This is a genomic window from Bradyrhizobium sp. 33ap4 (assembly GCF_032654765.1).
Taxonomy (GTDB): domain Bacteria; phylum Pseudomonadota; class Alphaproteobacteria; order Rhizobiales; family Xanthobacteraceae; genus Bradyrhizobium; species Bradyrhizobium australafricanum.
Genome location: NZ_JAUMTJ010000042.1, coordinates 1 through 57,671 on the forward strand (window position 1 = coordinate 1; position 57,671 = coordinate 57,671).

The 57,671-nt window shown below is 57.1% G+C and carries 35 protein-coding genes and 2 pseudogenes (1 of these 37 running past the window's edge); 21 read left to right on the forward strand and 16 right to left on the reverse strand.

Annotation, left to right across the window (positions count from 1 at the left end):
• Positions 1–87: 87 nt before the first annotated feature.
• Positions 88–374, forward strand: a pseudogene (locus Q2M23_RS28560) (ATP-binding protein); the annotation flags it as partial.
• Positions 375–1,085: 711 nt separating this feature from the next.
• On the opposite strand, the gene Q2M23_RS28565 reads toward Q2M23_RS28560, so the two are convergent.
• From Q2M23_RS28565 to Q2M23_RS28575, 3 genes are all read right to left on the reverse strand, one after another.
• On the reverse strand, positions 1,086–1,700 hold the full coding sequence (locus Q2M23_RS28565; RefSeq protein WP_316397778.1) for an aminodeoxychorismate/anthranilate synthase component II: 615 nt from the start codon (positions 1,698–1,700) through the stop codon (positions 1,086–1,088).
• Positions 1,697–3,091, reverse strand: coding sequence for an aminodeoxychorismate synthase component I (gene pabB, locus Q2M23_RS28570; protein ID WP_316397779.1), 1,395 nt, complete (start codon positions 3,089–3,091; stop codon positions 1,697–1,699). Before pabB ends, Q2M23_RS28565 begins: the two co-directional genes overlap by 4 nt.
• A gap of 109 nt (positions 3,092–3,200) precedes the next feature.
• Positions 3,201–3,560: a Dabb family protein gene (locus Q2M23_RS28575; protein WP_225648092.1), complete on the reverse strand. Its 360-nt coding sequence runs from the start codon at positions 3,558–3,560 to the stop codon at positions 3,201–3,203.
• A 923-nt stretch (positions 3,561–4,483) separates the two neighbouring features.
• Here Q2M23_RS28575 and Q2M23_RS28580 point away from each other — a divergent pair.
• Positions 4,484–5,164, forward strand: a complete 681-nt coding sequence (locus Q2M23_RS28580; protein ID WP_410469776.1) for a dethiobiotin synthase — start codon at positions 4,484–4,486, stop codon at positions 5,162–5,164.
• A gap of 1,685 nt (positions 5,165–6,849) precedes the next feature.
• On the opposite strand, the gene Q2M23_RS44095 is transcribed toward Q2M23_RS28580, so the two are convergent.
• The gene (locus tag Q2M23_RS44095; protein WP_410469777.1) at positions 6,850–7,149 is read right to left on the reverse strand and encodes an ATP-binding protein; all 300 of its coding nucleotides are present in this window, start codon (positions 7,147–7,149) and stop codon (positions 6,850–6,852) included.
• A 337-nt stretch (positions 7,150–7,486) separates the two neighbouring features.
• Between Q2M23_RS44095 and Q2M23_RS28585 the strand changes: the two genes are divergently transcribed.
• The 6 genes from Q2M23_RS28585 (at position 7,487) to Q2M23_RS28610 (ending at position 18,828) form a co-directional block, all read left to right on the forward strand.
• The gene (locus tag Q2M23_RS28585; protein ID WP_316397781.1) at positions 7,487–10,741 is read left to right on the forward strand and encodes an AMP-binding protein; all 3,255 of its coding nucleotides are present in this window, start codon (positions 7,487–7,489) and stop codon (positions 10,739–10,741) included.
• A 1,165-nt stretch (positions 10,742–11,906) separates the two neighbouring features.
• Positions 11,907–13,667: an adenylate/guanylate cyclase domain-containing protein gene (locus Q2M23_RS28590; protein WP_316397782.1), complete on the forward strand. Its 1,761-nt coding sequence runs from the start codon at positions 11,907–11,909 to the stop codon at positions 13,665–13,667.
• A gap of 1,096 nt (positions 13,668–14,763) precedes the next feature.
• Positions 14,764–15,012: a hypothetical protein gene (locus Q2M23_RS28595; protein ID WP_316397783.1), complete on the forward strand. Its 249-nt coding sequence runs from the start codon at positions 14,764–14,766 to the stop codon at positions 15,010–15,012.
• A 721-nt stretch (positions 15,013–15,733) separates the two neighbouring features.
• Complete coding sequence (locus Q2M23_RS28600) at positions 15,734–16,603, forward strand: sensor histidine kinase (RefSeq protein ID WP_316397784.1); 870 nt, start codon at positions 15,734–15,736, stop codon at positions 16,601–16,603.
• A 1,103-nt stretch (positions 16,604–17,706) separates the two neighbouring features.
• Positions 17,707–18,528 (forward strand): hypothetical protein, encoded by an 822-nt coding sequence (locus Q2M23_RS28605; protein WP_316397785.1) that lies wholly within the window; start codon positions 17,707–17,709, stop codon positions 18,526–18,528.
• Between the two features lie 36 nt (positions 18,529–18,564).
• The gene (locus Q2M23_RS28610; protein WP_316397786.1) at positions 18,565–18,828 is read left to right on the forward strand and encodes a hypothetical protein; all 264 of its coding nucleotides are present in this window, start codon (positions 18,565–18,567) and stop codon (positions 18,826–18,828) included.
• Positions 18,829–19,296: 468 nt separating this feature from the next.
• On the opposite strand, the gene Q2M23_RS28615 is transcribed toward Q2M23_RS28610, so the two are convergent.
• From Q2M23_RS28615 to Q2M23_RS28635, 5 genes are all read right to left on the reverse strand, one after another.
• The gene (locus Q2M23_RS28615; protein ID WP_316397787.1) at positions 19,297–21,894 is read right to left on the reverse strand and encodes a DEAD/DEAH box helicase; all 2,598 of its coding nucleotides are present in this window, start codon (positions 21,892–21,894) and stop codon (positions 19,297–19,299) included.
• Positions 21,891–22,850: a DUF1837 domain-containing protein gene (locus tag Q2M23_RS28620; protein WP_316397788.1), complete on the reverse strand. Its 960-nt coding sequence runs from the start codon at positions 22,848–22,850 to the stop codon at positions 21,891–21,893. Before Q2M23_RS28620 ends, Q2M23_RS28615 begins: the two co-directional genes overlap by 4 nt.
• Positions 22,851–23,651: 801 nt before the next feature.
• Entirely contained in the window at positions 23,652–25,079 is a 1,428-nt protein-coding gene (locus Q2M23_RS28625; RefSeq protein WP_316397789.1) for an MBL fold metallo-hydrolase, read from the reverse strand.
• Positions 25,080–25,081: 2 nt separating this feature from the next.
• Complete coding sequence (locus Q2M23_RS28630; protein WP_253603747.1) at positions 25,082–26,833, reverse strand: peptidase M4; 1,752 nt, start codon at positions 26,831–26,833, stop codon at positions 25,082–25,084.
• Between the two features lie 248 nt (positions 26,834–27,081).
• The gene (locus tag Q2M23_RS28635) at positions 27,082–28,236 is read right to left on the reverse strand and encodes a patatin-like phospholipase family protein (protein WP_316397790.1); all 1,155 of its coding nucleotides are present in this window, start codon (positions 28,234–28,236) and stop codon (positions 27,082–27,084) included.
• A gap of 935 nt (positions 28,237–29,171) precedes the next feature.
• Between Q2M23_RS28635 and Q2M23_RS28640 the strand changes: the two genes are divergently transcribed.
• Together Q2M23_RS28640 and Q2M23_RS28645 are read left to right on the forward strand one after the other, a co-directional pair.
• Entirely contained in the window at positions 29,172–30,986 is a 1,815-nt protein-coding gene (locus tag Q2M23_RS28640) for a hypothetical protein (RefSeq protein ID WP_316397791.1), read from the forward strand.
• Between the two features lie 308 nt (positions 30,987–31,294).
• Positions 31,295–33,805 carry an MBL fold metallo-hydrolase gene (locus Q2M23_RS28645; protein ID WP_316397792.1) on the forward strand — a complete coding sequence of 837 codons (2,511 nt, stop codon included), beginning with the start codon at positions 31,295–31,297 and terminating at the stop codon, positions 33,803–33,805.
• Positions 33,806–34,252: 447 nt separating this feature from the next.
• Here Q2M23_RS28645 and Q2M23_RS28650 read toward each other — a convergent pair whose 3' ends face one another.
• On the reverse strand, positions 34,253–34,654 hold the full coding sequence (locus Q2M23_RS28650; RefSeq protein WP_316397824.1) for a hypothetical protein: 402 nt from the start codon (positions 34,652–34,654) through the stop codon (positions 34,253–34,255).
• 18 nt (positions 34,655–34,672) lie between these two features.
• Between Q2M23_RS28650 and Q2M23_RS28655 the strand changes: the two are divergent.
• The 4 genes and pseudogenes from Q2M23_RS28655 to Q2M23_RS28670 all read left to right on the forward strand — a co-directional run.
• A pseudogene (locus Q2M23_RS28655) lies at positions 34,673–34,843 on the forward strand (IS3 family transposase); the annotation flags it as partial.
• Positions 34,844–36,135: 1,292 nt separating this feature from the next.
• Positions 36,136–39,333, forward strand: coding sequence for a hypothetical protein (locus tag Q2M23_RS28660; protein ID WP_316397793.1), 3,198 nt, complete (start codon positions 36,136–36,138; stop codon positions 39,331–39,333).
• A gap of 107 nt (positions 39,334–39,440) precedes the next feature.
• The gene (locus Q2M23_RS28665; protein ID WP_316397794.1) at positions 39,441–40,811 is read left to right on the forward strand and encodes a hypothetical protein; all 1,371 of its coding nucleotides are present in this window, start codon (positions 39,441–39,443) and stop codon (positions 40,809–40,811) included.
• 124 nt (positions 40,812–40,935) lie between these two features.
• Positions 40,936–43,140, forward strand: a complete 2,205-nt coding sequence (locus Q2M23_RS28670) for a di-heme-cytochrome C peroxidase (RefSeq protein ID WP_316397820.1) — start codon at positions 40,936–40,938, stop codon at positions 43,138–43,140.
• Between the two features lie 1,788 nt (positions 43,141–44,928).
• Here Q2M23_RS28670 and Q2M23_RS28675 read toward each other — a convergent pair.
• Entirely contained in the window at positions 44,929–45,102 is a 174-nt protein-coding gene (locus Q2M23_RS28675; protein ID WP_316397795.1) for a hypothetical protein, read from the reverse strand.
• Here Q2M23_RS28675 and Q2M23_RS44100 point away from each other — a divergent pair.
• Positions 45,022–45,225, forward strand: coding sequence for a winged helix-turn-helix domain-containing protein (locus tag Q2M23_RS44100; RefSeq protein ID WP_410469785.1), 204 nt, complete (start codon positions 45,022–45,024; stop codon positions 45,223–45,225). The genes Q2M23_RS28675 and Q2M23_RS44100 overlap by 81 nt on opposite strands.
• A gap of 261 nt (positions 45,226–45,486) precedes the next feature.
• On the opposite strand, the gene Q2M23_RS28680 is transcribed toward Q2M23_RS44100, so the two are convergent.
• The 4 genes from Q2M23_RS28680 to Q2M23_RS28695 are packed head-to-tail and all read right to left on the reverse strand — an operon-like array spanning position 45,487 to position 49,557.
• Complete coding sequence (locus tag Q2M23_RS28680; RefSeq protein ID WP_316397796.1) at positions 45,487–46,128, reverse strand: CDP-alcohol phosphatidyltransferase family protein; 642 nt, start codon at positions 46,126–46,128, stop codon at positions 45,487–45,489.
• Positions 46,129–46,165: 37 nt separating this feature from the next.
• Positions 46,166–47,146, reverse strand: a complete 981-nt coding sequence (locus Q2M23_RS28685; RefSeq protein WP_316397797.1) for a GHMP kinase — start codon at positions 47,144–47,146, stop codon at positions 46,166–46,168.
• A 55-nt stretch (positions 47,147–47,201) separates the two neighbouring features.
• Positions 47,202–48,761, reverse strand: a complete 1,560-nt coding sequence (locus tag Q2M23_RS28690) for an aminotransferase class V-fold PLP-dependent enzyme (RefSeq protein WP_316397798.1) — start codon at positions 48,759–48,761, stop codon at positions 47,202–47,204.
• Positions 48,751–49,557 (reverse strand): phosphocholine cytidylyltransferase family protein, encoded by an 807-nt coding sequence (locus tag Q2M23_RS28695; protein WP_316397821.1) that lies wholly within the window; start codon positions 49,555–49,557, stop codon positions 48,751–48,753. The genes Q2M23_RS28690 and Q2M23_RS28695 overlap by 11 nt, the downstream gene beginning before the upstream one ends.
• Before the next feature lie 626 nt (positions 49,558–50,183).
• On the opposite strand from Q2M23_RS28695, the gene Q2M23_RS28700 reads away from it, so the two are divergent.
• Positions 50,184–51,401: an MFS transporter gene (locus Q2M23_RS28700; RefSeq protein WP_316397799.1), complete on the forward strand. Its 1,218-nt coding sequence runs from the start codon at positions 50,184–50,186 to the stop codon at positions 51,399–51,401.
• 43 nt (positions 51,402–51,444) lie between these two features.
• The gene (locus Q2M23_RS28705; RefSeq protein ID WP_316397800.1) at positions 51,445–52,239 is read left to right on the forward strand and encodes a class I SAM-dependent methyltransferase; all 795 of its coding nucleotides are present in this window, start codon (positions 51,445–51,447) and stop codon (positions 52,237–52,239) included.
• Between the two features lie 15 nt (positions 52,240–52,254).
• On the opposite strand, the gene Q2M23_RS28710 is transcribed toward Q2M23_RS28705, so the two are convergent.
• Positions 52,255–53,010, reverse strand: coding sequence for a GntR family transcriptional regulator (locus Q2M23_RS28710; RefSeq protein ID WP_316397801.1), 756 nt, complete (start codon positions 53,008–53,010; stop codon positions 52,255–52,257).
• 150 nt (positions 53,011–53,160) lie between these two features.
• Between Q2M23_RS28710 and Q2M23_RS28715 the strand changes: the two genes are divergently transcribed.
• The 4 genes in view from Q2M23_RS28715 to Q2M23_RS28730 are tightly spaced (at most 12 nt apart) and all read left to right on the forward strand, a layout consistent with a single transcriptional unit that may run on beyond the window.
• Positions 53,161–54,696: an ABC transporter substrate-binding protein gene (locus Q2M23_RS28715; RefSeq protein WP_316397802.1), complete on the forward strand. Its 1,536-nt coding sequence runs from the start codon at positions 53,161–53,163 to the stop codon at positions 54,694–54,696.
• A gap of 12 nt (positions 54,697–54,708) precedes the next feature.
• Entirely contained in the window at positions 54,709–55,701 is a 993-nt protein-coding gene (locus Q2M23_RS28720) for an ABC transporter permease (RefSeq protein WP_316397803.1), read from the forward strand.
• Positions 55,698–57,254, forward strand: coding sequence for an ABC transporter ATP-binding protein (locus Q2M23_RS28725; protein WP_316397804.1), 1,557 nt, complete (start codon positions 55,698–55,700; stop codon positions 57,252–57,254). The genes Q2M23_RS28720 and Q2M23_RS28725 overlap by 4 nt, the downstream gene beginning before the upstream one ends.
• Positions 57,251–57,671, forward strand: the 5' portion of a protein-coding gene (locus Q2M23_RS28730) for an ABC transporter permease (RefSeq protein ID WP_316397805.1). It continues 362 nt past the right edge of the window; the window shows 421 of its 783 coding nt (coding positions 1–421); it begins with the start codon at positions 57,251–57,253; its stop codon lies off the right edge, out of view. The genes Q2M23_RS28725 and Q2M23_RS28730 overlap by 4 nt, the downstream gene beginning before the upstream one ends.

The following is a 57,671-nucleotide window of genomic DNA, read 5'->3' on the forward strand; positions in this document are numbered from 1 at the left end:
CTGATTGCACACATCAGGCTCCTGACCCGCAGACTCGCGGCTGCAGCTAAGGTTGGGTGATTTATGAGTCAGACTCTCAGGACCCTGGCGCGCGTCGAGCTTCTGGTTCTCGACACTGGGGACTTGCCCCGATGACTGCCAAGCAGCAATGCGACCTATTGGAGATGATGGAGGATCGCCATGGCCGCGGCTCGACCGTGGTGACAAGCCAGCTCCCGGTCGAGCATTGGCACGAGCTCATCGGCAACCCAACCATTGCCGACGCTATCCTCGATCGCCTCGTGCACAACGCCCACAGGTTCACCCTCAAGGGCGAGAGCCTACGCAAATCCGCCGCCAAGCGTCAGACGCTTGACGACGAGCCCGCCAACTGACCTGATGACGACGTCGTCGCGAGAGCCCGCCTCGGCAGGCGGCCGGGATCATCGGAATCCCTGGCCGCCTTCAATCGGTACAGGCGGCCGACTTCGGTCGGAATCCACGGCCGACTTCGTCGGAATGCGCAAGATAGGAGAGGAGACCACCCCTATCTCAACTCTCATGTTCCGTGCTGCGTTTCAGTTCACGATTAATGCGATCTTTGATCCGATAGACAGCAAGAAGTTGTAACGTCGTTCGGGTCTTGCACTGATCGCCTTGGCATTGACCTCAAAAGTGTAGCGCTGCTCGCCCGGTATGCGCGCTTCTATGTTGCGTGAATACTTTTCAACACCGATGACATTTGTCCCCATCGTGGAGCCGCAGATTGATCTATGATCTCAATCATGAGAGCGTTGATCGATAGCGAAGAAAACCGCCGATCCCACAGGACCGGCGGCCAAGTCAAGGGAGGAAACGCCCGTTAGGGCAGCAGTACCGAAAGTACCGCCTATGCACCGCCAATCTCTTGGCGGATCTCGAATAAACGTTTTCGCTAAGAAGCTAGAAGATGATCCTGACTTACCGAATGGAGGTGCTGCGACTAGGCCGACGCGGCTCCAAGTAATTCAATTGAGGCGGCACCAAAAGAGAAAGTTACGTACGTATCGTACCAACTGAGCTATTTCCGCTTTCACGTTGCATCTTGTGCGACTCTGCCAAGCGATTCACGAATGCCATCGACGAAGTCCCGGGTCCCACGGTCGGAAACTGGCCGCCAATCGCAAGAAATTCATAAGCAATACGTGCCCCTGTTGAGTAAGCACTGACTCGGGGTGGAATTGCACGCCACAGGTCGGGTGATGCCGATGTGCCAAAGCCATGATTTCACCTTCATCTGAGCGGGCTGTCACCATGAGGTCCGTCGCTTCTGATAGATCGAGTTCGACCGCTAGAGAATGGTACCGCCCAACACGAAGTGGAGACGGGAGTTCCTTGAACAACCCTCCGCCGCCGTGCGTTATGGGTGAGGCTTGGCCGTGCATGGGACGATGTGCACGCACGACACGTCCCCCGAAAACGCTCCCAATACACTGGTGGCCGAGACAGATGCCAAGGATTGGGACACGATTCGAAAGTTCGCGGACAACCGCGGTGGATATACCGGCCTCCATGGGGGTGCAGGGACCGGGAGATATGACGATTGCGCGCGGCTGGAGCGCAGCAAGTTCAGTGACGCTGATCGCATCACTTCGGACCACTTGCGTCTGTGCACCAAGCTTGCGGAAATAGCGCGCAATGTTGAATACGAAGGAATCGTAATTGTCGATTATGACAATCAAAATGCACCAGATGGTTCGGCCTCAAAGGCCTCGAACAATCGTTTTGCCTTGGCAAGTGTCTCCTCATATTCTGCTTCCGGATTCGACATCGCCGTTATTCCACCGCCTGCATGAAATATAGCCAGGCCGTCCTCGATCACGACGGTGCGGATCGCGATGTTCGTGTCCATGTGTCCATTGAATCCGATGAAGCCGATCGCCCCGCAATAGACCTCTCGGGCCACTTTCTCGATGTCCGCAATGATCTCCATTGCTCGCACCTTTGGAGCGCCAGTGACGGAGCCGCCGGGAAAGCAGGCGCGAAGTAGACTGACAGCGTCTTGCTCTGCAGCAAGCGCGCCTCTCACCACCGAGACAAGATGGTGCACTGAGGCATAGGTTTCGAGGTTACACAGTGCTGAAACTTCGACCGAATCGTCTGTGCAAACGCGTGACAGATCGTTGCGCAGCAGGTCGACGATCATAATGTTCTCGGCTCGATCCTTCTCGGATGCGAAAAGGATTTCGGCACGGTGCAGATCTTCCTTGGAATCAGCGGAGCGCGCGATTGTGCCTTTGATCGGTCGTGTTTCGACCTGCCGTCCATCAAGTCTCAGAAATCGCTCAGGAGAGCTCGACGCAATCGTCAGCGTGTCATAGTGCAGGAGAGCTGCAAACGGGGCTGGGTTCAAAGACCGAAGCTGGCAGTAAAAGGTGAGCGGATCGAACAAGGGCGACACTTCGGCACTGAAGCGTTGGGCGATGTTCGCCTGGAATATATCTCCCGCCAGGATCAAATCGACGACGCGCTGAACGGCCGCTATGAAGTCGTCACGGCTAAAATTCGAATGCCATCGCCCTGCGGTGCTGGGTATTATGATCCGCGGCGGCTTTGGCCTGGCAAGCAGTGCTGCAAACTCGTCGGCGCGACGACGCGCGTGCTCGGCTCGTCGAGTGGGGTCCTGCTCCGGCCAGCCGGTCGAGACGATCCAGCACTTCTGGTCCCGGTGATCGAAGCTGACCACCACGTCGTAAAAGTGCAATATTGATTGCGGCAACCGTAGACCCGCAATTGACGGTGCCGGCAGCCGCTCCAATGTTCGGTTTAGATCATAGGCAAGGAAGCCGGCTGCGCCGCCTTGGAATGGGGGGAGATCGGGGCGATACGCTTCTTTGTATCTGGCAAGAAAATCGCGGAGAACTTCCCATGGATCCCCTAAAATTGCCTCGCCGTTCCAACTTGCCTGTCCATCAGCGACTAAATAGGTGCTGAACGGCTCGCAAGCCAGATATGAGTAACGGCCGAGCAGCTCATGCTTTGCGGCGCTGTCGAGAAAGGTAAGCTGCGGCCGCTGCGCAAGACATCGCAGCGCCTTGACGGGCTCAATCCACTGCAACTCGCGGACGTGCATGGCTCTCTGCTACGACAACCGGCAGGTTGTGAGCCCTGCGCCGCGTGATGCCCTCAGAAGGAGGGTTATTTCCGTGCCGCGCGTACAAGACTTGCGGCTGATCATCAAGCTACTCACGGCCGGCTGGTCCACTACGCCGAGCGACTTGCGTTAGCCCTGCCGTTCCAGCGAAATGCACGTCTTTCGACAGCTCATAGTCAGCGGCAAAGCGCAACTCCCGGAGCGGCCGTACGCATCGGATCGCTTCTCGATACAAATCGTGCGTCTTGTACGCAGCGAGATCCGTCTCGCTGTCGAATTCACCATACACAACGACATCAATATCATTGCCGAGCTGGTCGCTCTTGCGGTTGCGGGCAATCTCGAGCCGGCGTGCATATGGGATCGAGGTGAGAACCGATAGACCTTCGACGACTTGGTCGATATCGGCTTTTTCCTTGGCTGTGAAGAAGACGATGTGACGGATCATGATGGCCGTAAACGTGACGCCGCAACTTGACCACTTGTTATATGGGGATCTAGCTCAAGGCAATGCCGAACGCATCGACAGCCGGAGCAGTTTTTGACGCTGTACGATGCCGCGACTGTGCAGCAGACCTTCCTGATATATGTCAGCGGGATCTGACAATTGCCGTGCCAAATGCTCTGGATATGGCTTACGTAGGTGAGGCGTGATCGTCGGGCGCTCTAAGCCCTTGTGAAGGCGCTAACTGGCCCTCAAATATCGAACATTTCCGGGGACCGGTGCCGTTCAAAAAGAGGCCATCGGAGCATACGAAGCCGCCAGCGAGGCGTCGACGTCTTGTTTGGCGGGGATCATCCAGATCGCGTATACGACATCGGCCGAGCCTGCTCGCGCTTCGGCGGAAGCTCGCGCAACGTCGAAAACGCAAAAATCACCCTCGCGGCAGCTAATATGCCTCGATCGCTGTTTCCTGGCCGGGACGAATCCGCTCATTCGATCGACCACACCACGTGAAGTCCGTCATCAATCGTACAGCTTCGCTCGAAGCGTACCGTTCTGCGTCTATTGGGATACATTCTGCGGCACGTGAATGCCTCCGTCCGATCTGGACAGTATTTGCGCGCCGATAACAATCTTAACCTGCCACAAGGCATCAAACGCAACTCTGGGAGGACGCAATGGCGCGCGTCACAGCCGTCTATGGTTCAACGTAACAGTCGGTATCCAGAACTCATTCAGAGCGGGTGCAGCGGACGCCTATCGCGACGGGTATCTTACGTGCTGCCGTTAGCCTCGAGGGAGCGATGCACGCAGCAGGATCGCTGAGCACCCGTTTGCTCGAACCGGGAGGTGAGGGCACCATGCGTTCAACGTCTTAGAGTAAGCGGTCCTGTCGACCGGCATCCGCTTTGTGAGGTCGCCGTAAAATGGAGAATGAGGTGCGTACAACGCCGGACAAGAGGTCAAGCTCGACGAGCCGGCAGCGGATAGTGGTCGCGGGTACAGGCGTCGGCGTTGGAAAGACGGTGTTCTGCGCAGGGCTTGTCAATCTTCTGGGCGCGAAGTTTTGGAAGCCGATTCAAGCCGGCCTCGAAGGAGAAACGGACACACAGCGTGTCGCTCGGTTTGCAAGTCTTTCGCCAGATCGCATCGTGCCTGAGGCGTACCGACTGGAGACGGCCGCTTGGCCGCACTGTTCCTCGGAAGTTGACGAGGTCTACGTCAAAGCGGAATCGCTGGAGCTGCCGGACACTGAAGGACAGCCCCTTGTGATCGAGGGGACCGGAGGACTAATGGAGCCGCTCAATTGCGGTTTGCTTTACATTGATCTTTTGGAGAGATGGCGGCTTCCTGTGGTACTGTGCACTAGCACAACTTTGGGCACAATCAATTGTTCGCTGCTCTCTATAGAGGCGCTCCGCAGACGCCAGATCGACATTCTTGGAATCGCTTTCGTTGGCGAAAAGAATTCGGATGCGGTGAGAGCCATTTGCGAGATTGGACGGGTGCGGTGGTTAGGGCGGCTGCCCTGGATTACGCCTCTGGCGGCGGATACGCTGCAAGCTGCGTTCAAAGCATCCTTCTGGCGGGATGATTTCAAATCATGACACGCGGTGCGCATGGTAAGGCGCCTTCTCGCGTGCAGCGCCCAAACGAGCGGTTCGCCTGAACGCGAGGCTTGGCCCCCGGCAGGCAGGAAAGGTCCGGTTGCCTTCGCATAATCGTCGAGAGGAGCGGCAAGCCGAGATCGTGTCTTGCTGTATTCTTTGCAAACCCAGCAACTGAGTTTGTTGAAGTTGGTGGTCCTCGATAGTCACACCGGTTCGTGGTTGCTGCCCTGGTAACGGCATCGTTTCAGGTTGTACTCGGCGGCGTCACGGTGATTGTCGTTGTGCATTCTAGCGGGCATAGGACTGAAGCGCTGTATGTCGGCGGATCAAGGTTGCAACGGCAAATGTCCGCGGCCGCCTTTTGGGAACATGTAGCTCCGCAAATGTTCTGGGAAAGCTAGAGAGATCGTCAAGTCGCAGACTGCTGGGTTCAGCGTGGAGAAAGCAGGGCGCATCTGCTGTGATTTCCCGAAGACGGTCAGCTTCTCGAAAGCAAAGCTTGGGACCATGCGAACGTGATCTCTCGATCACAATGCTGCCAGTGACCGGACTGGTTATGAACCGAGCGAAGAAACTGGCGGATGCAGCCTATATTCTCATAGAGACCTCGAGGAATTGAATGAAGCGGATCAGGATATGCTCAGGCAATTCTTCAGTGAAGCCGGCTCATCGTCGTCTGCGGCCTCAGAGGAGACCGTCTATGATGTCTCGCACGCTGCTCCGCGGGAATTCCGGCACCGCACCGAAGCACGACCTATGCCAGAGCGAATGGCTGATACATTGAGCCATTTGGGTCTTGTTCCGGATGCAGACCAGCCGACCATGACCTACGATATTCGGGGACACCGGTACACAGCTGCCTTGGACCCGTCTGGCCATGTTCGCCTCATTCACAACCCGCCGGAGGCCCAAGTGCTTGGAGCCGGCCGAGCGGGAGCGCCAGATTTCGGAGCGTTCTTCATTGAGGCTCGGGACCATGGTGCTGTTGTCCCGGAGCAATGGGCCCCATTGGCCTTAATTGAAAAGCTGCGCGACGAAGGACTCATGCCTAGCCCAAACCACCCGACAACCATTTCTCTCAATGGCAAGCTCTACAATGCCGAGTTGGCGGAAGGAGGGTTCGTTAGGCTTACGCGGCGGCAAGTGTGAAACTGTTGGGACGATAGCTGAGCCAAAGTCGGTGAGCTAGGGCTCTTCTGCTTGAACTACGTGGACAGTTCACCGCTGGTCGGTGAATTGTCCGCGTTTCAGAGGGGCTCGCAATCTTCCGGCCGCTGGCACATTCGAAGCATCAAAACTGCCTGACTTGAGGACACTGCTGCAGAGCCTCCATGGCGGTCTGGCGGATGTCCTGGACCCAGCAGCGCCGCATAGCGATGCTGCTCTCGCGATCTGACATTCGCAACCGTGTTGAGCCGGCCCCGGGCCACGGCCACGGCACAGGCCCGCTATTCATTCTCAAAATTCATCTTTGAACGAGTTGATGTTTTCGAGCCTTCGTCCGGTCCGGCGCCGCAAGCGCACATCTAGCGGTCATTCGACTCATGGCGAACCGCCGCTCGACGGGTGGCCGCGGCAAGCGCGCCGTACGGAGCTTTAGCTTCGGGAACTTGACATCAAAGACATCAACGATACCGACGAGGCGCCGCTGCGAGTAGATCTGGCCTTCATCAAGGCCTCTGTCAAACGCGGTCCGGAACTGGCCCCTTTGCCTCACGAACTATCCCCACCCGCGGTTCATGATGTCGCTTGAAACTTCGTCGGCGGCCGACGGGAAGGTCGGAGGCGAGCCGCCGAAGGGTCGTCAGCGGTGGGCGGCTGATGAGACAGCTGTTTAGCTCGGCTCGGAGCCGGTAGCTGTCGCCGAGGATAGTCAGCACGTGACTTTGGTGCAAGAGCCGGTCGAAGATCGCAGGTGGCGGCCACTGGATCGGCGAACGCGGTGCCCCGTTTGGTAATGATCGGTTCGGCGTGATTAGCATAGCGGCGGTTGATCAGCTAAAGGTGTTGCGCTGCGACGGAGCTTCGTTCTGTCTATTTGATTCCAGCTTTCGCCTTGGCCTGGCTGGTGGCGAACGCCGGAACTGCCGTGGCCCAGCCGGACGGCGGCCACGCATACTGCTATAGTGGTTGTGCTTTGTAAGATGCTGCCTGTCGGGCAACTTGGCTCTAGCGCAGCCGAGCGGCTCCCCGTCGAGCGCCTCCCGCGGAGCGCCGACGACGCCACCACTTATTCCCGACTTTCGATGGGGCCGGCGCGCTGGAAAAGACTTCAATAGGGCGGGCACACGGAGCGACATTGACCAGGGGAGGCCGGCATTGTCGAACATCATCAAGGAATTGCGGAAGAGTACCGCACGCAAGAGCGCCGGCAGACGCGTCTTTCCCTGCATTCGAGATCTCTTGGCCGACCATGCGCAACATGCGCCGGAGCGCCACGCCATTCTGGCCCCGGAACGCCTCCCGATGACGTATGGCGCGCTGTGGACGCAGGCAAAGGCCGTGGTTTTCGGCTTGCGAAACATCGGCGTGCGCCGAACTGACAGGGTCGCGGTGGTTTTGCCCGACGGACCAGAGGCTGCAGTCGCGGCGATCACCGTTGCAGCCGGCGCAGTTTGCGTACCTCTCAATCCCGGCTTCACCTGTGATGAATACCAGCGTTATTTCGGCGAATTGCACCTGGCGGCGCTCATGACGCACGCTGACTTGAATTCGGCCTGCCGACGCGCCGCCCGCATCCGGGGCGTGCCCGTGATTGACGTGTCGATGCGGCCCAACGAGGCGGCCGGCGCGTTCAGTCTTGCCGATCGGGCGCCACAAGGGCTGCCTGACGATGAGTTTGCGTCCGGCGCTGATGATGCATTCATCCTGATGACTTCCGGCAGTACGTCGCGGCCCAAAACGGTTCCACTGACCCATGCGAGCGTCTGCCTGTCGGCCGGCAATGTGGGCGCCGCCTTGGAGCTTGAGGCTCGCGACCGCCTGCTGAGCGTGCTGCCCCTCTTCCACGGGCATGGCTTGATCTCGGGACTTCTGGCCGCGCTTGCGGCGGGCTCCAGCATAGTCTGTCCTGCCGGCTTCGATGCAAGAGCGTTCTTCGGCTGGCTGACGGAGTTTCAACCGACCTGGTACACGGCGGTACCGGCCATCCATCGCGCTATATTGGAGGCCGCGGATTGTCACAAGCAGCGTGCGCTGCGATCCTCCTTGCGGCTCGTTCGTTCGGCTTCGACCTCTTTGTCGTCGGAGGTGCTCGAGCGATTGGAAGCATTGTTTGGTGTTCCCGTTATCGACACCTATGGCATGACGGAAGCCGCCACCCAAATCGCCGCAAATCCCTTGCAGCGGCGCAAGCGCGGTTCAGTCGGCCGGCCAGCCGGTCCCGAGATAGCGATACTGGACAGTGCAGGTCGCCGCTTGCCGTTCGGCAAACGTGGCGAGATCGCGCTGCGAGGCCCCACCATAACGAGAGGATACGATAATGATGCCGCTGCTACCACGTCCGCCTTTCAGGACAGCTGGTTCCGGACCGGCGACCTCGGATACCTGGACGCCGATCGGTATCTGTTCATCGTCGGTCGCATCAAGGAGATCATCCACAAGGGCGGGCAGAAGGTTGCCCCCGCCGAGGTAGAGGGCGCCTTGCTGAGCCACCCGGATGTGATCGAAGTCGCCGTTTTCGCTGTTCCCCATGAGCGTCTAGGCGCGGACGTCGCCGCCGCTATCGTGCTGCGCCAGGACGCAAATGTGGGCGCGTACACTCTGCGGGACTTTGTCCGATCTCGCCTTGCCGCCTTCAAGGTCCCAGGCCTCATCCTGATTGTGCCGGAGATCCCGAAAGGTGCCGGCGGGAAGATCAAGCGCAATGAACTTGCGGGCCGCTTTTCAAAGACCTGTTTGTTGCAGGACGGCGGCGAGGCGGTTGCCCCCCGCTCGGAATTGAAGCGTCAACTGGCCGGCTTTTGGAAGGACATCCTGGGCATCGATCGGATCAGCGCTGACCAGGATGTCTTCGCGCTCGGGGTGGATTCACTTGCCATGACGCAGATGATTTTGCGTGTGGAAGAGCACTTCGGCACCGCGCTGTCCATCGAGGATATCTTCAGTTCGCCTACCGTTGCGGCTCTCGCGCTTCGTATTGCATCATCAAAAGATGGCGCCGGCCCGTTAGCGCGCAGGCAGGATCCGCTTACGGAAATCACACGCGCTGATGCAGATGGCCCGCAGCCGGTGTCCATCGTCCAGGAGCGTATGCTGCGCATCGAGCGAAAACTGCCCGGATTACCGCAGTTCAACCTGCCGTTCGCTTATCGATTGCAGGGCGAACTCAGCATTCCTGCTCTTGAGCGGAGCCTTGGTGAACTCGTGGACCGGCACGACATGCTGCGCACGGCGTTTATCTGGCAGGGTGAGGTTCCTCTCGCTCACGTCGCGCCAGAGGTCGATGTCGGATCGATCCTCGTCGTTATGGATTATGCAGCCTTGGCGCAGACCGCAGACGCCCAGGCCAAGGAACTTCTGCTGGCAAGGGTCAAGTTGGAAGCTGAGCAGCGCTCGTTGGAACCGATCGACCGGAACGATGCGCCACTATTCCGGGCTTATGTCTTTCGGCTCGACGCCTGCGACCACGTTTTACTTCTGGTCATGCACGACATCATCATTGATGGCTGGTCGATGGCAATCTTCATGGAAGAGCTTTTGAAGATCTATGCCAGCTCGATTGCCGGCGCAAAGGCGCAGCTGCCCGAGCCATCGTTTCAATTTTCAGACTTCGTTCGCTGGCAGCGGTTGTGGTCCAGCACCAAGGAAGCAAACAGGCAGCTGGCTTACTGGAAGCGGCACCTCGACAAAGCCTCACCTCCCTTTGTGATCCCGAAAGGCAGCGTAGCAGGAGAATTGAGCTCGCGCGTTCTCCAGGAACCCTTTCAAATTTCGAACAATCTGCTGACGCAGCTGAACGCCATGAGCCGTGATCGGGGCGTAACTCTGTTCATGAGTTTGCTTGCCGGCTTCAAGACTCTGCTGTTGCTCCGGAGCGAGCGGAACGACATTTGCGTCGCGACTTTGATGGCCAATCGGTCTCAACTCAGGACAGAACGCGTGATCGGTCCATTCGCGAACACAACGATCATCCGCACCCAACTTGATGCTGATCTAACCTTTATTGAAGCCCTTGATCGGGTGCGCAAGTCCGTCCTGGGCGCTCATGCCAGACAAGAGCTTCCCTTCGATATCATTGCCGGCCGATTAGCGGAAGAAACCGGCTTGTGCCCGGCATCACTCGTTCAGGTCTATTTCGTTCTCCAGGTCGCGTTCCGCCGAGCGCTCCAGGCACCTGATCTGACGGTTCTGCCATTCGGCTATCAGGAAGAACGCTCAGCCATGCCGATCGACCGCGCTTGGCTGTCGATGACCATCAAGGACACGCCGCTGGGAATGAGCGGCATATGCGGACGCAAAGAAGACTTGTTCGCGCCAAACACCATTCAGAACTGGATTGCCGATTACATCACAATTTTGGCCAATGCGGCCGCGCGCCCCAACGAGCAGCTTGGCCGATTGATTGATCCTTGAAACGATCAGGTCAGTCGCGCCGAGCCCGTGAAAGAAAAGTGCAACGCTTTGTGCCGATGCCCTACCACGCGCAAGGCCACCCAAAATTCATCTGATCCGAGTATCATCCAGCTTGATTATCCACTAGAAATTGTCGACAATTCAGCCGTGTATCGGACAAGGGATTGTCAAATCTAGTTTCTGCCACTTGGAGGCGGCGATGTGTAGATTTGCAGTGGATCTCATTGACTTCGAGAAATTGACCGCGGCGCAGAAGAAAGCACTCCTAAAGGACTTGCAGAAGCGCAGGGATGCCCTGCAAGCGCAGCTGGAGGGTGTCAATGAATCGCTAAAGGGTGTCAACCAAGCGCTCAAGACCGTCCAGAAAGGATCAAAGCGCCGTTAATGCCCGGGGCCATCAGCGCCCGACAAGACTGCAGTGGTCTGCTTGCTTCATTCATGCAGGGCTCCGTGGTCGGGGCGTCGGGCAGCGCTAAAACTTTGGCTTTCCGTACACGGAAAACGTGGTGGAGCGCTTGAGGAGTGAACGCGAAACGCAACTCATTTCGAGCCCAGTGTATTAAGCCCTAGTGACGTCATGCCGACCCCTTGGGGCGGCAGCGTCAAGATGAATTGGCAGCAGCTTTATGCATTGACGAGCGGCGATTATCTCTCATGGATCGTTCGTGCCTCGGCATCGACTGCATACAAAGTTCGGATCCGACATTTTGCGGTTTGAGCGGCTCTCGCCCGCTGGCAGAAAGTCTCGGAGCATCAGGCGATCTCGTCCGCTGATATTTGATGGCGGCGCAAAGATGCCGGTCCCACAGTCCTCAATCCCGCCGCCCGTGGGAAACCTATTGTGGAAACCCGAGAAGAGGGAAGCAATAATCGCAAGCTGAACCAGCCCTAAGGACGCCGGGGCCGCAACAGGAGGTCGAAGCCGCAAACCTGCAATCATGTAAATCTTGCGATTATTGGCCCGCATTTCGGACGTGCCCATCGCGCCTGCGAACCTCACAGGCGCCACATCAAAGCAGGCAAATCCATACCTGCGATATTGCAGATCTCGCGCGGTCTGGTAACGCCTGACGGACAGCAATGTTCGGAGCCCGATAGACACCTCCGGCCTCCGACAATAGACTCCAAATTAAAGACCGGTCAGATCCGATCAGGGCGAGCTTTTATGGCCGCAGACCGCGTGGAACGGCGACTGAGTGCTATTTTCGTGGCCGATGTGGCTGGCTACAGCCGCCTAATGGGTGCTGACGAGGAGGGCACACACGCCCGGCTGAACGAGCATCTGTCCGCACTCATCTATCCCGAGATTGAAAAGCATGCCGGGCGCCTCATCAGAAGCGCCGGCGATGGAATCTTGGTGGAGTTCGCGAGCGTGGTTAGCGCGATGCGATGCGCCATCGCGATACAGCGTGGCATGATCACCCGAAACAACGATGTGCGAATGGAGCAAAGGATCGAGTTCCGCATCGGCATCAATGCCGGCGACATCATGATAGATGAGGGCGACATCTTCGGGGATGGGGTAAATGTCGCGGCTCGGCTCGAGGCGCTCTGCGAGCCGGGCGGCATCTGCGTGTCGAAACGCGTACGAGAGGATACGCAAGATAAGCTTGACGTCGAATTCGAGGATCGTGGCGAGCATCAACTGAAGAACATTGTCCGGCCGGTGCGGGTCTATCGCGTGTCGTTCGGCAACGCACCACCGCGACCACCTCTTACACTTCCCGAGAAGCCCTCGGTCGCTGTCCTGGCTTTTGAGAACATGAGTCGCGACCCGGATCAGGAGTACTTCGCGGATGGAATCTCTGAAGATATTATTACCGAGTTGTCTCGCTTCTCCGACTTGTTCGTCATCGCCAGAAATTCGAGCTTTCGATACAAAGGCAAAGCGGTTGATTTACGTCAGGTGGGTCAAGAGCTCGGCGTGCGCTACGTTCTTGAGGGCAGCGTTCGTCGGGGCAATGACCGGGTTCGGATCACGGCGCAATTGATTGACGCTGCAAGTGGCGTCCATCGCTGGGCCGAGCGGTATGATCAAAAGTTACAGGATGTATTTACGATCCAGGACGACGTCGCGCGGACGATCGCCGCAATTCTGGTCGCCCATGTGAACATGGCGGAAGCCGAACGTACCTTGCTCAAGCCGCCCGCGACTTGGCAGGCCTACGATCACTACATGCGCGCGGCTGCGGCTTGGATATCCTTCCAGTCCTCCTGGCAAATGGCAGAACTGTTGCGCACGCGAGGGCATCTTGCCGATTCGCTGGCCCTCGATCCGAACTATGCACGTTGCTATGCAATGCTGGCCAGCACTCACAGGGTGGCTTGGCTCAATCCCTTGAACGATGAGTATTTGAGCCCCACTATCCTCGACCTGGCCATCAACTTGGCCCGCACGGCAATTGCGCACAATCCGGGTCTGCCCGAAGCCTACGCCGAGTTGGGCTATAACATCATCCGCAGGCGTGACTTTGATGCAGCAACCGCCGCCGCCGAAAGAGCGCTTGCGCTAAACCCTAACTTCGCGGACTACCGCCTTGCGCAAATATTCTACTCGGTAGGGGACCCGGCCAGAGCTATTGCCATCGCCAAATTGCAAATGCGCCTTGATCCATTCCATCCGCATTTTGCGCCGCTGATGGCTGGCGTAGCTCACTATCACCTCAAAGAGTATAACGATGCCCAACATTGGTTGGCTGAAGCGGTTGGACGGGCGCCCAATCACCAGTATGGCCACGCCTTCCTGGCCGCAACATACGCTCAGTTGGGACGAATGGAAGATGCTCGTGCAGAGGCAAGCGAGGTTTTGCGCCTGGATCCAAGATACAGTATTGGCGGCACCCAGAAGCAAGTGTCCATTCTCAAACGCGCCGAAGACTTGGAGCACCTGGTTGACGGGTTACGAAAGGCCGGCCTTCCACTATAATCGCTGGCGAAAGGGTTGCGGCAAGCAGCCGCCATCTAACGCGGTGGCCGCTCTGCCGCTCGCAGGCCTCCAGACGAATTCTTTTGAGCACCACCCGCGGCGATTGCCAATCCGCGGCAGAATTACCAAACCAATCAGGCGATCGAGCTTTTTCGTGCAGCACATGAGGGTGGTTGTCGCCCTGTCCAGACGAGAAGCAGGCCAACCGCCAGGATGTGTATTCGATCGGCCTGATGGCAAGCCGTCGCTTCCGACCAGTGTCGCGGCGGCCGTGGCGGTCAGGGATATTCTCCGAGCCGAAACTCCAGAGCGGAGCTGAACGCAGGGTAGACTTAGACTTTCATTTCGCTGGATCGAAGGCTTACCTCGAGGGATCATCGACACTTAATCGTACCATTCGCCAGCGCCCGCCTTATTTGTTCTGCCCGTTCCTTGGACAGCTTTTCGGCCAGGCTGTGGTCCCTCAAAAGCGCCGGCCCCTTGCGCTCTCGATCGTAAACCATCCAGCCGGAGGTCCCCATTCGAACGAGGAACCTGGACTGTTGCGGAGGTAATTCGTGGTTCAATAGTTCCTCCTTCATTGGCCTGCTACGTGCAATTCGCGCCGGTGTCCCAGGGAAAGACGATACTCGTGTCAGGAAAACACGCTCCGCGCTTTATTCCTGAACCGGGACACTGGAATTCCCAGCAACGAACGTACTGCACGGCCCGTGCCACTGGCCGAGTCATATTCGATAGCGCGTTCGTGCTATCCCTGCAGAGGGGCATGCAAACGCCTCGTGAGATTGATCAGCTCTCCCGAGTCTAGCCGGCTCATGCCTCCGGTGGGGGCGTCGCTATGTCCCGTAGGCCGACGGAAGTGATCCGGTGCTGACCGGATCGGCCCGGAAGAGTTGCCCGATCAGCTAGCCGAAGATTGTCGCTGCGATCCTCAATTCAAAGCGGCAGCAGGTCCGAAACGCCTCGCCCGTTGACGCCGGCGAGCCTTGGTATGACTTGTCTCGGCATCAAGTGCGCGTGAGATGTGAGGCCGTTCACACGTGATGATCTCGAGATGACCTAGACGGGCGTAGCAGCTTCGGTCTTGGAGACCATGATGTCATTAGTCAGCAACGGAAGCTGGTCGGGAACAGCTACAGCGTCGGTGCTCGGCATTCTCATTGTCGTCGCGCTTGTCTTTGCGCTCGTTGGTTATTTGGAGTGGTCCTCAAACGCCAATCTGAGCGAATTCATCAGCCGGACCGAGCTCGCGGTGGCTGCCTCAACTCCGACCCTACCGCTCAATGGACCAAGAGCTTGCGAGCTCGGCAGGAAGTTGCCGGCGCTTTCCGTGCCTCTCGAATGAAGCCGTCGAAGCGACTGCGCCAATCAACCGTCAAGAAAGCACGTCTTCGAGCTTGAATACAGCGTGCCAGCAGCACGATTGCCCATCCGCGAACGACTAAAGGCCGCAGCATATTATGGAAATATAAATTCCGATGGCCCATCAATTCTGATGACTTCTCGTTTCAGAGAGTCATCATTAATTTCGCCAGCCTTTACAAGAAGCCGCACTGGGCGTCGGGGCATCCAACCGGGTCAGCGCTGTCAAGATGGGCCGCGGAACAGGGGCTTGCCTCCTGCTGGGTGCGCGGTTCTGACGTTGACGGCGGCGAACTCGCTCGACCGCCCGACCTGACGATTTGCGGCGGTCAAAATGGGGCGGGAGTTGACGCCATCGAATCCAAGCGGGCTGCCTGGGGACTACGATTTGCGAACGGCGCCGCTCGTCCCGAACAGAGCCTCGCGCGATACGGAGGAGCTTACTAAGCCATACGGGACCAGGCTCCGGATCCGCAATCGAGCATGCTCCTGCGCGCTGTTGGGCTACAAAGTGGTAGGACGAAGCCCTAGCATGGGTGCGGCTGGGATCGCCCTTGCCATGTTACGAGACGGGTGGGCAAATTACATGATCAACTGAACTTCAATCGCGCGGCTTGGATCCCATGAATAGGCTCTACCCGCTAGTTCTGGAGCACCGGCTTCCGAGCCTGGTTCGGTACTGTATCTCAGCGTGCATCATGGTGATGTGCGCGGTACTGCAGATCGCGCTTCAGATGGAGACCGGGGCGCCAGGATACTTCTTGCTACTCCCCGGCGTGTTTCTGTCGGGCCTGATTTTCGATCGCGGGTCCGGAATATTCGCGGCGATCATCGCGATCGCGGTGGGCGCCTACGTCACCTACGCAGGCCACCTCGGCATTGATTTCCTTGCGCCGAATGCGCTCTTTGTTATCACGGCCGCCGGGACAGCCACCATTGCAGAATTCCAGCGAGCCGAACTCCGGCGGGTCATGCTGGCGGACAAGACGAAGACTGTGCTGCTGCAGGAGATGGCGCACCGGACGAAAAACAATCTTGCTATTCTCGGCGGCATGATCCGGCTTGAGGCAAGGCACGGCGGGCCGGAGGTCGCGGCTGCGCTAGAGGCAACAGCGCGCAGAGTGCAGGTGATGGCCGAGGTGTACGATCATCTCTTGCTAAAGGAGGACTCGCGCTCGGTGAATATGCGCTATTTCTTGAATGACGTTGTCGAAAAGGTCTTCCATTCCTTGGCTCCGTCCGGGCCGGTCGCCTTCCAGGTGGTCTGCGACGATATCGACCTGCCGAACAATCACGCGCTCGCGATAGGCATGATTACGAACGAGCTCGTCACGAACTCACTGAAGTACGCCTTTCCCGCCGACAGTCCGGGCCATATCGTGGTCTCGTTATCTAAAGGGGACGGCATCGAGTTGTCGACCTCCGATAATGGCGTCGGCCTCCGAGAGGGAGCGCACTCGGGCGGCCTGGGCTCCCGAATCGTGCTTCTGCTGACCGAGCAGCTCGAAGGCGAAATCACATACGAACAACTGGATCCAGGTCTGCTCGTTCGGGTGCGGGCCCATCCGCGGTAGCCTTTCTGGTTGGCAAATTGGTCTACCTGAAGCAAGCCACCATTGCTGCCAGGATCGTCGACGTACTCGGATCCATAGCGAACCTGCTTGCCGTGAACGGCAGAAACTTAGATGTAGACAGTTGCAAAGCTCCTTACGATGAAGCAGGCGCTCAGACAGCGCTGACGCTTCTCGATGGCGATGACTCCCGGAAGACGAGTAGTTCCAGTAGAGTCGTGGAGTCTTCAATCACCTCCCAGCGAAAAGCGCGCGACTGCGACGACATCGTTACGCGCATCAGCTTCTCCCTACGAAGCCGGACTCTGTGAGTTCCAGCGCCGCGAACGTCCGAGCGTGGGGAGGGCGATTGACCATCGGATGCGCTGAGGTCGCCCGGCAGCTCCGCGAGCTTCTGGATCAGCTTGGTGTGCACCGAATTCGCCTTTGGACGGAGTCTCCGGTCAGCGAAAGGCGACGGCGCATGAGCCAGAGCGGTTCCGCGCGCATGGGCAGCTCAGGAGCAGCTACCGCCTCGAACACGTCGAATCCTCATCGTAGTAGCGCTCGCCTTTGCGGTCCTCCGCTATTGGAGTGGTCCTCAGACGCGAATTTGGCCGAATTCACGAGCGGACCGATGTGGTCGCGGTTGGCTCGGCTCCGATGCTGCCGCTCAAGGGCCGAACAGTTTGCGAGCACGGTAGGAGGCCGTCTCCGGCGCCCGGTACCGCCCGAATGACACCGGTCGAAATGACCCCGACTGATTCATCGCCGGGAAAGTACGACAACAGGCTTGGTTACAATGCGCCGGCAGCGCCGCGAGAAAATGACTGCAGCAGCAATCCATGATGCGGTTTCTGGCGCCAGGGCGCGTGGCGCCCGTCACTGGATCGCGAGACCGATGCGAACCGCGCCGATTATTTCAACGGGCCGCTTTGTCCGAAACGTGCAATGCTGTGCTGGAAGTGCAGCAGTCGGTTCATAAAATCCCACGACGCAATTTTTGCTAGTTGCGCGCTTAGGTCGAAAGGCATTCGATAACAACCAATTTACGGTGAGGTTGATCGCAGTGGCCCTCGGCCCCTCAGAAGCCTGCACACTATAAATTTTAAGCCTGGGGATTTGGCATGTTGAGGCCGGCAGTCAATTTGATCGCACTGTTTTCTGGTTGTGTGCTTGCCGGATGCGGGTTGCACGTCCCAGAGATCCGCGATTTTCCCAACGGTGGGTCATACGCCTCCAATAATGCTTTGGTGCAGGCAATCGTTCGGAGCGTTCATTGCGAACTTGAGGATGCAGTCACCAGGGTTCTCAACGCAAGAGCCGGATCGCCTGATGCTCTTTTCTTGCGCAAGTGGGGCGCTCAGGTTGCACTCACTATTCAGCTTGAAGAGAAGTCGACGGCTAATCCGACGGCTATTTGGTTCCCTCCGTCGCCACCTTCGTCGATCTTCAGTTTGAGCGGCACATTCAATGGGTCAGCAGATGCCACTCGTGTGGATAAAGTGAACTTCTATTACAAGGTGAGCGAGCTCTATCTGGGGCCAAACGGAAGATGTGAGCGCGACACCACCGCGCCAACTGACTCATTACTAATTCAGAGCGACCTGAAATTGGCAGAATGGCTCGACGCGATGGTCAATGGGGTCGCCACAGGGCAAATCACGAGTGTCGCTAAGCAAAATGTGCTTTCCCATCAAGTAACGTTCGAAATCGATACTAGCGGAAGCATTACTCCTGCATGGAAGCTCGTGAGAGCGAGTTTCAATCAAAGCGGAAACCTATTATCGGTTTTGCGCAATCGCAAGCATGACCTCGTGGTGACCTTCGCGCCCCTGGATAAGACGCAGAACGGAAACTTCCTAATCCCAATCGGCGAAAGTACGCATATTGCGTCGCAGTTAACCAGCGGCATTACGACCGGCTTCAAAAGCGCCCTGGGGCAATAGAACCTCTACACGTAGATCTTTGATCGGAGGATTATAATGACCAAGAAAGCAAAAAAGCGCGCTGTCAAGAAAGCAAGAAAAATAAGCGCGGAAGTCACCTCCGAGACTCTGTCGGATTCGGATGATCCAGCAATGAATGCTCTGGCTGACCGAGTTGCGCGTTGTAATAAGCCGCCGCTCAAATGGCTCAAGCAAGCTGATGGGTCATGGCTGGAATGCTCCCTTCGATCAGACTGCACCTACGGCAACTGTCACGAGGTAAGTGTTAATGAGGTACCACCCGAAGTCCGCAACGCTTGAATGGCGCGCGTGACCGGACTGCGGGAGCCGCCTCAAGCTCTCAAACCGAGCGAACTCACGGCCCGGAAATATTCGCCGGCTAAAGGCCCAGCTTGGCAAGCCGTTGATCGGTGGCATTAGCGAAGCGATCCTGTCATTTTATTCCGGGCAGATGTTGGTCGTTCGGTCCTGCAATCAACTCTTCCTCGCAGCGTACTCGATGTCGCTGATGCTCCGATGCCGACCAAATATCGCAGCACAGTGAACGGATGCGATAGGCCAAACGCCGTTGCGGTTTGTCGGAGCCGCCAACGACAACGCCATGACATGTGATTTCAGACGCGCCGTTTTTGTTCCGCTGGCTTCTAGCTGACTTGATTCTCTGTTGGAGGAGCGCACCTATGGCAAAATTACACTAGCTGAAGAAAAAATCCGCGATCACTCATCCCGCCAGGTGGCTCAGATCACGATTCGCAACCAACACCTCGTCTATGAGGTCGACCCGACATTGTGTCGTTTAATGGCTGCTTCGATCTCCAGTTCGACCAGTCTGGCAAGACCAAACTCCCGCCAATCATTCGTCAATAACCAATTGAGGCACTGAGCCTCGGAGAAGTTATCCTCGACTATGAAATTCGAAAGAGACGTCACGCTCGATCTTGAAAGGCCGAGCGCCATCAGCGAAAGCTGAGTCCGCTTCGACACGCCAAACTCCAGATACAGCCAAAAGTCTTCCGTCGGAGGCAGAATTTCTTCCCTACCGCGGGCAATCAGCACCGTTCGCAAGATATCGAGATATGCATGAAGATATTTTGGCGTCTCGAAGCGGGCGATCCGTTCCACTCTCTCCATCGTTTCCCTAATGACGGAAGTTTCGGATTTGGAAGGCCGCTTCCTCGACCAATAGCGAATTTGATTGTCGATAATGCGGCTGAGAGGCAAGCCCCGCATCCACTCGATGACGAGACGAGCATTGCCATAAGCGGAACTCCCGCTTCCTAGGCCTGCTCCCAAATGATCCGTGAGGCGCGAAAAAATCTCAATGAAGTTGTTTATTGCATCTTCCCGGCTATCCCCTTTCTCATCTTGAATTGTGGCCTCGCTCAGGGGATCGATCGGGAGGAGGCCTTCCAATTCAATATCCGGCTTCGCCAGAAAATGTCTTTGCAAATCATTCATGCCCCACGGATTGATGCCTGGATTTCGCAGAACGATCTGTGCCGACACTTCGAGGTTCGCCAGAAGTTCGTCCACGGCCGTCGACAAGGTAGAGATCTCGTGTTCCGTCAAAGCGTCTATGCTTGGCGAGCCGATGATTGAACCATAAGCGATACGGCGGAAGATGAGATAGGACAGAAGGTATTCGTAGAAGCGGTTTTTTGTCGCTCCCGTACGGGATCGCGCATACTGTATGAACTCTGAAAATTCGGAAGCCAGACGCTGTGTAGCGATCCGTATCGTCTGCTTACGCTTGGATCGTGGCGCGCTTCCATCGAACCATTCCGCTTCATGCAAGGGATCGATACAGAAAATGTTCCCCTGAAACTCCTTACCCCAGCGGCCAGCGCGACCAGCCAGATTCCAGAAATCCTCTGGTTTCATGAGCTCCTTCTGGCCCCGCTTTGGATTTCTCATGAATACGCTGCGGCAGGACAGATTGACGCCCTCGATCAGTGTGGACGTGCAAACGAGGAAGTTGATTCTACCCGCTGAGAAGAGCCGCTCTACTTCAGTTCTGATCAGTTGAGGAATGTTGCCGTAGTGAAAAGCGACGCCCTTTCTGACAAACCGGCGAAGTTTGAATTTTGGATGCACCGCCTTTTCGCAGAGCTCGCTCAGCGCTGACAGCTCTGGATCCGGTATTTCATGCTTGATGAACTGGCAAAGGATCTCCGCAACGGTCTCGGCGTCGGCCGCCCGATTGACATAAATCACATTGCCGCCGGACCTCCCCAATTCATACGCAATGAAGGGCAGTTTCTGGGTCGCAGAAGGTCGGTCGGATAGCGTTAGCTGGCCTATCTTTGCCGGCTCTTGGTCAGCAAGCAGGCTTAAGTCCCAAACCTTAGGTGTTCCCCTTATCTGCTCCACCCAAATCAAATTCTGGTTCACCGTCGGTTTGGTGCCGGTGACCGCGGTTACGCGTTTGCCTTCAGGAGCAAATTGCAGCAAACTTTGCGGATTGTCCGTCGAAGGGCTTGCAAATAAGAATTTCGAGTCTGGAAATTCGCTTTGTGCGAGCTCAAGAACTTGCTGCAAGAGCACCCCGCGTTGATTTGCCCCGATCTGCTGCGCCTCATCGATCACGATTAAATCGGCCGGCTTGCGAGAAGCGCGACGCAGCATGTACAGATGGAAACGTTCCTGCGTGTAAATGTAGATGTTGTGCGGTTTTGCGTTGTTGAAGGAAAGCGGAAGCGACGTGATATTGATATCATGCTTTTGGCCCACAAGGTGCCGAAGGTCGCTTTCGACCTGCGATATCAAGGCACGCGTCGGAACCAGAAAGAATGTAGTTGATCCCGTTCTCGTCAGAACGACATTTTCGATCCACTTTTCCAGCACGTAGGACTTGCCGGCAGAAGTGGGAGCTGACGCACTTACCCAGTCGTGCGTCTGTAGTGCTCTCCACAGCGCCTGCTGAAAATCGTTGCCAATAAATTCCCTGGGCGAGCCTATATTGACGGTCGAGGCGATCTGGTGGGATGCGATATCGAGAGACAGGCTCGACGGGAGACGTTCCAGGACGTCGGCTGGCAACAAGTTGCGCTTGATGGCGACTTGAACGGTTGGATTGTTTGAAGCCTTCGCGAGAATTGCGGCCGCGAAAGCCCGCTCATTTTGTTCGTTCCCAGATGAAAGGCACGAGTGAAGGATGCGCAACCCAGCGTCGTGATACAGCTCTGAATCGCTGTTGAGAAAAATATTCGCGCATCGAACGAGATGAAACCAGTCGCGCTTGGCGGTGGAAGGCTGCTCCGCAAGAGCTGGAAAATCCCCAGCCACAGCGCTCAACGTTATCTCTCTGACGGCTGCCTGCAGACCACCGTCATTCCATATCAATTCGGCAAGCGCTTGTACCGTCACGGCGTCAACCCCAACGACGTTTTCATTGCGTTACGAAAGTCGTCACAAAATCCGAACGGCACATAGAAAATGTGGATCTCGAAACTTTCGATCCCGCGGTTTACCGCGCGCGATTTGGCCATTTTGCACCAATCGGGGAATGCCGCCTTCACTTTGGCCGTGAATTCGGCCTGTTTGATCTGATTAGGCTTTTGTGGGTAATCGTAATCGAATCCCACGAGACAGAGTCCCCGCCACGAAACCTTGTTAAAAGCGACCGAGTGTGGATTGATCGAGTCCAGAATTTGCTTCTGCAATTCGGCGTCGGCGAGATCCATGTAATGGTCGAGAAGTGCGAGTTCACGTCTTTTGTCCGACCCACCTGTTCCCGGCCCAAGGAGAAAAGGCTTTAGGCCGTCGAAGGCCTCCGATAACGCTCCATCGAGATCTTTATGGACCTTTGATTCGCACCAATAAATGGCGAGCTCCTCGGGTCCATCTCCTGGCCCGCAATGCACACCGTCCAACCCGTGGAAATGCATCTCGCCATCGGTCTTGAGGTCCATTTTGCAAAGCAACTGCGGCAATTTCAAAAAGCTCTCGGCGAGAACAAACAGCAGCATCTCTCCCTGCTCGCCGGACATCCCGTGCTTTTTGAAGGTGTCGATCGCACGGCGCCGCAGCCTTTCATTTTTCAAACGGGCTTCCAGATCTGTTGATGAGCTTGCAGCCATCAGCAACCGACGGGGCGTGACGTAATCGAGCAGCCAGTTCGCCACTTCATCCGTAAAGTCAGAGAGGCGAGGCAAGGAGCTGCCGTCGAGCGCGACATGATGGCAATGGGCAACGGCTTTTGTACCGTCTACCGCGGCGTGCGTTGTGACAGTTGTAAAAACCGCTGAAAGATCGAGACCCCGCCGGGTTAAGGCCGCCAAGCGCTCGGCAAGCGTCATCCCTGACGCGACAGAAGTATCCATAAAGCAGATCGCCAAACCGAAAAACTAATACTAAGAAGAACCCAACTATTTGGCAAACTTGGTCCGTCGAACCCCTGTGAGTTGAGTATCACTTGCAATGAACAGACGACGAACATTTCGCCACTATCCGGGACGATTGGGGTTGCCGTGTCATGATACCGGCACAGCAGTTGATGACCATCGTTCTGCGAACCGCTCTGTAGGACCGTATGTCCTTTCTGGATGTCGGCGGTGAGGTGGTTCGCTCTACACTGGGCGGTATTGAAACGAGGATTGCTTAAGGAGCCTATTCTCACGCCAGGAGAACGAACTGTGGAAGATTATAACGAGGTCTCCGTAGGTTTGGACGTTGCCAAAGATCGGCGTGCCGTTACGATTGCCGGGAGCGAGCGCGATGGTGTCGGTGTGGTACCGGCTTGAGAGAAGCGCACACGCGGGCTGGTTCGTTTATGTTTCCCTATAGATTAGCCGGGCCATGTTCGTCTTTCGAATATTTGAAGCGCTAACCATTTCGGAAGCCTGCCCAAAGTCGAGCCATTCCAGAGCCGCGAGATCTTCGCCGAGCCGTGAGTTGATCTCGATCGCGTAAACCGGGGCTCGCGTCGAGAGTGAAAGCCAACGGCGGTGGTCAGAGGTCCCTGAGATGAGGAGTTCTCACCGGCGAACCAGTCGGCGTCGACTGCATCAAACAGGGCGTTCGCTGACCGATCCCATTCGATCAGTCGCGCGTAGACCCTACCGGCAACCTTAAAAGCACATTCAGGCAGGAAGTGGCTCAGATTCATGTGAAATGCCGGCTCGCTAGTTAAATTCGTAATCAATATATAGTTTGCCCATGGCCGGGATCTTGAACTGATCCGGGAGTTCGCCAGCCGTCTTCTCAGCCTTGGTCTTTTGCGTCGCTACTTGATCGCTCCTTGCCAGTTGACCTTCCATTCGCCCGCGCAGAGCGTCCAGCAAGGGCTCTCGAGGAACCTGGTTATATGCGTGGATCTGCGTAGAGCACATCCCAACGCAGCCGAGCCTCATAGCTGCCACTGCATCCTTGGGCGTCGCATTTGCACTGCCATGGTGACCTACTTTGTAGAAGTCGATCTTCCCCAGGATCGACTTGGCGTTTTTGGTCAGCTCGGTATGGCCCGGGGTTCCATAAGCCCCGCCGTACAGAAAGTTTTCCCAGTTGCCCCATTGGGCGTCACCGGCAAACAGCAAATGCCTTCCTCGAAAGCTGAACAAGACAACGAGGCTTTGGTTATTCAAGGTATTATCCGCGGACTTGGCGCGAGCCGCTAAGACGTCGGGCTGCGCGGCATCGATCAAGCGGATTATCGTTTGATCGTCATAAATCCTGAAAGCGTCACTGGGATAGCCGTTCTTGTCGGTGCAAAATGCCTTGGGAAACGGTCGGACCACTTCGTCATCTGTCTCGATCTCGTCAGACAAGTACTGCTGGTTCACCTTGGTCATTTGCGAGATGAGCTTGGGATCAATCGGCGGACCGAGGATCTGGGCGGATAGACCGGCATCAGTGAGACTCTTGGGCAAGATAGGCTGGTCGCCAGCCTTGTAGTAATCATGGTACGCCTCGTTCTTGAAGCCGCTGTGAAGGACGTCCAATGCCTTTTGATTTTTTGACCCGCCGCCCGCGGCTGCCATCCCTCCGGTGATATTGTCGACCATATCCTTGAGCATCGGCGAATCACTGCCGCCTCGCGCGGCGAATCTTGTCGAAAGATTATCCGCGATCGCGGTGAGGCTCGCTTGAAAAGCCATCGCTTTGTCGTTCTTTGGATCCTCGAACCAAGGCATCCAAACACGCTCGACCGTGAAGCCGCTGAAAATGTCGCTACAACTCGCAAAACCCGATATGTGGTCGGCATGTCGATGCGTCATGATGACGAGCGCGAGCTTAGAGCCGCAATCGCTAGCCATCTGCTGCACGGCATCCCGGATGCTCCCGAGGTCCTGCGCGTGAACGCCGCAATCTATAAGAACATGCTCGCTTGCGCCGCTGGCCGTCGGCACAGTCAAGAGAAAGAAATCGCCAAAACCAACGCGAAACATTCGTATCCGTAAGCCTTGGGCGCTTTCGTTTGAAGAAGGATCGGTCGAAGGCGAGCTCGTGTCCTTCCCGCGCGGAGGCATCTTCGCGGCCTTGCCGCCCTTCCTGGCAGGTGCCTTTGCCGTCTTGTTCCGAACTTTGGGGGCGGATTTTTTCTTGGGTGCCATGATTAAGCTCCGGCGTGCAGTAAGCCGAAATCAAGCTGGAAGCGTGCGTCGTCTCCTGCTTCGCCGACCTCGCCACTTTCAATCTTGGGGCTGATCGCGCGGCCGCTCGAGGCATAGTATGTCCGCACGCGATCCTCGCGCTCAGCGCTGTGAAGCTTTGCAATCACAAACCGTATTCTCGGCGGCGGCCTCTTGTCCGCTTGCGGCGGGTCCTGAGAGATCAGCAGCGTCACGCCGTTCCGCATTGGAAAAGTACCTGAGCCAGCATCACCGAACGGCGTTCGCACGGTTTGGACCAATTCAGCCACCATATCCACGAACAGCCGACCGTCTTCGCCCATGTGAAACATGGGATGAAACGAAAGTGCCTGGATTTTGCCGAGATTCTTATCAAACCCGAGCAGGTCACCGTACTTCTGCGCATAGGCGCGCAGAACGTCCCCGTTATTGTCCTTCTCGGACTTGGTCAATCCGTTCGGATCGCCGAATTGAAGTCCGTCGACGGTCGGGAGCGCATCGCGCCGGACTTTCGGCCAGAACAGGGATTCTTCAGAGAATGAAGCCGCTCCGTCTGCAATGATTCCGCGCAGGCGGAATGCCTGCATCAGCGCGTCGCGAACACCGTCCGGATCGTTTGGATGCAGATCGAGGTCCGCAGTCAGGACGGCGCGCAAAAAATCTCCAAAGGTGATGTCGACCGGCGGGCAGTAGTCAAGCGCTCGTGCACAAATGACGAAAAACTGCTCTGCCGTATGACTTGCTTCCGCTGCCAGGCGTTCGGCGAGCGGCGCGGGCAGATCGTCATGGTCGAGATTGCCGCCACCAGCGCGATGAATCCGAAACAGATCCGCTGTTCTGCGGATATAGATGGTGAAGTACGCATCGAACACCGCAGCGACCAGGATCGACCCGCGATCGTGAGGTTCCGTCTTGACGTTAATGTCGTTTGAATTGGGCGGTGTGCCGAGCGCGCTGCGGAGCGCGCCGCGCAAACCGACTGCCTCTCCAAACTGGGTCGCGAGGGCGACGAGGGGATTGGCTTTTCCAATCTGCGCCTGAATGTCCGCTCCAGTCGATCCGGCCGAAATTGCCAGCTCTGGTTTGAGGTGCGAGTCGAACAATCGGCCGCCGGTTTTTTCCAAGGTGTCAAGCAGGAACTCCTTGTGTGAGAAGTGCGAGAACAACGCGGCAAGATCTGCGAATGCCTCGTGAAATGCCGGAACGTCGATATTGGTTGGTTCGGTAAAGAAGCTGCGTATGCCGTCCACGATCGCATGCGTCGTCTCGTGCGCGATAATGTCATGCGACAGGCACGTGAAGACGGTCTGCCCGGGAAGATTGCTTCCCGGATTGCTGCGGCTGGCTCTGAAATACCCGAAGAGGATTCCGTGTGCCTCGGGACTATAAAACGCATTCGCCTGGCACATGGCGTGAGGAAATAGATTGAGGCAGCGAGACGCGCCGCGCGGAACTGGATCGGCGCTCGCCGAGCGCTTTGTGCCCCGCCAATGAATCCGACGTCCCAGCGCGAACTCGAACCGCTGCAGCGTTTCGCTCGCCACCGCATAGACCATCTGCTGGTGAAAGCGAGGATCTGCCTCGCTTGGTGCGAGGCCCCCGCGGATCAGGAGCCTCGGATCGTTTAGATCGACCGGCTGGTAAAATGTCTTGTTTGCCCCGTCGTAGTCGATCACGGCAAATCGTTCGCCGATCGGACCTGGTTGAACCGCTTCATAGCGCACCGAGGCGGTCATGTAGTTTCCGACAAGCCGGCCTGCGCTGGGGTCAAATGCGTAGACGTTTAGCGGGCGTTCGCTCGGTGTCGGTATCTCCGATGACGTATAGATGTCGGGAGGCGACGAAGCTTGCGGTTGCTTCCCGCTATCGCCCTGATCGCGAACTTCCTCGCAAACAATAGTCGGACGTCTCATCATGTTGCCTCACAATGAGCGAGACTAAGCGGCATTGCGCTGGGTGCGCGCTGCCGCTATCTCGCTGATCCTCAGTATTCGTCGGGAAACGGAAAGCCCGTGGGATCAGTAATCTTTATGTCAAGCGTCGTCTGCAATCCGGGAGGGATATGCTTGCGCAGTGCGGCGTCGCAGATCGCGTAGCCCCAATTCATGAGCTGATTTTGAAGTTTGACCGGCATCCGTTCCAAACGGGTGGCGACTGCAGCCAAAGCAGCGGACTGTCTGGTCGCACATTTCAGTGGGTCGGTCGCGAGCTGGTAATCTGAAAATGAGGTGCGAATTCCCCAGAACGCGCCGGTGTGGTCACCGCGCTTGTAAGCGTCGATCAGGTGTCGCTTGCGAAGACTGCGGACCTGGTTATCGATCGTGTCGAGGATACGCATGGAGTGGCGGACCCAATCGTGATGCGGATCCTCTTCGGGCGCAATCTTTTGGCCGGCATCACTCACCAGCAGCGTCTTGAAGCGTTTGGTCGTTTCCAAGCCGAGATTGTCATAGACCCCGCCATCGCTGAGTACGGCCTGCGTCGTGAACGGAGGACGGTTGAGCTGACTACCGGGCGGCGCTTCTACCTTTTGGCCGATAGGCAGGACCATGGGGGAGAGGATGGGCGGAAAGGCGGATGATGCTGCAACCGCAGTGCAAAGCGATACGTCTGGATCCTTGACCAGGCCGACGAGATAATCGCCCATGTACGGCCTTGAAAAGCGCCAGAGTGCCGAGCTTTGGACGTTGGTCGCATTGATCACAAAGCGAGGAGCCTTGTTTTGCGAATCATCGGGAAGGTCCTTTAGCTTTGCACCCTTGAATAGTACGTCGTCATACGACTGGGCGACCTTTTCGCTGATCGAAAGTGAAGAGAAAATCCCACCGATGACAGCGCCGGCGTCGACTGTGGTGTCTGCCATTGCGCGAATTCGGTCAACGAGCAGACCGAACTTTGCTGTTTTTCCGTTGCTAAACTGAAGTTCCTCCCAGAGCAGGCCCAGCACACCTGCAGTGATGGACCCGCCCGAGACACTAGATATCCTCTTCAACTTTCCCAACAGGCCGATCTCGTTGAGCCGATAAAGGGCTCCAACATGGAAGACCATGGCACGATATCCGCCGCCTGAAAGCGACAGGGCGACCCCATCTTCGATGGCTATAGATTGCTTATGCGGATCAATAAGTTCTTCTTCCATTTGAGGTCCCAGCTGCTGGCGTTCTCACAAGGTCAAATCGCAAATCGAGCGGTCACGTCCAACCGCTGGTTTGATCTCGTTCAGCAGATCTAAGCCGTGGGGAGCCTTGCACGGGGAGTGATTGACTGAACAAGCCAGAAAGACTGAGGAATGGACGTGACATCTGAATGGTTCACTGAAAACGTGTGACGCAAAGGCTCAAGGGCGGCCAAAATATCCGTGGCCCCGGCGCTGTTGAAATATGACTCGATCAATTATGTCGGCGTATGAAACCGCTTATGCAGCGTCGCTGCGTAAGATTCAACCACAACGATAGTATTGCATGAGTTGCTCGAGGATTCCAATCAATACGTGTGAAAAAATGCAGATAAGCTGCGTCCGCCTTCGGCTACTTTCGGTAGGACCTGCAAAGCGTGGAGGGGGGGCCGGGTTTGTGGTAATCGACTGGACTGGCTGAACAGAGCGCATCGGCAGGCTCACGGGGGCGTCAGTGCCTTAGCAGCTCAGCGTGCCTTTGCGTTTCAAGGCATGTGCGTCAAATTGCGCAGAGGAAGACGATTGTCTTCGTGGATCGTAGAGCTTGGCGAATGCGAGGAAGTGAGCGGTTCGCGCTGAAGGCAATTCCGGGAAGAACGGTAGAGAGGGACCTTTTAGGACGTCGCTTGTTTGGCTCTTTCTTATTCGAGACGAAGCTCGCCTTTGGCCAGATTGGCCGGCCGCTTCTCGAGGTTCTCATCGCAGATACCGCCTTCCGCGCCTTGGGCTCCTTGCGTCGGCACGGCTGCGGTTTGAAGCGAGCGATATCAAGGCAAGCATTGCCATCAAGATCGAATGAAATGTTCGAGGCCCTTCGTGTTGCCCGCCGGGCTGGATATGAGTGTGATCTGCCGCGCTAAGTAGACTGAGAAAATTCATTTGGTAGTTCTGGGGATTAGATGATCAATGCACTTCGCGTGGCAAAGACAGCCAATTTTCACAGTCTGAAGCGAGCGCTGAGCAACGCCGCGGTTGATGATCTTTTCCGGCGGATTCGCGCGGGGCAGCCATCCGCCTCCCAGAATGTTTTCCACCATCGCCGCATTTTGGCGGGGGCGACCTATTGGTCAGCGATTTCCTTTTTTTACGAACGCCCATCGGCGTTCATGTCCGAGGAGGCCGGCATTCGGGAGCGGATTTGTGGGTTCCTCCTGCTGGTCGAGCACCGAGGCCACGTCGCCATATTCAAGTCAAAGCTTGATCTCCCAGCCGAATTCTCAACGCGATACTTCGCGCGGGTGCCGTCCGAGCGGGTCGACATCGCCGTCGCGCGTAATGACGCCGTGTTCGAAAAGATCCGGCTCCGCAACATGTCGATCTCAAAAGACGTGATGCGAACCAAGACATTTGAGGCTAGAGATCTAAGTAACGTCGTGGGACCGGCCGGGGCGAGCCGTTACGTGCCACAAGGTTACACGGTCCGATCGAACGCCGGCCACTATTCGACAACCCCTCGCACGGGCCGGATTGGTCAACGATCCGATCGTGTCGGCCACCAGGATTTGATCGATTATGCGACCTCCGTAATTGATCAGCTGGTCGACGCTCAGGGAGCCCCAGCCAGATTCATCGGTACATTCGCCCGTGCGATTGACTTGTCGAGCATCCAAGGAAGCGTCAGTCCGACTGCGTTTGCGGTTGACCTAGCTAGCCTGACAGACGCCGTCCACGAGCGACGTGATATTAGGTTGGTGCGTAAGAGCAACGAGAACTATGTCGTTCTCTCAAAGTCGGAAATCGACCAGGTGTTATCGGAGTTGGACTGCGTGCTAAAGGTCGACGGCCAAGGTAAGCTGCTGGATCTGGTCGATAGCGCTACCAGCAGCAAGGTCGGTGCCATAGCGATCAATCAGAGTCGGATTGCGCTGCGCGACCTACGCCTTCCTCTTGGCGCCGATGTTGAGATTGAAGATTCGGATCGTCCGCTGGGCGAAGATCCAGATCGAATCTCGCTTCGACGTTACATTGAACGGGAGGATTGTTTCATCGTATTATTCGACTCGCCCTCGCTGGCGTATATAGACGGCACTCTGTTCAGGGATGAGGGGTTCGCCGACGGTGGCGTGGCTTTGCTACGTTACTTGCGCGCGAACACCCTCCTCGGCGGCGTTGTCGACGAGAAGGGAAAGTTTACGGCTGCACATGCGACGTTTGATTCCGATTCAACGTTCGGAGTTATCGAAAAAAGTGTCGCTGATGGAGACGAAGTTCTTGTATGCGACGATTTGGGCGACGAATGGGCGGACTTTATCGGGCTGAATAATTCGAGCAGTCCACCTCGCATCACCTTTTATCATGCTAAACACGGGCCGCCTTCGCTGGGCGCCGGTCCGTTTCATATTTCGGTCAGCCAAGCTATCAAGAATTTGCAGCGCATGAGCCTGCCGGCAGATGCGATGGGAGCAAAAATCCGCCGGTGGGAAAAGAATTATAGCAACGGCGGGGCAACAACCAAGATCCCGCGGACCCTACGCGGAAGCGTAGGTCAGCTCGCCACGGAGTTTGCACGTGCGCGAACCGCTCCCGATGCAATCCGCCGGGTCTTTATCGTGACCTCATCGCTCAGCCGAGGCGCGGTCGAAGCCGCTCTTGCGCGCGTTAAGGCAGGTCACGCGGCGGACCCATATTTCGTTCAGCTCTACTGGCTTCTGATGTCGTTTTTCTCGGCTTGCACGGAAATGAATGCGCACGGCTATGTCGTTTGTCAGGATTAGAGAGCACGCATTCCCTCAGCGATATGATGAAATGGTCAAGCTGCACTTCGGCTTAACCCGGCCGGCTCGTTCTAAATTGGGGCGTTCAGAAGCCTTGGTCGGCTGTCGCATTGTAGAGAAGAACAGGGGAGAGTGCCGCTGCCACACTGACTGGTTAGACAACCGCGGGCCATGGCAATCCAGTATCGGATGAGGGCAACTGCGTACACCTCAATTGCATTCATTTCAAGGGTAGTTATTGCGTGCCTCACAACCTAGCATAAACTCTAAGCCATTTTGTCATTTTATCTCGATTTCAGGAAATCCATATGTTCGGTCGGATCACGGCCCGGTTCGGGTCACTTGCGGTATTTCTGTCTATCCTTGTAGCGTTGCCGATCTTAGCCACGTCAGCATCCGCCAACGACCTGCCGCAACGAATGAGGCTGCCGGTCGGCAGCTATTGGATTGGGGGTGGCGGAGGCGGGGACCTCCCGTCGGGGCACCTGGGGCTGAACCGCACGGCCAATACCGACGGACGTTCCACCTTCAGCATGCCCGCCTATTGCATCGACAAGGGGCGATCGGCACCAAACAGTGGTCACCCGATTACAGCGTTCAGTGGTGACGTCCGAATTCAGCGGTACGAAAAGGGCCGGCTTGTCGCAGAGAAGCCATTTGCCGACGCCATTTCAGGACCAACGCCCTGGGTCTCTGTCTCGGGGCAAGACGATGAGGGCAAAGAGGGATCTCCAATTAGAATTGCGATCACCCCGCTTGATGGTCGCTACGACTACGCGGTCCACGTCCAGGGCTTGGCGATTGCAGGGACCGACGCCAACGATGTTGCCAAGGCCTCCCAGGAGTGGAGGGGCAATGAGGGAGTTCTGAGGGTCTCCAGCGCCTTCGATGTAATGAGGGCGATCGTTGCATCGGCACCAGATCCATACGAGACTCTCGATAGAATTGAGAACGTGAGGCAGGGGCTGGAGTGGCGCTTCTTCGGAAGCCAATCGTCCGGTGCAGACGTGGCGGGCGCCAAAGTGAATTTGCCTGTAGTTCGGGCCGCAGTTGACCGCCTGATGGCAGCGGATTTTGCGCCCCGAAGCCGCGCGTTGAAGGCGCGCGATCGTGGCGACTGGATAACGTTTGCAAAGGGCGGCAATGTTCCAGCTTCCGAGGGAGAGCAGCTCTCGCGAGTGTTGTCTGATATCGGCACGGAAATCGCTTTGCCGGATGACATCGATCAGCCCGAAACTCTTTCGATGCTTGCAAACGTCAACAGACTGATGGCTCTGGATCGCGCTCGGGCGCTTCAACCTTCTCGAATAATTTCTGCTGAGAGCGAGGTCGGTCTCGCCTCGGGGCCGAGCATTTTGCGGTCGTTCTACGCCACCCGGACCCAGGGCGGTCAGTCTTTCGCAAAGGCGCTTCGGATCGCAGCTTACCAGCGATTTAATCCGCTTGATGTGGCAAGCGGCCAGGTTGAATACGATCTTCTGCAGGACTTGCAATGCGCGGCTGAATTGGATCGGGAGGATGTAGCCGCAGGCCTTTTAGGCGGCAGGCTATTCGTTCGTAACGAACAAGCTGCAGCCTTATCGATTGCTCCGCTGCAGGCTTTGGCTCGTCAATTGCATCTCTACGCTGACGAATTTGGTAAATCGCGCAAGGTGAAGGTGTTGAGCAACGATACGCATATTTGTTTCCAGTGGTTCGATGATCACGGAAAGCTAAATACAAAGAAGATACCGCGAGAGGAATTCGGAGGACGCTTCGTGTCAAGCTTCGGTCCGGCCGTATTCATCACAGACGGAAGTGATGGCGCTTTGGATGAGTTGCTCAGCGCGGCCGGCGCCGAGGCTCAAAATCTCGTTAACGCGAGATTGCGGCTCGCTGCAAGTTCTGTCCGAATGCCGACAGGGAAGCCTGGCAAAAAGCCCGATGTTGAGATCGTGCAGCGAGCGGGGGCAGGGGAGCGCTCCACGGACGTCTCCATACTCGAGCTGGACGGAAATGGTGATGCAGGCGTGATTAAGCTGGAGGATGGATCCATCGTCATAGTCGATACCGGACGAAGCCGCGACATCGTCCAGCAATTGAGGAAGTTTCTCGTTCGGAACTACAGGAATGAGAAGCCGCAGATCAAATTGATCATCACCCATTCGCATCAGGACCATATCGGCGGGCTTGACGCTCTCATTGATGCTGGGTTCCGCATTGATGAGATTATCGTCGGCAAATCCATGCAAGACTTGGCAGACGATGGGGTTATTGCCAATCTACAAAAACGCTTGAAGAGCGCGGGATACAACGACAAATCGACAGATTCAATCGGCCACTTCGTTCGCGACGGCGTAACGCCTTGGATCAATCTGGAGAATGTAGTCGAAAGAGATGGAGTTGAGACCTTCACGCTTTATCCCGGCAACGATACGACAATCACCCTGCATCATGTGTCGGACAGCAAGGAGCCGAACGATGCTGGGATCGTGGTCAAACTCGTCAATAGGGGGACCAGTTGGCTTTTGACCGACGACATAAGCGCAAGTACTATGAGGACAATGCTTCTCTCCCTGCCGCCGGGATCGCTGTCTGCAGGCTATCTGAAATGGCCACACCATCTGTGGTTTCCAAAAGAACACTCCACTCCGCGCGCCGACTTGAACCGCTTCCTCTCAGCGGTCGCGGCGCATACATATGTCTTTTCGAATAAGGGCCATGTCTCACATACTAGCCGACGCTATAAGGATATCGTCACGTTCATCCATTCAGCTTTCGACAAGGACGTGAATGCCTTGTGGACGGACGAGTGGAAATCGAACTTGGTATTTCGGTAGCGGCGCAGTGTGCTGACGGCGACTATTAACTGCGTGATTCATCGCCACGGCTGTTGCTATCCCGGGAGTTAGATAAAAGAACCCGCGGAGGAGCGAGCGCTCGTGGAAATTTGGAGCAGTGATCCGCAGCTGCGACGATCTCGCATCGTGCATGCATCTAATTGTGCCGAGCACAAGGAGGATTTCTTCAAGGCTTGATTAGCCCAAGAAAGACGAGTTCATTGAAGTATGGGTTCGATGGAGTAGCTGACGTGAGACTCTCCGCGCGACTGAGGCAGGGCTGTTCAAATGGATACCAATGAGGCTGCCCCAGTGCGCGCATGATACCTTTTCAGGTCGATCCGCCCACGGCGCCAAGGTAGCTGTTCAGCGCCCGCGGCGCGGAAGTAAGGGGCAGGTATGAGATGACTCAGTTCGCAAGCGAGTTGATGCGTCGCGCGCCAGAATTCAAGCGCAAGGGCGCCAGCGAGATGCGAGCTGATCGATGCAATACTTTTCGAACTCTTGGGTTGGACCAAAGAAGATGTAATGAAAATGTGGAATTGGATTTCCGCGATCGGTGTAACCATTGAATTCGTCGGGTTCGCGATCCTGGCGATTGAAGTCTATCGGACGCTCAATTCCGATATTCTCGATAACCTCCAAGTCGTCGCTGAGAAGAGCGCGGCCGATTCTATGGTCGTGGACGACGAGAGCGGTCTGCACTTTGACGGAGGGCAAATCGGTAAGTTGATCGAACAGATCAATGCTCGGCAGGTTTCGTTGCGGAGCCGCAAGAGCCTCATCAGAATCGGTGCGATAATTAGCGCCGTCGGCTGCATTGGCCAAATCGTCGGTAGCTTTGGCCAAGCCTGGACCGCAAATTGACGGTGCGTCTACCGTGAGTCGGGCCAGCGATTTCAGAACAAGACTCCGAAGCGTCGGTTCAGGGCCAAGCTGCGCGATGATCGAAGGCCGGCCATACGGTCGAACTGCGATCGACTTCGTCCATGAACAGTTGGCGACAGGTACAAGCTTCGCGAGCTCACGATCATCGACAGCACTTTCCTCGCTCGCGGCTCGCACCTTGTGTTGTGTACGTCGAGACTTGTGTTCTGTACGTCGAGAGGGGTGCCGGCGCAAATTGCGTCGCCGGAAATGCTGTCATTATAGCCAAATTAGAGGGACGGTGCCATCGGCGTGGCGATCGCGGATGCCGCTGCAAGCCATCGATTGGGCCGGCGAAAGTGCCAAGCCCGGTGCGCGGTCGTCATGTTTAAGTGCATGGGATCGTCAAGAGCCTGCGCATTGCGCTGCAAAGAGCCTCGCCGTTCATGTAGCTGAGGCTCCGGTCTTGCTTGCCGCCGATGAACCATTCGGTTTCAGCGCATAGCTGTTTCAGAGCTCCGGAATTGGGGAAAAAGAGGTCAGCATGACTGATTGCTCCGCAACGCTGGACGAGACAGCTAGCTAGCCTTGCTCTTTGAGCGAAGCAACACCCCACGCAGGTGGATGACAGGACTTCCGCGTCCGATATCTGGCTGCTTTTCTGACTTCGAATGATACTGCCGGTGAGCGCGTCGCATTGCGGCGTCTGCACCTTCTTCGGAGCAATGGTCAAGCGCGCGTGAGCGCAGAGGTCAGGTTACTTTTTTATCAAGAGCGAGGTGATCGCGACCAGCGCCAGGTCCTCACTCATATGCATTCATGCAACCGACACAAATCGCAAGTATCGGGAACTGATCGATCGAGACCAGTGCATGGTCCCGCCGCTACCCGTTCCCCGTCATTGACGCTCGGATCGCGATTGAGCACTTCCGGCCGGCGCGCCGCGCGACGGGTTTCACTTATCGCACCTCGAAGGACAGCTTCAAGAAGTTGCTGATGTCGAGCGAATCGTCAATCGCCATGAGCGTTCGAGGAAGACATCTTATGGCCAGATGCTGCGCGACGCACTCATATGCGTCTCGTCTGATCAATAACGCACCAATGTCGGTCGACAACAACTTGGAGGGGGAGTGGTCGACGGTGTGGATTTTTGCGTTCTGCGTGAACGAGCGAAGAAAAAATGCGCCAAGTCGACAGATTGAAGCGGGAAACATCGATGTTGTGTTCTTGGCTGCCTGCAACGAAAATCTCTTGACCGTTCAACAGAATATTCGATAAATCGCGCCACTACTGTAGGTTAAGTTCTCAATTTCTAGCGCGGTGCTCGATAGGTGTTGCTCGTCGGTTTGACGGCAAGCCTCTCGCAATCTGCGGCGCAATGCCTTCGACGAGCGAGTTCGTAAAATCCTGGGCTACTTCACTCGCTCGGGACGATCTCCGATAGACAGTAGGAAATTGACGCGATGACTGTGCGCGAGCAGCTGTTTACATTGTTGCGCAACCTCCGGTGGATTGCCGTTCTCTCGGTGGTCATTTCAATTTTGCTATACTTGCCAGATCAGATTCAGGAGCTCTACCGGATAGCAGCTGACGACATCGGGTTGATTACGCTCAAGGAATTTGTCGCCCTTGGAGTGATTGCACTAACGATTTGGGCAGCCGCTTTTCAGCTTACCGCGGCAACCCTGCCTCACATCCCCCCGGCCACGGGTCGCCTAGCCTTCTATATAAAAGCTGCTCCCGTTGTGCTCGGAGCGCTGCCGATAGCCGCCGCGATGGCAGGTCAACTCGCCTCACGGCCGGCTGAAAAGATCGGTGAGGTCGAGGAAGTCGGAAGCATCTTCCGCATTCAGGACCAGGCGCTCGCCTTCGAGCGGAACATGCTTGTTATCCTCGCGTTCGCTATGTTGATCCTGCTCGCCTCCTTTGTCGTCTTCGCTTGGCGGATGGGATCGAAAGGTCGTTCGACTGCGCTCGCGAGTCGAGCGAACATTGCTTATTTCACCCGATACAGATTTCTCGCGCTCACGATCGTCGTCATCGCCCTGTTGACGACCGGGTTCGTTGTACTTCCGGACCGGCTTGCGCAATTCGTCGGATCGTTCGGCGTGATCGCGCTCTTTACGATGTGCGTGGTCGCTCTCACCACTCACTTTGCGCTACTGACGATCAGGTTCAGTTTCCCATTCATACCAGTTGTGTTTGGAGGTTTATTCCTGGTTGCCTCCTTGCTCGGAGGCGATGGTCACGGCCTACGCGCCTCGAAGGAATCAACTACCCAACCGGAAGAAAAGCGCTTTGCTGCAGTTGAAGCATTTCGTGAGTGGCTTCTGCAAAAGCCGCGTGTTGCCGAGGCCAAGAGGCTCGGAGAATATCCCGTATTCATTGTGGCCGCCCAGGGCGGCGGTATCTACGCAGCTAACAATGCGGCGCGTTTTTTGGCCAGGATGCAGGATCTCTGTCCGGCATTTCGGCAGCATCTGTTTGCGATAAGCGGGGTTTCCGGGGGGAGCGTCGGTTCGGCAGTTTTCGCGGCTGCGCTTCATGCCGACAATGCGCCACTTGATACGATCGCTCCCGACGCAAAGACATGCCCGAAGATCGCGGACTTCCTGGCCGGCGTCGGCCGGGCCGAGGATATCGATGCCTCTGGGCCGGTCGAACAGCGCGTTGCAAGCGTCTTGGAGACGGATTTTCTTTCGCCCTTGGTCGCTGGCTTTCTGTTTACCGATTTCACCCAGCTGTTTTCTCCGGTCGCGAGTCCCAGTTTCGATCGCGCGCGTTTTCTGGAATACACGCTGGAGAATGCTGCAGACAGAATGCTCAAGGCCCAGAAGGGCGCCGGCGATCAATCCAATCTGCTAAAAGCCGACTTTCAGTCACATTGGACAGCTTCCAACAATATGCCGGCGCTGTTGTTGAACACGACAGATGCCGGGAGCGGCAAACGCGTTGTTATCTCGCCCTTCGATATCGACCCGCTACACGCGAAAGACAAGGACCTTTGTATTCTCTCGAGCCTTGATCGCGTAGGCAGCGGAGCCGATCAAACCGTTAAAAGCCACTCGTTGCGAATTCCGCTTAGCGCTGCGGCCTTTACGAGCGCGCGGTTTCCGTGGGTGACGCCGGCCGCGACGGTCTCTTTGAAGAATGATTGCATGACCGCCAATTCGCAAGCGCGCCTGGTGGACGGCGGATATGTCGAGAATTCCGGAATAGAGACCGCGCTCGATCTGATTGAGCGGCTCAACAGTATCAGGGGCACGTCCGATGCGCCAAAATTTAGGATCTATCTGCTGTCGCTTGTGAGCGGTCAATTCGGAGACCACGGCTCCTTCATGTTCGGTGAGCTCATGGAGCCGGTGCGGGCGCTCTTGAGCACGCGAAGCTCTCGAACCTATGTTGCGCTCAATCATGCGACCAATATCGATCGTCGCCCGGAAAACGGCCTCACTTCCAGCGTGCAGCGCTTTCCAACGTTCGGACGGATCGACATAACAGGCAGGTTTTACAACCTGCCGCTTGGCTGGACGCTATCTCAGAGAACCGAAGATATCATCTCGCTGAGCAGTGGCCGCTTCTGGGATTGTGTGCCGAAGGACGATTTCGATCAATCCCGCAACAAGCAGAGTAATGCTGATTGCCTGCAAGTAAAGTTGTTCCATCTCTTGAACGGATCTGTGGCGTCCGCCTTTGAAACGCTCAGGGATGCCAAGCTTGCCCAGGCTGCTTACGCCGACGAATTGAGCAGGGAATACCGGCCCGCTCCAAAGATCAGGCCGCAGCCGCTACTTGCCTGTTATGAGACGAAGTGGTTGCAGGAGCGTGGCTATCAGAAATACCAGGATAAAGTTGCTACGTACGAGCAACAGCTGGCGCAGTCGATCAAGGACCGTTCGCCGCCTCCTGCACCTGTGCCGCCATATCGAAAGAGCTATATGGCTTATTTCCAGGCCGAGCAGGTCAAAGCCTTGCTCCAGGAATGGGACCGTATCGAGGAGACCGATCCACGGATCCTGGCCTATATCCTGGGCGCAATCTCCTACGACAGCGCCGATTTTACGCGCAGCAGCGAAGACTTCTCTTATAGCGCGGTCTCACAGCTGCCGGCCAAATGGCAGAAGCGAATAGCCAAGAACAACGCGGACCTCGCGGCCGCGAACAAAGCGCCCGTCGGCATGGATGCATTGCTTAATCATCCCAAGGATTTGGCCAACTTCGTTCTTGGTTATGAAGGCAACCCATTCGGAAACAAGGTCGGAACGGATGACGGTTGGCTGTTTCGTCCACGAGGAATGTATCAACTGGTCGGGCGCGAGCAATATCAGGAAGCGCAAGATCAAATGCAACAGATCGAAGAGCTGGCGGGACTTGATCTTCTGGCACTTCCCGACGCCCTGCGTGACGCGAAGATTTCAGCCAAGGTGGCTTTCGCTCACTTTCGGCTTCATCCCTATCAGAACCGAACGCTGCTCGAGCTTCTTAAGGATCGTTCGATGGACTGGATCGCCGTGCGCGCGTTGCAAACGGACATGGAGCACGGCCCGGCCGCAAGAGAGCGTGTCAATGCAAGGAGCCAGATGTTTCTTGGCTGCATTGAAGAGGCGTTACATCCCACGCAACTCAAAGCATTGCAGAGCAAACTCTACGGCAGCGAGTGAACACCCCGACTCCCGAGGCCGCACGCGGCGTGCGGAGATGATGTGGCTGAAGGCGGCTTTTCTACATAGGTTTTCGTTTCTCCAATCTGACATGGGAATTGCCGACGATGGCAAACAGTGAAATGCGCCGGTCGAAGCTTGGTCGGCTGTTTACAAAACTGTCCGCAGCGGGGCTGATATTCGCCGTTGCTTTCGGAACAGGAACGGCCATTGCCCAGACGCCATTAAAGCCGCTTTCGGCCAACGACGTGTCTATCCTGTTTCCTCCACCCAGGACACCAGCAGACCTCGCTGGGCTGATTGCGGTGTCCGATCTCGCCGGTCCCACTGGAGCTCCGCAGCGGCTGTTGTCCGACGAGGATTTCGCACGCTTCATCGCTAACGCCGAACATCCAGAACGCGAAGGCGTGCCGGACTCGGGCGCGCGCCGCATTCAGCTGCCTGACGCCGTGAAGAAGATCGATGCCTGGTTCGTTGCAGGCATCCGGATCGACCCGGGAGCACCGGGATTATCTGCTGATGTCATCGCCCAGTTTGGCCGCCAGCCGCAAATCCGCCTGATCATTCAGCCGGTGACCAATGGACCCCAAGGGTTCAAGGTCCATGACACTGCCGGTCACCTTATCTTCAGTTTCAACTTGGTACCCGATCCACCTCTTGATGGTTGCGCGCCGTTCCCGCGCTTCAAACCTGATGACGAAGCCTTCAAGGCGATCGTGCGGGACGTTGCGTCTTTACGTGATCAACTCGCGGCGGGAAAATTCGGCAATGCCAAGGTCTCGACTGCCGGCGACATGAATGTGCACCCGGGACTGGTCGGTGCCTCCGCAAAGCCATTTCGTGATGCAGTCAAAGCTTTCCTGGAAAAGCATCTCTCGCCGCAGCGCCTCAACACCATGGCTGTGATGGGGATTTCACCGCCCGAACCCTGGGTGTTCGTCTCGATGCTGAGGGTCCCCAAGGCCGGCCTAATACCGGTGCCTGGCCCGACGCTCGATGGTGCCCATGTCGCACAGATGTTCAGCATCGTCGGCGAGACGCACGTCGTCCCGCGGCCTGTCACGAATAATGAAAATCCAATGACTTGTCGCCACGCTGCGCTGCAGAATCCTCCTCTGCCGTCCGCGGATCGTAAGGGCGTTTCAACAGCCGATTTTATCGATGCCAACGTCCCCAATAGCCGCGTCCTCGAGATCGTCAATGTCATTGCGGATCCGAAGAAGAGCCATTTCTTCAATACGGACTGCGTGAGCTGTCACACCGAAACGGCGCAGCCACTCAAAAGGAAGATGCAGGGCTTCGTGGTGCCGGGCGTGAACCGAGCCGTTCTACCGAAGGAAGACTGGAATGTTCGCAATTTCGGCTGGTTCCCCTCGTTCCTGCATGGTGGCCCCGCGGCCGCGACCATCACGCGACGCGCGGCGGCTGAAACCGCTGACGTGGTCAGTTTCATCAATAGTCAGTTGCTGAACAAGTAGTACGCGCCATCGTCGGCCAGCGCGATCGCGCAGCAGAGGGCGCCATTTGAGATCGAGGAGGGTTGCTATGGGGGCATCGTTCAGCTCTTGGGTCGGTGGCCGCTTAAGGCGGTGGCCTCATATCGTGGGTCTCTTGTTTGCAATCGCGTTGATAATCGTGTTTGTCACGTCGGCGTCAGTGGGCATCACGGCGTATTTCGCGCCGCAGAAGCTTCGCGATACGGCGCTCAAGATCAAGAATGGCGCAAATCTGGTTGCCCAACTGCTGCCGGCGACGCTGCCGGCGCCATCGAAGATCGATAGCGCATACTGGCTGCCCCAGAACTGGAGTGCGCGGCAGCGTTACTGGTTCCACCACACGTCTCAAGGGACGGCGACCATTCCTGTCCCCTATCGCTGGTTCCTGGCTCTCGAACGTCCTGAGTTGTCCATTCATTACACGAGCTTGACGGACAACGAGTATCTGAGACGCCTCGGTTTCATTCCAAGTCCGAGCTCGAAGGACTTTGCCGCTAACGCACCTGCATACGGCTACCACGAGGACGCGTCGAAGGACGTGAGCTCCACTTGGACACCAAGCACGCCAGATAATCCAAATGGCTTGCCTGTAGGCTTCGCAATCCTGAAGGGAGGCATCGACCCGACGACGGGAGCATTGTTCGAAGATCAGATCGGACTAACCTGCGCCGCCTGTCATACCGGTCACCTCGAGTACAAGAATGTTAGCATCCGCTACGATGGTGGGCCGGCAATGGTCAATCTCGGTGAAGTTGAACGGGGCATTGGGCTGTCGATCGGCTATACGCTAAAATTGCCATGGCGTTTCGAACGTTTCGCCGACCGCCTGGAAAACATTGAAGGTCGAAGCATCGATCGCAAAAGACTTCGAAGTGATCTGGAGCTCGCACTTCGAAAGATCGAGAAGCAGAAGATCGTAAGCGATAATCTTCTGACGGGGCAGGGCGTGACGAATCTCGACGAGGGATTCGGTCGGCTTGATGCCTTGAACCGGATTGGCAACCAGGTCTTCTATACCAATTTTCTTGATCCTGTGACCGGAGAACTCCCAGATCCGCTTCTGAAGGGCAACTTCGCGCGGAATGACGCGCCTGTGAGCTTTCCGCCAATCTGGGACACGCCGTACTTCCTTTGGGCGCAGTATGACGCCTCTGTTCTCAACGAGCTTGTTCGCAATTCCGGCGAGGCGCTCGGCGTCAGTGCGAAAATCAACATGAAGGCGCCGGCGACCGGACGGCCGCTTTTCAAATCATCCATCCATCTATCGGACATTGCACGTTTCGAGGAGCTTTTGCGCGGTACCGATCCCTTTTCGTCGACGGAGGCAAGCGGCAGGAAATTCAGCGGGCTTGTCGCGCCACGTTGGAAGGACGCGCAGGACAGGTTCCAAGGCGACCCGGCCTGGGCCATAGACGAAAAACTCGTTGAGAAAGGTCGCGATCTTTATCGCTCGCACTGCTTTGAATGCCACCGAGGACCGGTCAATGACCCCGCGTTTGACGCCAAGTGGCCGGAAGATTCATTCTGGAAGCCGGAGAACCCGGATCGATCGGCCAAGGGCGAGAAGAATTGGGTGGAGATCGGCGGACGCCATTATTTCAACGTGGTTCAGCTGCCGGTAAATGTGATCGGCACCGATCGTCAACAATCCAATGTCCTGACAACGCGGCGAGTTCACTTACCCGGCTCGCTCGGTCTCAATCCGATCGAGGATCTGAACAAAGTTTGGGGCTGCGGTCTTCCAGCCGACGGGGCTGCAGATCCCTTGTTTGTGCTCGCGCTGATGGACGTGGTGGGCAAGACGATTGATCAATGGAACATTGCGAACGATTCCTCCGAACAAGCCAAGCAGCAGATGTGGGGGCCGAGGAAAAACTGTCAGAACCCGCGAGTCTATGTTGGAGCGCGGGTGAGCCGTAACGGCAAGGACGAAGATGTCCTCGCTCTTGAACCTCAGTACCGGGCGCGCCCGTTGGATGGTGTCTGGGCAACAGCTCCGTATCTGCACAACGGGTCCGTGCCGACCCTCAAGGACATATTATTGCCGCAGGGCCGGCGGCCGAGTTCTTTCTGCGTTGGCAGCCGCAAGTTCGATCCCGTCAACGTCGGACTTGTTACGAAATTGCGAGCGAGCGACGCCTGCGCGGCCGGCCTGACGGACTTCAACGTATCGCTGCTTGGCAACAGCAATCGCGGCCATTCGTTCGAGGGCAAAGAAACCGACATAACGAAGCTGCCGCCGGGGGTCATCGGTCCAGAATTGACTGATGCCGAACGACGGGCCCTTCTTGAGTATCTGAAGACGCTGTGACGGAGCTGTTAGCACCTCGAAGCTGAGCGCTCGCCATCAGAGTGTCGACCAAGCCGATCTTTGGGAGGGATACCGTCAACGTACACTCGCCCCGTGCTGCGAACATGTGATTTTGCGCCTGGCGTGGGAGTTGCTGGACTTCATTACGCGGATCCGGGTGATGGCGCCGGTCCGATGTCCTTTGGTGATGATAACTCGACAGGTGCTCCCGAGCGCGAGCTGGGCGTGCTGATTGCGCAGACATCTACTCGGTCTGTGAACCAGATCGCACGCGGGCCATCTGCGTGATCGACGGACCTACGTCGGGCTCCCGACGTCGAACAACTCGCCGATCATTGAAGACGGGCCGCAAGCGGATATCTGAGCGCATTTCTTCAGTCTCGAGGTTCTGCTTGGCACCGAGAAGACCAATCAAACGGTCGAACGAGTTGTCCGAATGTATCGGCAATCTCGCCAAAGACATCAGAGTTGATGACACCCGACATCGTTTATTGTATGATCGCACAACCTTAAGTAAAGCAGGTCAGGAAGCAAATTCGACCCTGTAACACCGGCTATTGATGATATTTATGTCGTGAAACTCGCGTTCGCAGTGTAGTCATTGCGCCGCTTCATTGGAGGAGACCTTCTATGCTCGACTCCGAAACGACTGCTCGTCTCCGTCGAGTTCTAGATGAGGTTTGCAAGGGGTTGCCCCCTCACGAGACCGGCTCCCGAACGCATGTCGCTTCCAAAATTCTAGAAGCCGCCGCTCGAGGCGAGACATCCGCTGAAGTCCTTCGGCAAGTCGGACAGAACGCTTTGACCACCGCTCCGTCGATGTGGCTTCAGCAACGTCATCGTCGGTATTCAACCGAAAACAGCGGTTCCGGCGAACGCAATAGCTCAACCAAACAGGATTAAGCACGCCGATCCAGGCTCGATACCAAGATCACGCGGAGCTGGGAGCATTGGCGCGACATCTGGAAGCCCGAACGGCTAGGCGCGAGAGATGGCAAGGATCGCAGCGTAACGGATTGATTAATGCGCTGCAGCTGACCTGATCAGCTATCGGATCCTGCCGGGCGGCAAGCAGCCTGGAGGTCCGCACGAGGGAGCAGGTTCGTATATCGCTCCCGACCTACCGGAATTGGTAGTGTCAAGAGCGGTCGCAGTCTGTTTTGATTGGCCGCATTCGTGACGGTCGGCATGGTTTCCAATTTGACCAACGAGAGGTGTACGACGCCGGCCCTCTTCGGTCGGGTTGCATCGAATCAACGCGCAAGGCGAGTAGCCGTGGCGCGGCTTGGTCACGGTCGAGGAGGGCTGCATGTTGATTGCCACCGAATCTCGCGGGCGGCGCGCGGGAACAGTCTCGTAGACAGACGTCTGGCTCTCACGGAAGGCGCCATTGTGCGTGACGGCATTTGCTGGATTGAGCGCGAGGGAGCAGGGCCTGTTGAAGGGGCAACAACCGTCGTTCCATCGAGTAACGAGGCAGGACCAGAATGGGCCGCGGCCAACGCTCGACTGAAAGCCACTTGCGTTTCGGTGCTGGCGCGGTTTCCGGGAGCAGCCTCGGCGGAGCTTCGCGGAAGGGTTGGGGCTGCGGTATGGCTCTCGGCGGCACCTATCGGCTCACCAAGCGTGTTCGAGCGTCGGAGGCCACCAGCGCACCCAATCAACGGCAGCGGTTTGCGCGACCATGCGAGAATTGTGCCTTCAGAGCCGGCACACAGATTTGGTGCAGTATTGGGACTGTTGGAACCGAGGTACCATTCCATACGTATGACGAACTCTCAATACCAGTTAGTGTTCCGGGACCTCGTCATGGATGTCCGCGCGCAACGCGTCAGTCGCGGCGGCCGACCAATCAAGGTAAGACCCTTGGAATTCCGCCTGTTGCAACATTTCCTTGAGCACCCGGAACAGGTGTTCTCGAGATCCGAACTCCTGTCGACCATCTGGGGCCAGAACGTCCATGTCACTTCGCGGACCGTTGACCTCCATATCGGCCGCCTACGTAAGGCCCTCAATGGAGGCGGCCAGTGCAACTACATCCGCACGGTGCACTCTCGAGGTTACTCCCTCGATGTGCAGGAGTAACGCGCCGACCGCCAGGTTTCGCTCCTCACTTCTTCGGTCCTCGACAGCAGGACCCAAAAAAAGGCGATTGCCGGTCGCTCCGAGTGCGCACGAGCGTAGCCGGCTGCGGCAAGCATGGCACGGGCTCGTAACACCGCCGGCCCGTCGGGCTCAACTTTCCATAGGCGACGCGCTTAGTCATATCGAAAGTACCTACGCTTATGTCGTCGAGCAAACGTGGCGAGAGCGAGGTTTCCAGCCGCCATTCGAGCGCCATCTGCTCTAGTCGAGCATCGATAGGAGTGCCACTGTTGACAGTGCAGCGAAGCCAGTGATCCAGGGGATCACCGCCGCGCGCCCTCGTGGGAAGAAGAAAGGAGCGATATTAAGTATGCCAAGCCCACTATTCGTGGCTGCCAAAATAGGAAAGAATTGCTCCGTGCGGATGAACGGCCGCAGCAGGAAGAGGAGAGTTAGGACGAGAATATTATGGGCGATCGGCAGACCCACGACTTTCCCGTCCTCAGTTGCGCCGTAAACGTTGAAATAGCTTAACCGCAAGACTCCAGCGCTTGCCACGAATAGTGCGCAGAGAATTGCCGTCATGCTTAAATTGCCGACAGCCATGAGCAGGATCGCTGGAAAGATGCCGCTGCTGATGAGGTCGGCGAAAGAATCCAGATTTGCGCCAAACTCTTCCCGCTCTTTTGGCCGGCTCTTAATGCACGCCGCCAGCCAGCCATCGATCCAATCAGCAACGACGGCCCAGAGCGCGGAAATTAGCGCGAGTTCGAATGCGTGTTTCAGGGCGAAGAACATCGCGAGCAACGACAAACAAAATCCGACCAAGGTGATGAAATTGGGAACATCTGCGAGCAGGTGGATCATTAACCTCGGTCGGTCAGCAGCGGGTGTCGTGCGCATGCGGCTCTCCTCTTATTCAAGTGAAGTCTTCGAGGGATTACTGCAAGCGGGAGATAAACATCGGTACCACACCAAGCTCCGCAAGCCCGCTCATGATTGCCGACACCTGCGGGTCTGAGCGATTGCGATTCGCTTGCAGGATCACGCCGACCATTCGACCGCTATGCGCAACCTGAATCCCCAGAGCACCATTGGCACAGGCGATATCTAAAACATCTGGAAGGCCTGGCTGAGCAATATAGCGTTGATTGATGAGGGCGCTTTCTGTTGCAACCCTCGCAAGGAGTGCCTGATCCGCGTTGGAGATGGCGCGTCTCAAGATCCGGCGTAATTCGTCGAAATGATCAATCTCTGCTGGTTCATAGCGAGCGGGCGGAAAATCCAGCGTCAGCAATGGGCTCTCCGGGCAGCAGTTTATACTGATGATTCCCAAAGGCGGGAGCAGTTGGGCGAACTCCTCAATAACGATACCCTCCCGATGCGCAGTAAGAACCGCGCGCGAAGTGAACATGGTTCCATCGCTGGCTTCCTCCGCTGCCACAGCTATTTCTAGAAGCTGTGCCGGACTAAGGCTTTTGCCGAGGGCGGCGGCTGTCGCCTTCAGGGCAGCGACGATGTCAGCCGTCGACGAACCCAACCCGTAGCCGATGGGTATGTTGCTCCTGACCCACACCGACAATCCCGGCGCACGCTCACCGAATTGACCCAACATCAGGGCCACGGCACGTTGCACCTTTGATTTCTCGGCTGGATCGAGGTCGACTGAGGGGGCACTCCTGGGCGAGACCCAGGCGATGGAATTGAAGATGGGACAGGGTAAGGTGACAAGCCCTCGATGGATTCGGCAGTCTTGGTCACGGAAGGCTCCTTGGAGGATTTCCCCGTGGTGCCCGATCCCGACGCCAACCGCGCGCGCGGGCCTAAGTCCTGCTGCCTGAACATAGGCATTCTTCGAGCCGAGCTGGCAGCGCCCATTCTCGCGAACTACCGTCGGGTCAAGGGACGATCGGGTATCCATTCTGGGTGTCCATTCTAAAACATAAAGCCCATTCTAATCCTCAATCGATGTCAGCCTATGACTGTGTTCTAATGCGCTCAGCGCGCCAATTGGCTCTACCAAACTGGGAGCAGAATACAGGCCCCCAATGAGCATCAGTTGCCGCGCCGAGCACGACGTCCCCGACGAGTTCACTACCTTCCATGCATCCCGTAAACATGTAGGAAATCTTGAATGCCTCGTAAGGATGCGCACTCGTGAAACGAATTCCGATGCCCTCGGTCGTGCCGCTCAGAGGGGCTTCGGACATCGGCGTGCGATGCATGCCCGCAAATTCCGTACCGTTTTGTTCTAGGGTCAGCTCATGAACGGCGCTGCGGTGAAGGAATGAGAGATGAAGGCTCCAGGTGCCGGCCAAGAGAGGAGTCTCGCCATGGTGATGTTCGTGCTGGCGCGGAGCGCTCGCTCGCCGAAATTCTTCCTTCATCCGTTGAGCAACGACCTTCGCCTCACCTGGCTGGAAGTTATAGGGGTCGAGGATCACGGATTCCGCAGTGGCGCGAATGTCGTCAAGCATCACCGAAGGACTTTCGGCAAGTAGCCGTTCTCTCAAAAGAAGGCCATGAATTGGATATCGTATCGTATCCCACCGCACCCTCAATCGAGGTACCCTGGCCAGATCGACTGCCTCAACGATTTCGGTTCGGATCCCTCGTTCGCGTTCCAATTCGCCTGCAATCAGCACGAGCTCCGAGCGCCAGCGTTGTTCTTCGGCGGCCGGGTCGTGCGAGCCAAACCAATGCTCGACAGCGGCAAGTGCTCCGATGATTTCCTCCTTTCCGACCTTCATCGCTCGACCGAATGACTGGTGCGGGGCGCCGTTGAGCCATGCGGCTTCGACGAGCTCACGCCGACCGAAGAGCAGGCCCGTCGAATGGGGGCCACGCAAGAATTTCGCACCGCTATAAACAACCAGATCAGCGCCTCGCCGAAGCCAAGGATCCGGGGTCTGCGGGTAGACCGAGGCGGCATCGACAAGAATGGGAACCTTTGCGCCCCGTGCAAGCGGCACTAGACTTCCAAGCGGCAGACGGGATTGTGGCTCACGCATGGCGTTGAGGCACACGAGTGCCACGTCGTGCTGGGCTAAAGCCAATTCGGCCTCCGTAGTCGACCCTACTGACCTGACGGTCAGACCGGCGAGGCGAAGCGCTTGCTCGTAGGCAAAACGTTGATCGCTTGGGACCAATACGACTTGGCCATTCCGTGCTAGGAAGGGCAGCCGAAGCATTCTCTCCGGATCGTTGCCGGCGATGGATGCCGCTGCTGACAATGCAATCGCGGCGGCGCTGCCGGCTGTGACGATACCCCATTCCGTGCCCATGAGCGCACCGAGACGCTCTCCGACCACTTGCATGAGCTCGTCAAGATTGACGAAGCCCCGTGCCGCAGCCGCCATCGCCTGTTCGACCTGGGGCAACATTCTGCAATTTCCGTTGATCGCCCGGACGCCGGTACAGTTGATGAACTGGCGTACGCCCAGATGATCGTAGGGGGCGTCAAAAAACGAGAGCTGACCCGTGTAGTCCGAGCCCGCCATATTTGCGCCCTTCGAGGGATAGAGATCATGATGCATAATAGGCTCCGCGCGTCTCTTCAGAGCTCTTATCGATGAAAAGGAGCTGGGCAACCGCGTAATCGAGCGGATCGTCGATCTCTATCCAGCGGATATTCGGACACGGTACGGCCCGCAGGTCGCTCCCACCGCGTGCGATCAAGCGTGCCAACGCGCATTCATAAAATTCGTAAGTGTTTCCTGCCTCAATTGTCCGCTCGATCTCGGGGAGCAGACTCCTCTGCATGAACTCTCGACAAAAGCGGTGTATGTTGATCGTCTTCCAGAGTTCTTTTTTGCGGCTCTCACCAGCTTGGGCCGGTACGATCGAAAGCGCTTGGATGCACCATTCCTCGTCGACGGACACAGCTGCGCCTGTCATGTGCGGCTCCATCCGGTCTACGGCTACCGCATTAACGAGATCTGGCGATAGGAGTCGATCGAGAATGACCCGGTCGAAGAATACATCGCCTTCGATGAGGACCACGTCATTACATAGATGATCGCGGGCAGCCCAGAGTGAAACGATATTATTGGTGTGCTGGTAATTCTCGACCGGCACGTAGTCTATCTCCACTCCGGCAAGCGTCGATCCGAGCTCTGCCACGACGAGATCGCGCAGGTGCCCTATTACAATGGTGGCTTTCGTGATCCCGGAGGCGCCGAGCATCTGTACGCAATTCCGCAGAATTGGCGTGCCATTGACTGGGAGTAGTGGCTTCGGTCGATGTGCGGTAATGGGGAGGAGCCGCTCTCCTTTGCCGGCGGCAAGAATAATTGCGTGTTCACTGCGTCTTCCCGGTATAGTCGACATCATAAGCTGATCAGTTCGACGCGTGAATGCATTTCGATGTTTGTCGCCATTCGTCACAGGTCTTCTTGTGGTGTTACCGCTTGATAACGATCTCGCACGCGACGAGGCATGTCAATCTAGCTACAAAAATGCTACGATACGATTACATCTTCGCGCTGGCCTAAATCGTAGGCTCGTCGAACACAGCGGAGCAACCGCATGCCGCCGCGCGCCAAGTCTCAAAAGAATCCGCTTGCTTCACGATTCACATTTTCGGTCCATGATCGCTCTCTTGTGTGTCGGGTTTGTCGAGTTCGCGACACGAGTGTGCTTGGACAGGCTTTGGCGTCGCGGACGAAGTTGCCCAAGCATCACCGTTTTCCTGATCGGTTTGATCAGTCAAATTGGCATGGGTTTTGAACGCCTTTCTCGCCAAGCGTGGAAGAGTTCCAAGCGACGACTTGTCGTCGACTGATTTTTTATCCGCTTGTGGGCCTCTTTGTCGGTGAGGCGGTGCCGCCTGCCTTGCTGCCGCAAACAATTGCGTCCGACGAGCGACATCACTGATGGCCTCAACCTCATTGTCCACTGATACGCCGACTGTAGGCAATGCACAGCCGGAGCATCTTCAGCGTCAAGGAAGTAAGGTCATGGCCGGCCGCAGCGCGCATAATCCCGCCCCGAGCCAAATCCAAACCTTGTCGCCCTGGAGCGCTCTGAAGCATCGCCGCTTTCGGTGGCTATGGTTCGCCAATATTTGCTCTCAGGAAGGTATATGGCTGAACAGCCTCTCGGGCGCGTGGCTGATGGCGACAATGTCACAATCGCCAACCATGGTCGCGCTCGTGCAGACGGCCATCTACGCGCCCACGTGCTTCCTCACTGTGATCGCTGGAGTCCTTGCAGACAGGTGGGATCGGAAACTCTGTCTCCTGGGGGCGCAATACCTCATGATCTTCGCGAGCATAGGCATGGCGGTGCTGGCTTTTGGCCAGGCTTTCTCGCCTTGGCTGCTGCTCGGAGCGATCTTCGCCTTCAACTGCGGCTGGGCGCTCAGCATCCCGGCTTGGCAGGCGCTCTCGGCAGATCTGGTCGAGCCCGAAGAAATTATCGCCATATCGTCGCTTGGCACCATAAGCTTCAACGTCGCGCGCGTGATCGGATCACCGATCATCGGCGTTGGCCTTGGGTTCGGCGTTCTATTCACGGTGAGCGCGGCGTGTCTTGTGCCGATGGCCGGAGCACTAATCCTTACACACACGAGTAGAGCCAGGCACTGTGTTATGCGGGATGAAGCAGGCTTTTGGCGAGAGCTTCTCAGCGTGAGCCGCGTTTCCGGCTTCGGGCGCTTCCTCATGCTTATTGCCATCGTGTCCGTCGGCTCGAGCGCGCTGTGGGCCCTCGTGCCCTTTGTGACCGCGGCCCACAACCTGGGCGCCAGTACGATGGGGCTGGCCATGGCCAGTCTCGGTGCCGGAGCGATCATCGGAGCGCAGCTCCTGCCGCTTCTGGGACGCGGGCTCAATGCCGATGGCCTGATTTGCGTCGGCGGATGTGCAATGGCTGCGGCCGTGGGTGCGATCGCCGTCGCCGACAGCCGGGTCGCCCTGGCACTCGTCGTGCTCGTGGCAGGGGCAGGGTACAGCATAATGAGTTCCTTGCTCTGTGGCGCGGCGCAGGCCCTATTTGATGCGGCAGCCCGCGGGCGTGGCGCTGCCATCTATACGACCGTCTCTTATGCGGCATTTGCTGTCGGCGGGGCGCTGTGGGGTGCCATTGCGAGCTTGGGCGGTGTCGTCCTGAGTTTATTATGCGCGGCAGCGACGTTGCTCGTGGCCGGCGCCTTGGCACGTAAATGCGAAGGCTAGAAGGATCAGCCACCCATCGACCTCGATGCGCTTGGAGAAATGCATGAGTTTCAAGAGGACTACGACGGGCTATGGGGACTTCAGTAGCACCGCTAAGCGTTATGCTCATTTAGCACCGAGCTATGCAACGTCTGTCCTGCGCTCCCTGAAGGCGCATGTCCACCAAGGCGAGAAGGATCTTCGTATTGCAGATGTCGGCGCGGGCACTGGCAAACTTGCCCTTCAACTGTCCGAACTAGGCTTCACAGGCTACGCGATCGAGCCGAATGACGCTATGCGTGCAGAAGGGCAAAGCTGCCTTCGCACGGAGCACGGCTTTCAGTGGCTCGCAGGGAGTGCCGAAATGACAACGCTACCGGACGCGAGTGTGGATTGGATCTGCATGGGAACAGCGTTTCATTGGGCGGACCCCGTCCGCACGCTCACCGAATTCTATCGCGTGCTTCGGCCCCATGGGTTTTTCACCGCGATTTGGAGCGTCGCCGACTATAAGCGTGATGATCTTCGTCGTCGTATCGAACAGCGCATTGAAGAGATTGAGCCAGGTCTCCAGCGTAGCTATCAACTTGCCCTGCGCGTGATGGATGACGTCGAGGAGATTCTCCTTCGGTCGGGTCAGTTCGCCGACTGCCTTCAGATCGAAGCAACAAACTTCGAACCACGCTCCCGCGCTCAGTTCATGGAGTCCTGGCATTGCAACCATGACATCGTCAGCCAAGTGAGCCCAGTTCGCTGGCAAGAAATCCTCGACACGATCGAGGACATGATTCCCTCCGAGCCGCTCACATTGCAATACCGCACCCGATCCTGGACAGTGCGGAGAACATCGATGAGCTGAATGGCGCAGCAACATCTACAATCTGTCGAAGTGAAACTGGACCCTATCGGCGGCATAGATCGTCTGATGACACCAGAATCGTTCACCTCGAGGATCGATGCTCGAGGCGCGTTTTTCCACGACGGGCCGAGCCGCGGATTGGTCCAGCAAAGACGCCTCCTCCTCCGTCGGCATCCGCGCGAGCAGGACAACGTCAACGTCTGTCTTCTCTGCCAACCCGTATCGCTCTAGCGCATTTTCGACGCTCGCCTCGGATCCAAGCGCGTCGACGAATCCATCGAAACGTGGCCATTCCAGATGACACGTACTCAGAGCGAGGGGCCGGTTGTCTGCCTCGCTGACAAGCTTGATGCGCAAGGTCGAAGAGCCCGGCGTTAGACGAAGGCATTGCTGCACCCAAGCATCGCTTTGGACAATGTCCGCCGCGAGCAACCGACGGCTGGGCCTCATATCATTATCCGCGACGTTCTTCGAAAACGTGCGGCGTCCGCCAAGCCGATATTGGATGGCGTCAAGCTCGACGAACGAGCCGCGCCCGTGTTCGATCCGGATGATCCCCTTACTCTGAAGGCTTGCTAGTGCCTTTCGAGCCGTCATGCGGCTCACCGAAAACCGCTCAGCGACTTTGGTATCGGATGGCAATTGTCGGTCGGTATCAAAATGCCCGGCCAGGATTTCGTCCTTCAGTGTTTCCGCGATGAAGCGCCACCGAGGGCCGTCCGAGGCATCGCGGCCGGAGTCTGGTGTTCGAATACCGCCAGCTGTATCCATTTTGCATCCGTCTTGTGTCATCATCCTGTCATTTCAACTCGTATATACGAGTGCCGTCGTCAAGGTCGACTTTGCCGGACAAAAGTTTAGGGCGGGGCTCGTCCGGGGCGGAGCAAAAACGATGGGGAAGCCGTTCCTATGCTATCTCGAATGATCACACGCCGCAGCTTCACGGGTTTAGTCGGCGGCGCTGCTTTGGCCACGTCGTCAGGTCTCTCGAAGGCGCAGCAACCACAGCCGCGCCGAGGCGGACGTGTGCGGGTCGTTTTGCAGGAGACAGCGTCTTCGTCCTTGCTAGATCCAACCAAAGTTGCGTCCTGGTCCGTCTATTTCGCCTATGAACTTATTGGAGCCCGCCTCGTCGGTGTCGATTCGCATCTTCAGCCGATTCCGGCGCTTGCGGAGAGCTGGGAGGCCGCCAATGGCCAGGTAAATGACTGGATCTTTCGGCTGCGTCGTGGCGCCGAGTTCCATGATGGCAAATCCGTCTCGTCTCAGGACGTAATCTACACCATCAATCGGTTGCGCGATCCTGCGGCGCAATCGCCTTTGCGTGTGCTCGTTGATCACGTGAGCGCTATCATTGCTGAGGATGCACTGACGGTCCGCTTCAAGCTGTCACGTCCTGATGCCGACTTCCCGCTACTACTCGCTCAGGATCGCTTCCATATTTTTCCCGAGGGCTATTCTCGTTTTGACAAGCCACTTGGAGCAGGCGCGTTCATTGCTAATGGGCTCGATCCGGCTGGGGTTAACACATATCGCCGCAATCCGAATTTCTGGGATAGCGGCAAGCCCTACCTGGACGAAGTCTCATTCCAGGGTAACCAGGATTCAATCGCGCGCGTCTCTGCTTTGCTCGCTGGGGACGTTGATGCCATACAGGCCGTCAGCTTTTCTCTGGCCAAACGCGTAACAGCGACGCCCGGGCTCGATGTCGTGTCATCGCCAAGTGGGCTGCATAACGCGATCGCGATGCACGTCGACAAGGAGCCGTTCGACCGCATCGAGGTACGAAACGCGCTAAAATGCCTGCTCGACCGTTCTCTCCTTCGCGACAAGCTCTGCGCGGGGCAAGCTAGCATCGGTAATGACCATCCCATCCCCCCGTTTAGTCCGTTCTATCACTCGGAATTGCCTCTCAGGTCTTACGATCCTGATCGGGCGCGGACGCTGCTTCGCAAAGCGGATATCAATCTCAACGGGCTCGTATTGCACGCCTCCGACGCCGTCACGCCTGGTGTGGCTGTCGACCTCGCGCAGATCTTTGCGGACACGGCGCGTGAGGCCGGTGTCAGTGTGCAGGCACGGCGCGATCCCGTTACTGGCTATTGGGACAACATTTGGCTCAAGGAGCCACTGATGGTTGGTGCTTGGGGCACGCGCTATACGCCTGATGCCATGCTTCGCGTAGCCTATCGTTCTGACGCCAAATGGAACGAGACACGCTGGAGGCGGCCCGAGATCGACCGCATGATGGACGAAGCCGTCGCCACGACAGATTTCGCTCGTCGGCGCATGTTGTACTGGGACATCCAGGAGGCAATCCATAACGATGGCGGTGCCGCCATTCCGGTTTTCTTCAATCAGCTCGATGCCAAGGCGAGCTATGTCAAAGGTGTTATGCCTTCACCGCTTGGAGGGCTCAAGGGCTGGGCATTCTCCGATATTTGGCTCGATCGCTAGGCTTGGTCTCCCATGAGCGAACTGAGACCAATCCACTCCGTGCCTGGAAGCGTCGGTTCCGGCCGAGCCAGAGCGTGGCCGCTATTCCGCGGCGCCCTCACGCGCCTCGGCATTCTGATCGGCGCATCCGCACTGATCTTTCTCGCGACCGCCGCAATTCCGGGCGATTTCGTGAGCGAGTTGCTCGGTCAAGACTACACGCCAGAGCTCGCTCAACGCATGCGCGTTGAACTCGGTCTCGACCATAGCCTCATTGAGCGCTTCGTGCTGTGGCTTTGCGCCTTCCTGAGCGGCGATTTTGGCCTATCGTTCACGACGCGCACTGGTGTTTGGCAAGTGGTTGAGCCACGGCTCAAAAACACTCTCGCCCTCGCCGCCGTGACCCTTGTGTGGTTTCCGGTTGCGGTCGCGGCCGGGCTTGGGATGTTCATGACGAGCCGACGCTCGCAACAACTCTTCCGATTCGTGACGCAGATTGTCATCTGCACGCCTGATTTCCTCATCGCATACATCTTTATCTATGTGTTCGCAGTGGAGCTCAGAATTTTTCCCGCGATTTCGCGCATTTCGCAGGGACAGCCGCCCCTCGACCAGCTCCGTCTTCTCATTCTGCCGAGCGCTTGCTTGGGTGTCGGTATGGTAGCCTATGTTGGGCGAATGGTGCTCGCGCTGCTCGCGATGGAGGAACGCAAGGACTACTTCGAGTTTGCCCGCCTTAAAGGCTTCGGGCGGGGCGAGACTGCGCTTCGCTATGCGTTACCCGCCATTGCGCCATCGATCCTCAACCTCGCTCTGACCTATTGCGCCTATTTGCTCACTGGTGTGCTCGTGATCGAAGTCGTCTTCGGCTTTGCGGGGCTTGGTGACCTTACCGTGTCCTCGGTCGTGTGGCGTGATGTCCCAGTACTGCAGTTCTGCGCGATACTGATCACCAGCATTTACATGCTGCTTTACTCTTTGTCGGATCTCGTCAGCGGTCGCTTCGTCGCAAGGACCGCGCTGTGACCGAGGTGCTGCGGATTCGTGATCTAGCCGTAGAGATCGCAAGCTCGAACAGCGCGGTATGCCGTATCGGGGCGCTCAATGCCGCTCTTTTCGGCGGCCACCTCTACTCCGTCGTTGGGCCATCCGGCATCGGCAAGACCAGCCTTTGTCTAGCACTAATCGGCTGGCAACGTCGCAATCTCCGGATCACCTGCGGTGATACCTCCTTTTTGGGGCGATCGCTTGTCCGCATGGCGGTCCGAGATCGCCAAGCGCTTTGGGGACGAGAAATCCTCTACGTTCCTCAGTCCTCCGCTACAACCCTTGTCCCGACCCGCGGCGTGGTCGATCAAATCGCGACCTTTCCCGGCGACACGCGCGCGCAAGGCATCGAGCGAAGGCACCTGCTCCGCAAGGCATTCGATTGCCTTGATATTCCCGGTTTCGACGAGAATCGCTACCCGCACCAATATAGTGGGGGCCAGCTTCAGCGTATTCTCATCTCTAGCCTGTTTTGCACCGAACCGCGCCTTGTCATTTTGGATGAACCTACAAGCGCGCTCCAACCGGAGCTGAAGAGCACCGTTATGCGTGCCGTCAAGACGCGCCTACAAGAGATCGGCGCTGCGGCGATGGTCGTGACCCACGAACTCGATTTTTTCGAAGCCTTGTCGGACGGAATCATCGACCTTGCACACCATCTGAAGAAGCCGCTGTCCGCCGAAGCCGTCTCGGAAGCCCAAACGCAATCCCCACCCGAGAACATTCTGCTCGTCTCGTCTCTGAAATCTAGGAACGTTCCGCCCAGACATGCTGTGCCGCTGGTTGTTGACTGTCTGAGCGTGCGTGCACTGAGTGGCCAGCCACTACTCAGCGACGTCTCGTTCGAGATTGGTGCTGCCTCCTGCGTCGGTCTCGTCGGTCCTTCCGGCGCAGGCAAGACAACGATCCTTCGCGCGCTTCTCGGCCAGCACCGCGAGTCATCAGGGGGCGTCTCGGTCGGGGGGCGCAATCTACCTCTTCACTATTCGGCCCGCACAACCGCCGAGAAGCGTCTCTTCGAGTACGTCCCTCAATCGGTTCGGCTACACCTCAACCCCTCGCTCACGATCGGCTATCTGATCGGCCGAAGGCTGCGCCAGGCCGATCGCAGCGCTAGTTCAGAGGATGTGGCTAAGGTTCTCGAGTCGATTTCTCTCCCGGCTAGTTATCTGTCCAAGCGCGTCTCAGAACTTTCCGGTGGCGAATGTCAACGACTCGGAATCGCATTGGCGCTTGCTGCGGGGCCACGCATTCTTCTCCTCGATGAGGTGACGGCGTCGCTCGACCCAGCCAATGGCGCCCTCATCACAGAGCTCTTGTGCAAGCTGCGGGATCAGCGTTCGGTCAGTATGCTCTTCGTTTCGCATCAGCCCGATATGGTGGAGCGACTTGCGGATGAAGTTGTGGAAATGCATGCTGGGCGCGTGGTTTCGCCAGGGGGCGGAGTCGACCCCGGGGCGCTTCGGGCTGCGGTGCCGAATTGCAAAACCCCGCTCCCGCCAGAGGATTCTCTTGCGCGGGGGCACATATGAGGGGTTTTGCCTTTGCGATCTTTTCGCTCGCCCTCTTGATGGCGCCGTCATGGATTAATACTCGACCGGCGGCGCTCTACGAAGCTGAGCGGTTCGAAATACCTTCCGCAACCCACCTTTTTGGCACAGATCACCTCGGGCGAGATCTGCTCGCGGAGACGGTTGCGGCTGGTCGTGAGAGCCTGCTCATTTCCATCACCGCGGCGCTCGTCTCCTTTAGTCTCGGTCTCAGCCTCGCTGTGCTCGCGGGCCTGTGGACCGGCTTGGGGGGATCCGTACTGACCCGATCGATGGATGCGCTCGTTGCCATCCCGGGTCTGATCGTTGCTTTCGTACTGATCGCGACGTTCGGATCGAGCACGCCCAGTCTCATTGCGGTCATCACAGTCGTCGAATTTTGCCGTGTGTTCCGATCGC

Coding starts and splice junctions, on each gene's coding strand:
- Q2M23_RS28700 (WP_316397799.1), top strand. CDS start 50,184: ATGGCCGGCCGCAGCGCGCATAATCCCGCCCCGAGCCAAATCCAAACC.
- Q2M23_RS28605 (WP_316397785.1), top strand. CDS start 17,707: ATGTTGAGGCCGGCAGTCAATTTGATCGCACTGTTTTCTGGTTGTGTG.
- Q2M23_RS28680 (WP_316397796.1), bottom strand. CDS start 46,128: ATGCGCACGACACCCGCTGCTGACCGACCGAGGTTAATGATCCACCTG.
- Q2M23_RS28665 (WP_316397794.1), top strand. CDS start 39,441: ATGGCAAACAGTGAAATGCGCCGGTCGAAGCTTGGTCGGCTGTTTACA.
- Q2M23_RS28720 (WP_316397803.1), top strand. CDS start 54,709: ATGAGCGAACTGAGACCAATCCACTCCGTGCCTGGAAGCGTCGGTTCC.
- Q2M23_RS28600 (WP_316397784.1), top strand. CDS start 15,734: ATGTGCGCGGTACTGCAGATCGCGCTTCAGATGGAGACCGGGGCGCCA.
- Q2M23_RS28660 (WP_316397793.1), top strand. CDS start 36,136: ATGACTGTGCGCGAGCAGCTGTTTACATTGTTGCGCAACCTCCGGTGG.
- Q2M23_RS28640 (WP_316397791.1), top strand. CDS start 29,172: ATGATCAATGCACTTCGCGTGGCAAAGACAGCCAATTTTCACAGTCTG.
- Q2M23_RS28690 (WP_316397798.1), bottom strand. CDS start 48,761: ATGCATCATGATCTCTATCCCTCGAAGGGCGCAAATATGGCGGGCTCG.
- Q2M23_RS28705 (WP_316397800.1), top strand. CDS start 51,445: ATGAGTTTCAAGAGGACTACGACGGGCTATGGGGACTTCAGTAGCACC.
- Q2M23_RS28630 (WP_253603747.1), bottom strand. CDS start 26,833: ATGACCGCCTCGGTGCGCTATGAAGCGGTTCAACCAGGTCCGATCGGC.
- Q2M23_RS28685 (WP_316397797.1), bottom strand. CDS start 47,146: ATGGATACCCGATCGTCCCTTGACCCGACGGTAGTTCGCGAGAATGGG.
- Q2M23_RS28620 (WP_316397788.1), bottom strand. CDS start 22,850: ATGGATACTTCTGTCGCGTCAGGGATGACGCTTGCCGAGCGCTTGGCG.
- Q2M23_RS28710 (WP_316397801.1), bottom strand. CDS start 53,010: ATGGATACAGCTGGCGGTATTCGAACACCAGACTCCGGCCGCGATGCC.
- Q2M23_RS28610 (WP_316397786.1), top strand. CDS start 18,565: ATGACCAAGAAAGCAAAAAAGCGCGCTGTCAAGAAAGCAAGAAAAATA.
- Q2M23_RS28695 (WP_316397821.1), bottom strand. CDS start 49,557: ATGATGTCGACTATACCGGGAAGACGCAGTGAACACGCAATTATTCTT.
- Q2M23_RS28595 (WP_316397783.1), top strand. CDS start 14,764: ATGTCATTAGTCAGCAACGGAAGCTGGTCGGGAACAGCTACAGCGTCG.
- pabB (WP_316397779.1), bottom strand. CDS start 3,091: ATGCACGTCCGCGAGTTGCAGTGGATTGAGCCCGTCAAGGCGCTGCGA.
- Q2M23_RS28575 (WP_225648092.1), bottom strand. CDS start 3,560: ATGATCCGTCACATCGTCTTCTTCACAGCCAAGGAAAAAGCCGATATC.
- Q2M23_RS28590 (WP_316397782.1), top strand. CDS start 11,907: ATGGCCGCAGACCGCGTGGAACGGCGACTGAGTGCTATTTTCGTGGCC.
- Q2M23_RS28625 (WP_316397789.1), bottom strand. CDS start 25,079: ATGGCACCCAAGAAAAAATCCGCCCCCAAAGTTCGGAACAAGACGGCA.
- Q2M23_RS28645 (WP_316397792.1), top strand. CDS start 31,295: ATGTTCGGTCGGATCACGGCCCGGTTCGGGTCACTTGCGGTATTTCTG.
- Q2M23_RS28715 (WP_316397802.1), top strand. CDS start 53,161: ATGATCACACGCCGCAGCTTCACGGGTTTAGTCGGCGGCGCTGCTTTG.
- Q2M23_RS44095 (WP_410469777.1), bottom strand. CDS start 7,149: ATGCTAATCACGCCGAACCGATCATTACCAAACGGGGCACCGCGTTCG.
- Q2M23_RS28635 (WP_316397790.1), bottom strand. CDS start 28,236: ATGGAAGAAGAACTTATTGATCCGCATAAGCAATCTATAGCCATCGAA.
- Q2M23_RS28675 (WP_316397795.1), bottom strand. CDS start 45,102: ATGGACGTTCTGGCCCCAGATGGTCGACAGGAGTTCGGATCTCGAGAA.
- Q2M23_RS28580 (WP_410469776.1), top strand. CDS start 4,484: ATGGAGAATGAGGTGCGTACAACGCCGGACAAGAGGTCAAGCTCGACG.